We start from the raw sequence: 55,787 nt of genomic DNA on the forward strand, positions 1-55,787 counted from the left end.
ATTGATCGTGGTCTGAGCAATGTGACTACGGTCAACGGCGCCGCCGAGCGTCTGCCGTTCGCCGATGGCGAATTCGATTTCGTCTTCAGCCGGTATTCGGCGCACCATTGGAGCGATCTCGGCCTGGCCCTGCGAGAGGTCCGCCGGGTGCTGAAGCCGGGCGGCGTGGCGGCGTTCGTCGACGTGTTGTCGCCGGGCAGTCCGTTGTTCGACACTTACCTGCAAAGTGTCGAAGTGCTGCGCGACACCAGCCATGTGCGCGATTATTCCGCCGGCGAGTGGTTGCGCCAGATCAGCGAAGCGGGGTTGCATACTCGCAGCACCACCCGTCAGCGCCTGCGTCTGGAGTACACCTCGTGGGTCGAGCGCATGCGCACACCAGAGGTGATGCGCGCGGCAATCCTCGAGCTGCAGCAATCGATGGGTAATGAAGTACGCGAATACTTTGAGATTGAGGCCGATGGTTCGTTCAGTACAGATGTGCTGGTGCTGATGGCTGAAAAATAAGCGTCAAACGAATTTTTCCGGGCGTGCCCCAAGGGCACGCCGACTGATGACATGAGGAAAGCATGAGCAAGCAGATTCTGATTCTCCCAGGTGACGGTATTGGCCCGGAAATCATGGCCGAAGCGGTCAAGGTACTTACACTTGCCAACGAAAAGTACAGCCTGGGCTTCGAGCTGAGCCATGACGTGATCGGTGGCGCTGCCATCGACAAGCACGGCGTGCCGCTGGCTGACGAAACCCTGGACCGTGCACGCGCTGCAGATGCGGTACTGCTGGGCGCCGTGGGCGGCCCGAAATGGGACACCATCGAGCGTGACATTCGCCCTGAGCGCGGCCTGCTGAAAATTCGTGCGCAACTGGGCCTGTTCGGCAATCTGCGTCCGGCGATCCTGTACCCGCAGCTGGCCGAAGCTTCGAGCCTGAAGCCTGAAATCGTGGCTGGCCTGGACATCCTGATCGTCCGTGAGCTGACCGGCGGTATCTACTTCGGCGCGCCACGCGGTACTCGCACTCTGGAAAACGGCGAGCGTCAGGCTTACGACACCCTGCCGTACAGCGAAAGCGAAATCCGTCGTATCGCCCGTGTCGGTTTCGACATGGCTATGGTGCGCGGCAAGAAGCTGTGCTCGGTGGACAAGGCCAACGTGCTGGCCTCCAGCCAGCTGTGGCGTGAGATCGTCGAGCAAGTGGCCAAGGATTACCCTGAAGTCGAACTGAGCCACATGTACGTCGACAACGCCGCCATGCAACTGGTGCGCGCACCGAAGCAATTCGACGTGATCGTCACTGACAACCTGTTCGGCGATATTCTTTCCGACCAAGCGTCGATGCTTACCGGTTCCATCGGCATGCTGCCGTCGGCATCCCTGGATACCAACAACAAAGGCATGTATGAGCCGTGCCACGGTTCGGCGCCGGACATCGCTGGCAAAGGCATTGCCAACCCGTTGGCGACCATTTTGTCGGTGTCGATGATGCTGCGTTACAGCTTCAATCTGCAGGATGCGGCCGATGCGATCGAGAAGGCCGTCAGTCTGGTATTGGACCAAGGCCTGCGTACTGGCGACATCTGGTCGGCCGGTTGCACTAAAGTCGGTACGCAGCAAATGGGCGACGCAGTAGTCGCCGCGCTGCGGAATCTGTAATCTCACGGGCCCGCTGCAACTTTCACTCTTGAAAGCAGCGGCCCACTTTTTAAAGAAGGTGTAGTTGCGATGAAACGTGTAGGTCTGATCGGTTGGCGCGGTATGGTCGGTTCCGTGCTCATGCAGCGGATGCTGGAAGAGCAGGATTTCGATCTTATTGAGCCGGTGTTTTTCACCACTTCCAATGTCGGTGGCCAAGGCCCGTCCGTGGGCAAGGACATTGCTCCGCTCAAAGACGCTTACAGCATTGATGAGCTGAAAACCCTCGACGTGATTCTGACCTGCCAGGGTGGCGACTACACCAGCGAAGTTTTCCCGAAACTGCGCGAAGCCGGCTGGCAGGGTTACTGGATCGACGCCGCTTCCAGCCTGCGCATGCAGGATGACGCGGTGATCGTGCTGGACCCGGTGAACCGCAAGGTCATCGACCAGCAGCTCGACGCGGGCACCAAGAACTACATCGGCGGCAACTGCACCGTCAGCCTGATGCTGATGGGCCTGGGCGGTCTGTTCGAAGCCGGTCTGGTGGAGTGGATGAGCGCCATGACCTATCAGGCGGCCTCCGGTGCCGGCGCGCAGAACATGCGCGAACTGATCAAACAAATGGGCGCGACCCACGCCGCTGTCGCCGATCAACTGGCCGACCCGGCCAGCGCGATCCTCGACATCGACCGTCGTGTGGCCGAAGCCATGCGCAGCGACGCGTACCCGACCGAAAACTTCGGCGTACCGCTGGCCGGCAGCCTGATCCCATGGATCGACAAGGAACTGCCGAACGGTCAGAGCCGTGAAGAGTGGAAGGCCCAGGCCGAGACCAACAAGATCCTTGGTCGCTTCAAGAGCCCGATTCCGGTCGATGGCATCTGCGTGCGCATCGGCGCCATGCGCTGCCACAGCCAGGCGCTGACCATCAAACTGAACAAAGATGTGCCGATCGCCGACATCGAAGGGCTGATCAGCCAGCACAACCCTTGGGTCAAACTGGTGCCGAACAGCCGCGAAGCCAGCATTCAGGAACTGAGCCCGACGAAAGTCACCGGCACCCTGAACGTACCGGTTGGCCGTCTGCGCAAGCTGAACATGGGCACGCAGTACGTCGGCGCGTTCACCGTCGGCGACCAACTGCTGTGGGGCGCGGCTGAGCCGCTGCGTCGCATGCTGCGGATCCTGCTTGAGCGTTGATCGATTGAAGCAATGAACGAACCCGTGCCTTGAAAGAGGTGCGGGTTTTTTCTTTTGGTATGTTCGTCGCCTGCAAAAAGATCGCAGCCTTCGGCAGCTCCTTCATCGGCGCGTGCAAACCCGATCCTGTAGCTGCCGAAGGCTGCGATCTTTTGCTCTAAATTGCCGAACTGCCAACCACCCGGTAAAGTGCCGCTCCCCCCGTTTCGCCAGAGGTAGAACCATGAGCCAGTCCTTTGATATCGCCGTGATCGGCGCCACCGGTACTGTCGGCGAAACGCTCGTGCAGATTCTCGAAGAGCGCGACTTCCCTGTTGGCAATCTGCACCTGCTCGCCAGCAGCGAATCGGCTGGGCATTCGGTGCCGTTTCGCGGCAAGAACGTGCGGGTGCGGGAAGTCGATGAGTTCGACTTCAGTAAAGTCCAGCTGGTGTTCTTCGCTGCCGGCCCGGCGGTAACCCTGAGTTTCGCTTCGCGGGCCACGGCCGCCGGTTGCTCGCTGATCGACTTGTCCGGCGCCTTGCCGGCTGATCAGGCGCCACAAGTCGTGCCTGAAGCCAACGCGCAGGTGCTGGCCGGTTTGAAAAAGCCGTTCCAGGTCAGCAGTCCAAGCCCTTCGGCCACCACACTGGCGGTCGTGCTGGCGCCGTTGCTCGGTTTGCTCGATCTGCAACGCATCAATTTGACCGCCAGCCTGGCCGTCTCCGCCCAGGGCCGCGAAGCCGTCACCGAGCTGGCACGGCAAACGGCCGAGCTACTCAATGTGCGTCCGCTGGAGCCGACCTTCTTCGATCGGCAGATGGCCTTCAACTTGCTGGCGCAAGTGGGCAAGCCAGATGATCAGGGTCACACGCTGCTGGAAAAACGCCTGGTGCGCGAGCTACGTCAGGTCATGGCGCTGCCTTTATTAAAGATTTCCGTCACTTGCATTCAAGCCCCGGTGTTTTTTGGCGATAGCTTTAACGTGACCTTGCAGTCATCGAGCGACATCGACCTGGCCAAAGTCAACGCCGCCCTGGAAGACGCGCCCGGTATCGAGTTGGTGGAAGCCGGCGATTACCCGACGCCGGTAGGCGATGCGGTAGGGCAGGACGTGGTCTACGTTGGTCGGGTTCGCAACGGGATCGACGACCTGTCGGAACTAAATTTGTGGCTGACGTCAGATAACGTACGCAAAGGCGCAGCGCTCAATGCTGTGCAGGTGGCTGAATTGTTGATAAAAGACCTGCTGTAAAAGATACTTGGCAACAATTTGTCGAATGAATCCGGCCGGGCGCTATGCTTGGCCGGACTGCTGAAGGCGGGCTCCCTCCGGGGTTTTGCGTGGCATGAATGAAATGACCGCGCGCGATGACTCTTCGCCGTCGCGCGCAATGCCTTACGGCAGCGACTATCAATACCTTCTCGCTGGCCGAGGAATGTTCAAACAAAGGATGAGGCTATGGTTCAAGTTCGCAAACTGGTGTTAGCAATAGCGGCCGCCTCGGCGCTGTCCTCCGGTATGGCGCATGCCCTCGGGCTCGGGGAATTGACCCTGAAGTCGACGCTGAACCAGCCCCTGGTGGCAGAAATCGAGTTGCTCGACGTCAAGGACCTCACCGCTGCCGAATTGGTGCCGAGCCTGGCTTCGCCCGAAGATTTCGCCAAGGCAGGTGTCGACCGCCAGGCGTTTCTCAATGACCTGACCTTTACCCCGGTACTCAACGCCAGCGGCAAAAGCATCCTGCGTGTGACGTCCAGCAAACCACTCTCCGAACCCATGGTGAAATTCCTGGTTCAGGTGATGTGGCCCAGCGGTCGCTTGCTGCGCGATTACAGCGTGCTGCTCGATCCGTCCAAATTCTCGCCGCAAACCGCCGATGCGGCTGCGCAGCCTGCACCGACGCAAACCGTCACCGCACCGGTGACCGGTGGCACCAAACCAACCCAATACACCACCGCGCCGCGCGATACCCTGTGGGAAATCGCTGCGAAGGCGCGCAATGGCGGCTCGGTCCAGCAAACCATGTTGGCCATCCAGGCGTTGAATCCGGATGCCTTTATCGATGGCAACATCAACCGGTTGAAAGCCGGTCAGGTGCTGCGTCTGCCGGATCAGACGCAGAGCGCCAATGTGCCGCAACCGAAGGCCGTTGCTGAAGTCTCCGCCCAGAACACCGCGTGGCGTCAGGGGCGTCGTTACGTGGCGAAGCCCGGGACCGGACAGCAGCAGCTCGATGCCACCAAGCGCGCTCGCGGTGAAGGCCCTTCGTCGCAAGCGGCGACAGACAAGCTGAGCCTGGTGTCCGCCGAGTCCGGCAAGGCCGGTGGCAAAGGCGCCAAGGGTGATGCCAAGAATTTGAGCAACAAGCTGGCCGTGACCCAGGAAAGCCTCGACACGACCCGTCGTGACAACGCCGAACTGAAAGGCCGCATGACCGATCTGCAAAGTCAGCTGGACAAGCTGCAACGCCTGATCGAACTGAAGAACAATCAACTGGCCAAGTTGCAGGCTGAAGGTGCGGCGGGTGCCCCGGCACCAGGTGCGACCACTCCGGCAATGTCAGCCGAACTGGCGGCCAATCATGCGGCAACAACGCCTGCGAACGCGGCTCCGACTGCACCTGAGGCTGCTGCGCCCGAGGTCACTCCGGCTCCGGTCGAGCCGCCTGTCGAGCCGACGCCGGCAGCATCCGACGATCAGCAATTCAAAGAACTGCTGACCAATCCGTGGCTGCTGGGTCTGGCAGGTGGCGGTGCCGTGGTGGCGCTGTTCCTGCTGCTGTTGCTGGCGCGTCGCCGCAAAGCCCAGCAAGAAGCCGAGAAGCATTTGCGCATGGCCCGTGAATTGGCCGAGGAGCAGGCGTTCTCCGCTGAACTCGATCTGCCAAAAAGCATTTTCGAAGACCTGGACGTGCCGCCGCCGAGCGTGAAGCTTGCTACCACGCCAACTCCAACTCCAGCGCCAGCCCTTGCGCCCGCACCGGTAATTGCTCCGGTTGTGGTAACGCCGCCGATCGCTGCGCCATTGGTTTCGCCTGCTGGCGAGCGCGATGACGACGTACTGAGCAAAGCACAGTCGCACATCGCTGCCGGTCGTCTGAATCAGGCAGCTGCCTTGCTGGAAGACGGGATCAAGCAAGAGCCGCAACGCAGTGACCTGCGCCTCAAGCTGATGGAAGTCTATGGTCAGCAAGGCGACCGCGATGCATTCGTTGCCCAGGAGCGCCAATTGGTGGCTAACGGTGACAACTTTGCTCAGGTCGAAAAACTCAAGAGCCGCTTCCCGGCCATGGTCATTGCGGCGGTTGGTGGTATCGCAGCCGCTGCGATCGCTGCCGAACTGGACGCGCAATACGTCAAGGATCTGCTGCTGGACGAGTCTGAAGCGCCGGCACCGGCAGTGCCCGATGACTTCGACAGTGCTTTCGATTTGAGCCTGGATGATCTGGAATCTGCCGCTCCGGCGGTGGTTGCACCAGAGGCAGAGGCAGAGGCAGAGCCCGATGACTTCGACAGTGCCTTCGATTTGAGCCTGGATGATCTGGAAACTGCCTCTCCGGCAGTGGTTGCACCAGAACCAGAGGCAGAACCAGTGTCTGCGGCTGAGCTGGGCGAGTTCCCGCTGGACGACGACCTGAGCTTCGAATCGGTGTTGCAGCAGCAGACCGACATCAAGGAAAACCTCGATGACCTGTCGGACTTCGACCTGGATATGGAACTCGGTGCGGATGCCTCGCCGGCTACCCTGGCCGAAGACGACTTCCTGTTGAGCCTGGATGACGGCGTCAAGGACCTGGATTTACCTGTCGCTGAAGCGCCGGCTGTTCCCGAGGTTGCGCTGGACGATCTGGAGCTGCCGGCCGATTTCGACCTGTCGCTGGCTGACGAAATGGACGCGCCAGATGCTCCGGACGCGTTTGCAGCCGAACTGGATGACGTCAACGCCGAACTGGATCGTCTGTCCCAGAGTCTTGGCGAGCCGAGCTTCACGGCGGAAGACGCCATGGCCTCTGCAGCTGAGGAACCAGAATTCGATTTCCTTTCCGGCACTGACGAAGTCGCGACCAAACTCGATCTGGCCCAGGCCTACATCGACATGGGCGACGCCGACGGTGCCCGGGACATCCTCAACGAGGTGGTGACCGAGGGTGATGCTGGTCAGAAGAGCGAAGCCAAGGAAATGCTTTCGCGTCTGGCGTGATTGATCGGTAAGGCGTAAACAAAACGGCAGCCATTGAGGCTGCCGTTTTTGGTTCAGTCGACGACAGAAAGTTCCTGGCAGGCCACAAACAGCACACGCCTCTGGCGTCCCGGTCCGGCGGCCTTATAATGCCCGCCTTTGCGTACATCAGCAGGCTGTCACTCCTTGGCAAATATAGATAATCCGGCCGCCGAAATGGTGGCCGACGGCTTTTTCCGGATCGCGTTGGGTGTTGAATACAAAGGCTCGCGCTATCGCGGTTGGCAGCGCCAGGCTTCCGGCGTACTCACCGTGCAGGAAACCCTCGAAAAGGCCTTGTCCAAAGTCGCCGATTCACCGGTGTCGCTGCTCTGCGCCGGGCGTACGGATGCCGGTGTGCATGCGTGCGGTCAGGTGGTGCATTTCGATACCCAGGTCGAGCGTTCGATGAAAGCCTGGGTCATGGGCGCCAATATCAATTTGCCCCATGACGTCAGTGTCAGCTGGGCCAAGGTCATGCCGGCGCATTTCCATGCGCGGTTCAAGGCGAGTGCCCGGCGCTATCGCTACGTGATCTACAACGATCAGATCCGCCCGGCGCACCTGAACGAAGAAATCACCTGGAACCACCGTCCGCTGGACGTCGAGCGCATGGCCGAGGCGGCGCAGTACCTGGTCGGCACCCATGATTTCAGCGCTTTCCGTGCGGGTCAGTGTCAGGCCAAGTCGCCGATCAAGGAGCTGCATCACCTGCGCGTCACGCGCCACGGCAAGATGATCGTGCTGGACATCCGCGCCAGCGCTTTCCTGCACCACATGGTGCGCAACATTGCTGGCGTGCTGATGACCATCGGTGCTGGCGAGCGCCCGGTGGAGTGGATGAAAGAGGTGCTGGAGAGCCGCATTCGCCGTTCCGGTGGGGTGACGGCGCATCCGTACGGCCTCTACCTGGTGCAGGTCGAGTACCGCGACGAGTTCGAATTGCCCGAGCGTTACATCGGGCCGCACTTCCTGACCGGCTTCTCGGAACTTGACGGCTGACGCCCTCGAACGCTTTTGTTACCATCCGGGACTTTCTCGGATTTACCTTGGGGTTCTATCGACATGTCGGCCGTTCGCAGCAAGATTTGTGGGATTACCCGCATAGAAGATGCGTTGGCGGCGGTTGAGGCCGGGGCTGATGCGATCGGATTTGTGTTCTACGCCAAAAGCCCGCGGGCCGTGACGTTTCAGCAGGCGCGCTCGATCATCGAGGCGTTGCCGCCGTTCGTGACCACCGTAGGGCTGTTCGTCAACGCCAGTCGCTGCGAGTTGGGGGAAATCCTCGACGCCGTGCCGCTGGACCTGTTGCAGTTCCATGGCGATGAAACCGCGGCCGAGTGCGAAGGCTGGCACCGCCCGTACATCAAGGCGCTGCGGGTCAAGGCCGGTGACGATATCGCGGCTGCGTGCGATGCGTTTCCAGGCGCCAGGGGTATCCTGCTCGACGCCTATGTCGAAGGCGTACCCGGCGGAACCGGTGAGGCGTTTGACTGGTCTCTGATACCGCAAGGCTTGAGCAAACCGCTCATCCTGGCGGGTGGCTTGACGCCGGAAAACGTCGCCGAGGCGATTGCAAGGGTTCGGCCTTATGCCGTGGACGTCAGCGGTGGGGTGGAGGCGAGCAAGGGCATCAAGGATCACGCAAAGATTCAGGCATTCATTAAAGCGGTTGTAGGACGTTGATGTGACGGCTGGCACACTGCCGCCGTCCACAGGCATGGCTGAGGGTTTTTGGGGTGTACGCAGGTCACGTTCAGCTGATCCGGCAACCCATTGATCATCGCCACACACATGAATTTAGCTCAAGGGCATACGCGGGGCTGCGAACCAGAGCGTTCGGGCCGCCGGTACTGGAGAAAGAAAGCATGAGCAACTGGTTAGTAGACAAACTGATCCCTTCGATCATGCGTTCCGAGGTCAAGAAGAGCTCGGTGCCTGAAGGTCTGTGGCACAAATGCCCGTCTTGCGAGGCTGTGCTGTATCGTCCGGAGCTGGAAAAGACCCTGGACGTTTGCCCCAAGTGCAACCACCACATGCGTATCGGCGCTCGCGCCCGCATCGATATCTTCCTCGACGCTGAAGGCCGTGCCGAACTGGGCGCGGACCTGGAGCCGGTTGACCGTCTGAAGTTCCGCGACGGCAAGAAGTACAAGGATCGCCTGACCGCTGCGCAGAAGCAGACCGGTGAAAAAGACGCACTGATCTCCATGAGCGGCACCCTGCTGGGCATGCCGGTAGTGGTTTCGGCCTTCGAATTCTCTTTCATGGGGGGGTCGATGGGCGCCATCGTTGGTGAGCGTTTTGTTCGCGCCGCCAATTACGCGCTGGAAAACCGTTGCCCGATGATCTGCTTCGCCGCTTCTGGCGGTGCGCGGATGCAGGAAGCCCTGATCTCCCTGATGCAAATGGCCAAGACCTCTGCGGTGCTGGCGCGTCTGCGTGAAGAAGGCATTCCGTTCATCTCCGTGCTGACCGACCCGGTCTACGGTGGTGTTTCCGCCAGTCTGGCGATGCTCGGCGACGTGATTGTCGGCGAGCCGAAAGCCCTGATCGGCTTCGCTGGCCCGCGTGTCATTGAACAAACCGTGCGTGAAAAACTGCCGGAAGGCTTCCAGCGCAGCGAATTCCTGCTGGAACACGGTGCGATCGACATGATCATTCACCGTCAGGAACTGCGTCCGCGTCTGGGCAATCTGCTGGCACAAATGATGGGCCTGCCGACGCCGAAATTCGTCGCCGCGCCAATCGAGCCAATCGTGGTTCCACCGGTACCCGCCAACATATGATCGAACGTACCCTTGGCGAGTGGCTCGCCTACCTTGAGCAGTTGCACCCTTCGGCCATCGACATGGGCCTGGAGCGCTCGCAACAGGTAGCGTCCCGTATGGGACTGGGCAAGCCGGCGCCTCGGGTGATCACGGTCACCGGTACCAACGGCAAAGGTTCTACCTGCGCATTCGTGGCTTCATTGCTGCGGGCGCAGGGCCTGAACGTCGGTGTCTACAATTCTCCGCACTTGCTGCGATACAACGAGCGGGTGCAGGTCAATGGCGTCGAAGCCACTGACGCCGAGCTGTGCGAAGCCTTTGCCGCGGTCGAGGCAGGCCGTGGCGACACATCCTTGACGTACTTCGAAATGGGCACCCTGGCTGCGTTCTGGCTGTTTCAACACGCCAGTCTCGACGCAGTGGTGCTGGAAGTAGGGCTGGGCGGGCGTCTGGATACGGTCAACGTGGTCGATGCCGATATGGCGCTGGTCACCAGCATCGGTGTCGATCACGCGGATTATCTGGGCGATACCCGTGAGTCCGTAGCGTTCGAAAAGGCCGGCATCTTCCGCCAGGGCGCGCCTGCGCTCTGTGGCGACCTGAATCCTCCGCAGCCTCTGCTGGATAAAGCCCGCGAGCTCAATTGCCCGTTTTTCCTGCGTGGGCGCGATTTCGACCTCGGCATCACTGATCGCAACTGGCAATGGCGCGGTATTGACGCTCAAGGGCGTGTGGTCGAGCTGCATGATCTGCCGTTGCTCGATCTGCCGATGGAAAACGCCGCGCTGGCGTTGCAGGCTTACCTGCTGCTCGGGTTGCCTTGGGTGGATGCACAACTTATTGCTGCGCTGAAAGCCACTCGGGTGGTCGGTCGCCTCGATCGCCGTCAGTTCGACTGGCAGGGCAAGCGCCTGAACTTGTTGCTGGACGTGGGGCATAACCCCCATGCGGCAGAGTATCTCGCTCGCCGTCTGGCGAGCCGACCACCGGCCGGCAAGCGTCTGGCGGTGTTCGGATTGCTGGCGGACAAGGATCTGGATGGTGTTGTTGGTGAATTGAATGCTAGTGTCCAGCACTGGGCCGTCGCGCCGCTGGATTCACCGCGAGCTCGCCCGGTTGCCGATTTGCACGCGGCGTTGCAGAAGCTTGGCGGCTCGGTAACGTCCTATGATAGCGTAGCCGCCGCCCTGGAAGGGCAGTGCGCGCTGGCGACGAGCGACGACGAGATTCTGTTGTTCGGATCATTTTATTGTGTCGCCGAGGCCCTCGAATGGCTGGCTCGGCGCTCCACGGAGGAAGCGGCAAATGGCATTGCTGGATAAGGCATACAAACAGCGCATGGTTGGCGCCCTGGTTCTGGTGGCGCTGGCGGTGATTTTCCTGCCTATGTTGTTTTCCCGTCAGGATGAGCCGCGTCAAGTGACGGTTGAAGCCCCGGCTGCGCCGCAAGCACCTTCGGTGCCGCAAGTTCAGGTCGAGCCGGTGGTGGTGCCTGAGCCGCAAGCGCTGCCTCAGGAGCCCGTGCCGAGTGATGATGAAATCGCTCAGCAAGAAGCACCGTTCACGCCGATTGCCCCGAGTGTGCCGGTGGCGCCTGCGCCTGCCGCCAAACCGGTCGCGCCAACTCCGGCGCCGGCCAACAAACCAACGGTTGCACCTAGCCAGCCCATCACGGCTGCACCGGGCAAGCCGGACACGACTCAAAGCCGCGTCGATGCCAATGGCCTGTCGGTCAGCTGGTCGGTGCAACTGGCCAGCCTGTCGAGTCGTGAAAGTGCCGAAAGCCTGCAAAAAGACCTGCGCAGTCAGGGCTACAACGCTTACATCCGTGCCTCTGACGGCAAGAACCGAGTGTTCGTCGGGCCGCTGATTGAGCGCGCCGAAGCCGACCGCCTGCGTGACTTGTTGGACCGTCAGAGGAAGCTCAAGGGCTTTGTCGTGCGTTTCCAGCCTGAGCGTGGCTAAAACTATCGCCTCGATTTGAAATGCACTGACAATCGCAGCTTACCGATAAGCATGGGCTCTGCTAAAATGCGCCGCCTTATCCGTCTGTAGGCTGCACTGTGCCATTTACCTGGGTTGACTGGGCGATCGTTGCAATCGTCGCCATCTCCGCATTGATAAGTCTGAGCCGCGGCTTCGTCAAAGAAGCACTATCGCTGGTGACCTGGATCATTGCAGGAGTCGTCGCCTGGATGTTCGGTGGTTCATTGTCCGAGTACCTCGGCGGATACATCCAAACGCCGTCGGCCCGTGTGATCACGGGCTGTGCCATCATGTTTGTCGCCACGTTAATCGTAGGCGCGATGATCAATTATCTTATCGGCGAATTGGTTCGCGTCACCGGGCTATCCGGGACCGATCGATTCCTCGGCATGGCCTTCGGCGCCGCGCGTGGCGTATTGCTGGTGGTCGTGGCGGTCGGGCTGTTGAGCCTGGGGCCGGTACAGCAGGACGGGTGGTGGCAAGAGTCACAGCTCGTGCCAAAATTTCTATTGGTTGCAGACTGGTCCAAAAACCTGATTCTCGGGTGGAGCAGTCAGTGGCTTGCCAGCGGTATCAGCGTACCCGCTGAGATACCGTTCAAGGAGCACCTCTTGCCGATGGTCAAAACGCCTCAGTAAGTTGTGTTCAGTTCAGATCCATTAAGTAGGGGTTGCGTCGCATGTGTGGCATCGTCGGTATCGTCGGTAAGTCGAACGTCAATCAGGCGCTGTATGACGCGCTAACCGTCCTCCAGCACCGCGGCCAGGACGCTGCCGGTATCGTGACCAGCCATGATGGCCGGTTATTCCTGCGCAAGGACAATGGCCTGGTGCGTGACGTGTTCCATCAGCGTCACATGCAGCGCCTGGTCGGTCACATGGGTATTGGCCATGTGCGTTACCCGACCGCGGGCAGTTCGACTTCGGCCGAAGCCCAACCGTTTTACGTCAACTCGCCTTACGGCATCACCCTGGCGCACAACGGTAACCTGACCAACGTTGAACAGCTGGCCAAGGAGATTTACGAATCTGACCTGCGCCACGTCAACACCAATTCCGATTCGGAAGTGCTGCTCAACGTGTTCGCTCACGAACTGGCCCAGCGCGGCAAGTTGCAGCCAACCGAAGAAGACGTGTTCGCTGCCGTCACCGACGTGCACAACCGTTGCGTCGGTGGTTATGCAGTCGTGGCGATGGTGACCGGTTACGGCATCGTCGGTTTCCGTGACCCGCACGGCATCCGCCCGATCGTCTTCGGTCAGCGTCACACCGACGAAGGCGTCGAGTACATGATCGCTTCCGAAAGCGTCTCCCTGGACGTGCTCGGTTTCACCCTGATTCGCGATCTGGCGCCGGGCGAAGCGGTCTACATCACTGAAGACGGCAAGCTGCACACCCGTCAGTGCGCGACCAACCCGTCCCTGACCCCGTGCATCTTCGAACACGTGTACCTGGCGCGTCCGGACTCGATCATCGACGGCGTTTCGGTCTATAAGGCCCGTCTGCGCATGGGCGAGAAGCTCGCCGAGAAGATTCTGCGCGAGCGTCCGGAACACGACATCGACGTGGTCATCCCGATCCCGGACACCAGCCGCACTGCGGCCCTGGAGCTGGCAAACCACCTGGGCGTGAAGTTCCGCGAAGGCTTCGTGAAGAACCGCTACATCGGCCGGACCTTCATCATGCCGGGCCAGGCTGCACGGAAAAAATCCGTGCGCCAGAAGCTCAACGCCATTGAGCTGGAATTCCGCGGCAAAAACGTGATGCTGGTGGATGACTCCATCGTTCGCGGCACCACCTGCAAGCAGATCATCCAGATGGCCCGCGAAGCCGGCGCCAAAAACGTCTACTTCTGCTCCGCGGCACCAGCCGTTCGCTACCCGAACGTCTACGGTATCGACATGCCGAGCGCTCACGAGTTGATCGCGCACAACCGTTCGACCCAGGACGTGGCTGATCTGATCGGCGCTGACTGGTTGATCTATCAGGACTTGCCTGACTTGATCGAAGCGGTCGGTGGCGGCAAGATCAAGATCGAGAAGTTCGATTGCGCTGTGTTCGACGGCCAGTACGTCACCGGCGACGTTGACGAGGCTTACCTGAACAAGATCGAGCAGGCACGTAATGATGCCTCCAAGGTCAAGACGCAGGCAGTCAGTGCGATCATTGATCTGTATAACAACTGAGTAACTACCGGCCCCTTGGGGCCGGTTTTGTATCTACTAAAAGAATTCTTATTTATAAAAAACGGGGCAAGGAGTGACAGCATGAGTCAGGATTGGGATGCCGGTCGGCTGGACAGCGACCTCGATGGCGTAGCGTTCGATACCCTGGCCGTACGCGCCGGCCAGCACCGCACGCCGGAAGGCGAACACGGTGATCCGATGTTCTTCACTTCCAGCTACGTATTCCGTACCGCCGCCGATGCGGCGGCACGCTTTGCCGGTGAAGTGCCGGGTAACGTTTACTCGCGTTACACCAACCCGACCGTGCGTGCGTTCGAAGAGCGCATTGCCGCGCTGGAAAGCGCCGAACAAGCTGTGGCCACGGCGACAGGCATGGCCGCGATCATGGCGGTGGTGATGAGCCTCTGCAGCGCTGGCGATCACGTGCTGGTATCGCGCAGCGTATTCGGTTCGACCATCAGTCTGTTCGAGAAGTACTTCAAGCGCTTTGGCATTGAGGTCGATTACGTACCTCTGGCGGATTTGTCCGGCTGGGATGCGGCGATCAAGGCCAACACTAAATTGCTGTTCGTCGAATCGCCATCCAACCCGCTGGCTGAACTGGTGGACATCGCTGAGCTGTCGAAAATCGCTCACGCCAAAGGCGCGATGCTGGTGGTCGACAACTGCTTCTGCACCCCAGCGTTGCAGCAGCCGCTGAAGATGGGCGCGGACATCGTCGTGCACTCGGCAACCAAGTTCATCGACGGCCAAGGCCGTTGCATGGGCGGTGTTGTGGCCGGTCGCAGCGAGCAGATGAAAGAAGTCGTCGGTTTCCTGCGCACTGCGGGGCCAACCTTGAGCCCGTTCAATGCCTGGATTTTCCTCAAGGGCCTCGAAACCCTGAACCTGCGGATGAAGGCGCATTGCGCCAACGCCCAGCAACTGGCCGAGTGGCTGGAGCAACAGGACGGCATCGAGAAAGTCCATTACGCCGGCCTGAAAAGCCATCCGCAGCACGAACTGGCCCAGCGTCAGCAAAAGGGCTTCGGCGCGGTGGTCAGCTTTGAGGTCAAGGGCGGCAAAGAGGGCGCCTGGCGCTTTATCGATGCGACCCGTCTGATTTCGATCACGGCCAACCTCGGTGATACCAAAACCACCATTACCCACCCGAGCACGACCTCCCACGGCCGTCTGGCGCCACAAGAGCGTGAAGCAGCGGGCATTCGTGACAGCCTGATCCGCATTGCGGTCGGTCTGGAAGACGTGGCCGACCTGCAAGCCGATCTGGCGCGCGGGTTGGCTGCCTTGTGATCGAGTTGTCCACGCCGACCACCGGCACCAATGGCCGCGTCGCACTGGTCACGGGTGCTGCGCGGGGCATTGGTCTGGGGATCTCAGCCTGGCTGATCAGCGAAGGCTGGCAGGTGGTGCTGACTGATCTTGATCGAGTACGCGGTTCGAAAGTGGCGAAGGTGCTCGGCGACAACGCCTGGTTCATCGCCATGGACGTCTCGAACGAAGGGCAGGTGGCATTGGGCGTCGCCGAAGTGCTGGGGCAGTTCGGGCGTCTGGATGCGCTGGTGTGCAACGCGGCGGTTGCCGATCCGCACAACATCACCCTTGAAAGCCTTGATCTGGCGTACTGGAATCGGGTGCTGGCAGTGAATCTCAGTGGGCCGATGCTGTTGGCCAAGCACTGTGCGCCGTACCTGCGCGCTCACAGCGGCGCGATCGTCAACCTGGCCTCGACCCGCGCCGGGCAGTCGGAACCCAACACTGAGGCTTATGCGGCGAGCAAGGGCGGCCTGTTGGCCCTGACTCATGCCTTGGCGATCAGCCTCGGGCCGGAAATCCGCGTCAATGCGGTCAGTCCGGGTTGGATCGATGCGCGGGATCCCTCCGCACGTCGTGCAGAACCTCTGACCGATGCCGATCATGCCCAGCACCCGGCGGGCAGGGTAGGGACGGTCGAGGACGTGGCGGCGATGGTCGCCTGGCTGTTGTCGAAGAACGCCGGTTTTGTCACGGGCCAGGAGTTCGTGGTCGATGGCGGCATGACCAAGAAGATGATTTACAGCGAGTAATTCGAGCAGGGGCCGCGACAGCGGCGGCTTGAGGTTGCAGGCGGCCGTGGGCAGCGCTGCGGGAAATGACATGATTTTGTCTTTTTCAGAAAAACTTCAAGCGGGGTATTGACTTAGCTTCGGTATCTGCGTAAATTTCGCGGCCTCGGAGATGCAAACGGGTGATTAGCTCAGCTGGGAGAGCGTCTGCCTTACAAGCAGAATGTCGGCGGTTCGATCCCGTCATCACCCACCACTTCCGAGAGTCTTGCGAAAGCAAGATGGAAGCTTTTAAAAGCCTCCACCGACGCGCAGCGGTAGTTCAGTCGGTTAGAATACCGGCCTGTCACGCCGGGGGTCGCGGGTTCGAGTCCCGTCCGCTGCGCCATATTTTCCGAGTCAGGTTCGCCTGCCTCGAGATTGAAAAGCCTCGAAGCTTTCAGTCAGACAAGTTACTTGGACGCAAGTCCAAAGCGATACGCAGCGGTAGTTCAGTCGGTTAGAATACCGGCCTGTCACGCCGGGGGTCGCGGGTTCGAGTCCCGTCCGCTGCGCCATATCTGCTTCAAGGCCCACTGAACGCCTTGGAGCTACGAAGAAAGCTGCTGGTAAAGCCAGTGTATACTTCGAGTCGATAGCAAAGACCCTGGTCGAAAGACCGGGGTTTTTTGTGTCTGCGATTTGGCTTTTCTCCTTGTCCCCGCAACCATGGGTATTCGCATCTGCCGGCCAAATGCGGTCGTGTGTCGAATTCTTACACCTCTCGACGATTTCCCTCAATAACGCTCAGCCCCGATTAACCGGTAGCTGCGTGGCAGAAACACCTGTCTCTCATTCGCGTACTCAAGTTTTTCCTGGGGGCAAAACGCACAAAGCGCTTGGTTTGAAGTCTCAACACTAATTAGAATGAGTCGCATTTAAAATATTTCTTTGCGCAGGGTTCCTTTAGATGAGTGATGCAGCGATGCCGGCGGCGCAAACCTTCCACGACCTGTACCGCGACCATCGTGGCTGGCTCGAGAGCTGGTTGAGACGACGCATGAGCAATGGCCATGATGCGGCGGACTTGAGCCAGGATACGTTCGTGCGTTTACTCGCCAGCTCCCAGCACATCGCTGACCTGCAAGAACCCCGCGCCTATCTGGCGACGGTCGGCAAGCGACTGCTCACCAATTTCTATAAGCGCCGCAGCCTGGAGCAGGCCTACCTCAGTGCGCTGGCGCTGCTGCCTGAGGACTGCGTGCCGTCGCCCGAGCAACGTTGGTTGCTGCTGGAAACCCTGCAAGCCCTGGATGAATTGCTCGATGGATTGCCGAGCGCGGTGCGCCAGGCGTTTCTCTGGAGTCAGTTGGAGGGCTTGGGTTATCACGAGATCGCTGAGCGCCTGCAAGTCTCCGAGCGCACGATCAAGCGCTACATGGCGCAAGCCTATGAGCATTGCCTGTTGGTGGATTTGTGATCGGTTCGGCCCCTTCGGCGCAAGACCGGCAAGTCGTGCGGGCTGCCGCTCAATGGCTGGCACTCATGGAGTCAGGCGCCGCCAATGAGCGCGATCATGCCAATTTGCAGCACTGGCGTGACAGCCATCCCAATCACGAACAGGCCTGGCAGAAAGCCCAACTCTTGCGCCAACGCTTTGCCGACCTGCCGTCGGCACTGGCCATGGCCAGCCTGGATCGGCCGCAGGCGAGTCGGCGCACGGTGCTCAAACGCGCCGTCGGGGCGGTGGCGTTGGTGCCAACCGCTTGGCTGATCAGCCGGCAGCTACCTCTGGATGTCTGGCGCGCTGACTTGCGAACCGCGACGGGGGAGGGCAAAAAAGTCCAGTTGGCCGATGGTAGCTCACTGCAATTGAACACCGCGAGTGCAGTCGATATCGACCTGAAGAATCGGCGACTGACACTCGTGGAAGGCGAAATAGCGCTGAATGTACCTGGCACCTCGCCGCTGACAATCCAGACGCACTTCGGGCAAGTGCTCGTCAGTCAGAGCGACGTGTGCATTCGTCAGGGGCTGATGGGGTGCAAGGTGTCAGTGCTTAAAGGTGCGGTGCAGTTGCAGCCTTTGCGCGGACCGGTCTTTTCATTGCGCGCAGGCCAGCAAGTCAACCTAAAGGCGATGGGGGCTGGACGCGTCGAATCTTTCGATGTGCTTGCCCCAAGCTGGCGCGACGGCGTGTTGATGGCACAGAACCAGCCCCTGGGCGATTTTCTGCGCGAACTCAGCACCTATCGCCCAGGCGTGCTGCGCTGGGAACCGGAACTCGAATCCCTGCGCGTCACCGGCAGTTTCCGTCTGGAAGACACCGATCGCATCCTGACGTTGCTGGCGGCCAGCTTGCCGCTGGAGGTGCATAGGCGAACCCGCTACTGGGTTACGTTGCTGCCGCGCAAAAATAGTGTCTGAGGCCTGTCCCTTTTTTTCGCGTCGCTTGTCATTCAAGGCAAGTAAAACGAAATCAGAGAGATTCGCAATGCCAGTAGTAATGCTCTGCAGTACGCGTCTGGGTTCTTCCAGGCTGCGCCCGTTGTTGCACTTGAGTCTGTTGCTGAGTCTGAGTGCCTGTCCGTTGTTCATCTCCGCCGGTTGGGCCGAAGACGCGCCTCGACGCAGTTACCAGGTGCCGGCAGGAAGCCTCAGCGCAGCGCTGACCCGTTTCGCCGGGCTGGCCGGGGTCAATCTGTCAGTGGACCCGGCACTGGTGGGTAGTCGCACCAGCCCTGGACTTTCCGGCGAATACGCGGTCGAGGAGGGCTTTGCCCGACTGTTGCAGGGTTCCGGTCTGCAACTGCAGCCGGTGGGCGAAGAGGCGTACATCGTGACCCCGGCGCCAGAAGGCGGCAGCCTGCAACTGGGCGCCACCTCGATTCTCGGTGCCATTGACCCGGTGGACGGCGATCCGTATGCCGGCGGCCAGGTCGCGCGCCGTGGTTCGCAAGGCTTGCTGGGCTCGAAAGACTTTATGGAAACGCCTTTCAGCATGACCACCTACACCAGTGAGGTGGTCAAAAACCAGCAGGCGCGTACCTTGGGCGACCTGATCGCCAACGATCCCTCGGTTCGTGCCACCAACCCGGCGGGTGGGCGCTATGAGCAGTTCACCATTCGCGGGCTGAGCCTGTTCAACAGTGATGTTTCCTACAACGGTCTCTACGGCGTCCTGCCGACCTATACGATCGACATGGAGATGGCCGACCGCGTCGATGTCCTCAAAGGCCCGAGCCAGCTCATCAACGGCATCTCGCCAAGGGGCAGCGTGGGAGGCGGTATCAACGTGGTGCCCAAGCGCGCAACCGACAAGCCCATCACTTCGTTCACCGGTAGCTACGCTTCCGGCAGCCAGGTCGGCGGTGCCGTGGATGTCGGCCGGCGCTTTGGTGAAGACAACAAGTTCGGTCTTCGTTTCAATGGCGTGAAGCAGTCCGGCGACACCGAATGGGATCACCAGAATGTCGACCGCGAGATGGCCGTCCTGGGCCTGGATTTTCGCGGTGAACGCCTGCGACTCTCGACGGACATCGGGCGCACCGAGCGTGATACCGATGCCCCGCAGGAGCGCGTGCAGGTTGGTCCTAACGCGCAGGTTCCGCATGCCAGCGATGTGCGCCACAACTATGCGCAGCCCTGGAGCAAGGCGAGTACCAACGACACTTTCGGCACGGTGAACGGCGAATTCGATGTCAACGATTCCGTCATGCTGTATGGCGGCGTGGGGGCACGTAAAAGTAATCATGACTTCCTCCGTCATGCCGTTTCGGTCACCAACGACGCTGGCGATTTCAGCGTTCAACCGCGTGACTTCACCCGTGACGAAAATGTCCGGACGGCCACAGCAGGGGTGCGCAACTGGTTTCATACCGGCCCGGTGAGCCATGAAGTCAACCTGGCTGCCAGCTATTACTACATGGACTTCGAAAATGGCGGCGCCCGTTATGCCGCAGCCCGCAGCAACCTCTATGACCCCGTGGAAACACCAACGCCTGTCAGACCTACGCGACAGGATTCGAAGGTCTACACCGAGAACCGTTCCACCGGCGTGGCGTTGTCCGACACCCTGGGTTTCTTCGATGACCGGCTGCTGCTGACCCTCGGCGCCCGCTGGCAGCGCGTGAAGGTTGACGACTGGACCGATAACGTCAGAGGCGACACCGCCTACGACGAGGAAAAGGTTTCGCCGTCGGGCGGCATCCTGTTCAAGGCGACCGACAAGCTGTCGCTGTATGCCAACTACATGGAAGGCCTGAGCCAGGGCAAGATCGCACCGTCGACCTCGGTGAACGAGGACGAGATCTTCCCGCCGTTCATCAGCCGCCAGGTCGAGGTCGGCGCCAAGTATGACGCCGGTGCGTTCGCCGTCACCGCCGCCGTGTTCCGGATCAAGCAGCCGGCTTACGAGACCAACGCCACGACACGCGTCTTCGGCCCGAACGGCAAGCGTGAGAACACGGGTGTGGAACTGAGTGTGTTCGGTGAACCGCTCGATGGTTTCCGCCTGCTCGGCGGTGTCATGTACATCGACAGCGAGTTGAGTAACACCACCAATGGCACCTTCGACGGCAACCGGGCGCCGGCCACGCCAAAATACAACGTCAACCTGGGCGCCGAGTGGGACGTGCCAACCGTACAGGGTCTGACCCTGACCAGCCGCGGCATTTATTCCAGCTCGCAGTACCTGGACCAGTCCAACAACAAGGAAATCGACTCCTGGGAGCGTTTCGACGTGGGCGCACGCTACGCGTTCAAGGTCGAGGAAAAGAACATCACCCTGCGTGCCAATGTCGAGAACGTGGCGAACAAGCGCTACTGGAGTTCGGCCGGGGCCTCGGATGACAGCGAGCCTGGCTTGACGCTGTCGACCCCGCGCACCTACCTACTTTCGGCGACCGTCGACTTCTGATTCACCCCTGTCATGCGCCCCAGGGACCGGGGCGTCTTCGTAGGACCATTACGTGATTCGTATAGAGGAAGGGCATATGCACACCCTCAGTTAATGAATAATCAAGACTCTTTCGTATAAGTAGCTACCTGTCGGTAACCTATACAGAAGTTGTCAGTTGCATTAAAAGATCATGGCTAGATCATGGCGCTTTCGGAGTTTTATACCAGGTTTATTAACTTGGTCTTTTGCGTGTCTGATAGTTTTTAAAGTAGTTAAAATTACTATACGTAAATTTCCAAATAGTATTAAGAATTAGTTGCAACAACTTGTTAATGAGAATAAGTTGCATATCGAATTTAACGAGGGATGAATCGATGTTGAATCATGGCGTATTGCACTCTAATCCTTTGCAAAAAACCAATGCCGACTATCTGGCTCGACAAAGCAAGTTCGAATCCAATGTGCGCAGTTATCCACGCAAGTTGCCGCTGGCCATCGCCAAAGCGCACGGGCTCTGGGTGACCGATGTTGAAGGCAATAGTTACCTCGACTGCCTGGCCGGCGCCGGCACTTTGGCCCTGGGGCACAATCATCCGGCCGTCATGGCCAGCCTCGACAGTTTCCTCGCCTCAGGCCTGCCGATGCATACCCTGGACCTGACCACCGCGGTCAAGGACGCCTTTAGCGAAACCTTGCTCAGCCTGTTGCCGAACCAGGGCCGTGATTACTGCCTGCAATTTTGCGGGCCATCCGGGGCGGATGCGGTGGAAGCCGCGCTGAAACTGGCGAAGACCTACACCGGGCGCAACAACATCATCAGTTTCTCCGGGGCCTACCATGGCATGACCCACGGCGCCCTGGCCCTGACCGGCAACACCGCGCCGAAAAATGCCATCGCCAGCCTGATGCCCGGGGTGCAGTTCATGCCGTACCCCCACGAATACCGTTGCCCGCTGGGCATTGGCGGTGAGGCCGGGGTCGAGGCCTTGACCCATTACTTCACCCAGTTCATCGAAGACGTCGAAAGCGGCGTGTCACTGCCGGCGGCGGTGATCCTTGAAGCGGTGCAGGGTGAGGGCGGGGTCAACTGTGCTCCGGCGAGCTGGCTGCGGGCGATCCGCGAGGTGACGCGCAAGCACGGCATTCTGCTGATCCTCGACGAAGTGCAGACCGGTTTCGCCCGCACCGGCAAGATGTTTGCCTTCGAACACGCCGACATCGAGCCGGACCTGATTGTCATGTCCAAAGCGGTCGGTGGCGGTTTGCCCATGGCCGTGCTGGGCATCCGTCGTGAATTCGACGCCTGGGAACCAGGCAATCACGCCGGCACTTTCCGCGGCAACCAGATGGCCATGGCCGCCGGGCTGGCCACGTTGCAGGTGCTACAACAGCAAAACCTCGCCGCCCAGGCCGAGCGTCGTGGCCAGTGGCTCAAGGACCGACTGGTCGAGTTGCAGGCGCATTATCCGGCCCTCGGCCAGGTGCGCGGTCGCGGCCTGATGCTGGGCATCGAAATCGTCGACGAGCGCCAGCCAGCTGATCGTCACGGGCATTTCCCGATGGACCCGGCGCTGGCCGTGGCCATCCAGCAACAGTGCTTCAAACAAGGCCTGTTGCTGGAACGCGGTGGGCGTAAGGGCAATGTCATCCGCTTGTTGCCGCCATTGATTATCGACGATGAACAATGCCAGCAAGTTATCCAGCGTTTTGATAACGCGATGGCTGCAGCGTTATTGCAGTTGCGCCCTTGATTGAATCAATCGAAGTTGCGCTCGCAGTCCGCCGAATTGAAGTTTGATGAGGTTGCTGCAAGTAACTTTGATGGTCGTCTGATTGTTTAAAAAGGTTCAGTGAAGTGATGTCGTTACGTGGGGTTTCGTCGGCTGTAAAACAGGTCGATCAGCAACTAATTTTTTCGCCATATAACGTGTCCAGTGGCCTCGCGGGCTACTGTGGAGCACCCATGACTCATCCAGATCGCAGTGTTTTATCGAATATGGTCAGTGAGTTGGCGACGACGCGCGCGTTGCTTAATTGTTTGATCAAAGAGTTTGCCTTGCCGGAAAACTGCCTCAGTTACAGTTGGCCGACGCAGATGCAAGGTATCGCCCCGGGCAGTTACCTCGAGGGTCTGGAATGGAAGGGCATTCCCCTGACCATCAAGCTGCCCAACCAGCAGCAGTTCTTTGTGATGGTGGACCGCCGTGATGGTCTGGGCAGTCACCGTTACCTGTCGGACGTTTATGCCCGGCGTGGCGAGGGCGGCTGGTCGTGCCTGAAGTTTGCCGAGTTCGTCGAGCAGTTGCTTGCGGCGTGCGAACACATGACCCGCGCCAGCAACGACGAGTTGCTGGATCAGGTGTTGCAAAGCCAGTTGCTGACCGCAGCGATCGTCGGCCACAACATGGACGGCCAGCACCCGGCACCGCTCAGCGGTTACCTCGCCAGCGAGCAGGGCTTGTGGTTCGGTCATCCGAACCACCCGGCACCCAAGGCGCGCCTGTGGCCAGCTCATCTGGCCCAGGAAACCTATGCCCCGGAATTCCAGGCCCGCACGCCGTTGCACCTGTTCGAGGTGCCGCTGGAAGGTTTGAGCGTCGGGGCCAACGGCCTGAGCAAATCCCAAGTGCTGGCCGGTTTTGCCGATCAAGCGCAGGCGCGGCCGGGGCACGCGGTTATCTGCATGCACCCGGTTCAGGCGCAGTTGTTCATGCAGGACGGTCGCGTACAGCGTCTGCTGAAATCTGCGGCCATCGTCGATCTTGGTGCCACAGGGCTGATGGCCAACCCCACGGCGTCCATCCGAACCTGGTACATCGAGGGCCATGAGTTTTTCATCAAGGGCTCGCTGAACGTGCGCATCACCAACTGCGTCAGGAAAAACGCCTGGTACGAACTGGAAAGCGCACTGATGATTGACCGAGTCTTTCGAAATCTCCAATCGACCCAGCCCGAAACCCTTGGCGGGCTTTCGGTGGTGGCAGAACCGGGCAATCTGAGCTGGGCGCCGCAACAGGCCAGCGAAGCGGATAACCACTGGTTCCGCGAACAGACCGGGGCGATCCTGCGGGAGAACTTCTGCCTCGACACCGGCACCGACTGCAGCATCATGGCCGGTACATTGTTCGCTCGTGGTCTGCATTTACCACCGTTGGTGCATGAGTTCCTGAGCCGCTTCAACGGCAATGACATCGACGATCAAACGTTGTTGAGCTGGTTCGACGACTATCAGGCGCTGCTGCTACGGCCGGTGCTGGCGCTGTTCTTCAATCACGGCATCGTCATGGAGCCGCACTTGCAGAACAGCGTGCTGGTGCATGACAACGGTCGTCCACAGCGCTTGCTGCTGCGGGATTTCGAAGGGGTCAAACTGACCGACGAACTGGGTGTTTCGCGGATCGACGCAGACGTTCATCCACGGGTGCGTGAGTCGCTGCTCTATTCCCGCCAGCAAGGCTGGAATCGCATCGTCTATTGCCTGTTCGTCAACAACTTGTCCGAGGCTGTACTGGCCTTGAGTTGGGAGCGTCCGCACCTGGCGCCGCTGATGTGGCAACGGGTGGAGCAGCAATTGATCAGCATCCGCGCCGAATTGGCCCGAGCTGCGCCGGAGTTGGACGCACTGATCGCCGGTCAGCCGATTGCCTGCAAAACCAACCTGAAAGTCCGTCTGGCCGCCAAGGCCGATCGCCAGGCCAGCTACGTCAGTCTGGTGTCCCCGTGGGGCAAGGAGGCCAAGCATGGATAAGCTGCCCGAAACGGTATTGGCCGCCATCGACGAAGCCCGCCTAAAACACGAAGACCCACTGGCGCTGTTCATCTACGACCTGGACGCGCTGAAACAGCACGTGACGCAGGTAATGGCGGCGCTGCCCGAAGGCGTGGAGCTTTACTACGCAATCAAGGCCAACAGCGAACCGCAAATCCTCGCCGCCGTGGCGTCGTTGGTGCACGGGTTCGAGATTTCCTCTGGCGGCGAGATCGATCGTCTCCAGGCCTGCCCGACGCGCAAGCCATTCATCTTCTCCGGCCCCGGCAAACTGGACTCCGATCTGCGTTCGGCGCTGCAACGCCAGGTCGAAGCGATTCACATCGAAAGTCTGAATGAAATCGTCCGTCTGCAACGGCTGGCACTGGAAGCGGGGCGCGTGCAAGACGTTTTGCTGCGGATCAACCCTGAACTGCCGTCGCCGCTCTCCAGCAAACTGGCGATGGCCGGCACGGCCACGCCGTTCGGGATCGATGAGTCGGAGCTGGCTCAGGCGGTCAGCTGGGTCGATAACGCCAGCCACCTGCGGCTCAAGGGCTTCCATGTGCATGCGATGTCCCATCAATCGCTGGTGGAGCGCCATGAGCAATTGCTCGATCTGTACCTTCAGCGTTGGCCGCAATGGAAAGCGTTGTCGGCCGATCCCGCGGCGATCACCCACCTCAATGTGGGCGGTGGCATCGGGGTCAATTACCTCGGGCCGCAGCAATTCGACTGGCAGCGCTTGTGTAGGCATTTGGGGCAGAGTCTTGCAGCGTGTGCCGATGCGCCCATCGTGCGCTTTGAGCCCGGTCGTTTCATCAGCGCCTTCTGCGGCTACTACGCCATTGAAGTGCTGGACAGGAAAACCAGTCACGGCCAGCACTTCCTGGTCTGTCGGGGCGGCACTCATCAGTTCCGTTTGCCGGTTGCCCAGGGCCATGATCACCCGGTCATTCATCTGCCCCGGCATCGCGTAACGTCAGCGGCGCCACAACAGGAGTGGACCGTCGTGGGGCAGCTCTGTACGCCCAAGGATGTGTTGAGCCGCGATTGCGCGCTCACCGGGGTGGAGATCGGCGACATGCTGGTGCTGCCGCTGGCGGGTGCCTATGGCTACAACATTTCCCATGCCGACTTCCTCTGTCATCCGCGACCGCTGCAGGTGTTTGTGCAGGAAGCCGGAGTCACCCTGTGGGATTGACGTTTGCCGTGCCGCGCTGGTTGGTGGTGGTCAATGTGTTGTTGGGCACGCTGACGGTCAGCCTGAACAACAGCTCGCTGAATCCGGCGTTGCCGGCATTCATGGAGGCCTTTCAGATCGGTCCGCTGTTGGCCACCTGGATTGTGGCGGCGTTCATGGTGAGCATGGGCATGACCATGCCCCTCACCAGTTTTCTCAGCCAGCGGATTGGGCGAAAATCCCTGTATTTGTGGGGCGTGGCGTTGTTTGTCTGCGGTTCGCTGTTGGGGGCGCTGGCCAACTCCATCGCGCTGGTGATTGCCGCACGCGTGGTGCAAGGCATCGCCAGCGGGCTGATGATTCCGCTGTCGCTGGCGATCATTTTTTCGGTGTACGCCAAGGGCGAGCGGGGCAGGGTTACCGGCCTGTGGGGCGCGGCGGTCATGCTGGCGCCGGCATTGGGGCCCTTGTGCGGGAGCCTGATGCTGGAGTGGTTCAGTTGGCGCTCGCTGTTCCTGATGAATGTGCCGATTGGCCTGCTGGCGTTGATCCTGGGCGTCGGCGTGCTGCCGGCTTCTGAAACATCGGAACGCAAACCTTTCGACCTGGCGGGTTACCTGTTGATCGCGGCGGGCATCGGCCTGCTGATGATCGCCGTTGGCCGTCTGCGCCATGCCGAAGCCCTCACTGATTCTCTCAACCTCGGCATGCTGTTGGCGGCGATCCTGTGTCTGATCGCGTTCGTAAGACTGGAGCTGAACCGGACTTCGCCGCTGCTCAACCTGCGCATCTTTGCCCTGCGCGGTTATCGCTTGAGCGTGATCATCGCCGTGGTGCAGTCGGTCGGCATGTTCGAATGCCTGGTCCTGCTGCCGCTGCTGGTGCAAGTGGTGATGGGCTACAGCGCTATCTGGACCGGCCTGTCGCTGCTGTGCACGGCGATGTTCGCCAGCCTGTTCGGGCATCTCGGCGGCAAGTGGCTGGACCGTCACGGCCCGCGAGGCGTGGTGTTCTGGGGGCTGCTGCTGACCGGGGGCGCCACATTGGGATTGGGCGTGCTGGGGGCTGGCGCTTCAATCGGTGTGGTGTTTTTTCTGATGATGGTCCGCGGCGCCGGGCTGGGCCTGTCCTATATCCCCATCACCACCGCCGGGCTCGATGCGCTGCCTGAAACGATGGTCACCCAGGGCGCGGCGATGAACAACATTTCCCGTCGTCTCGTCTCGTCGCTGGCCATCGTGATTGCCTCGCTCTGGCTGGAGTTTCGCCTGGCCGCCGAGACAGCGAGCGGCGTTGTTTCGCTGGCGACCCCGGGGGCGATCAGCGAGGTCTTCATGGCCACCGGCATCCTCGTCCTGCTGGCATTGCCCTGTGCCTGGCGTTTTCCCGTTCACGCATCCGACGAGCCGGCCGAGGCACTGCCCTCGGCCCTCGAACACCGTTAATTCTTTCATGGATAAGGTTATGACTATGGCGACTTCTTCACAGGCAACACCTCAGGCTGCGGATTCTGCGCCAGGCGTCTGGCTGGCAACGGCCGATCCGCGCCACTATCAGCAAGTGGAACAGCGCGTGGTGGGCCAGCTGCTGCAAACGCTGCTGTATGAAAACGTCCTGCCGTATCGCCATTCGCCCCTCGATGGCGGCCAGTACCGTTTTGTCGTCAGCGGGGTCGATGCGCAGCAGCAACCGGTGGAGTACCACTGCAGCGGATTGCTCAGTGAAAGCTTCGAGCTGATCCGCCTCGACTATGCCAGTCTCGAGCGCGTAGATGCGTTGGGCGCACGCAGCCGGCCGCACCTTCATCAAGCATTGGCGGAGCTGCTGAGCGAACTTCAGGACAGCCCGCACCTGCCACGCTTCACCCATGAGCTTGAACAAACGATGCTCAAGGATCTGCAATCGCGCAGTCAGGGTTATCAAGCGGCCAAGCCAACCCATCAACTGGATGTCGATGCGCTGGAACAGCACTTCATGGACGCCCACAGCTATCACCCTTGCTACAAATCGCGCATCGGTTTCTCGCTCAAGGACAACGCCCGTTACGGGCCGGAATTTGCCGCGCCCATCGCGATTGTCTGGCTGGCCGTCGCCAAATCCTGCGGCGCGATGAACATCTCACGGCACCTGGAATTCGACGGGTTTATCCAGCAGGAATTCGGACTCCAGCGCTGGCAGCAGCTCTCGGCGAATCTGCGCGATCAAGGCAAGTCGATGGAAGATTACTGGCTGATTCCGGTGCACCCATGGCAGTGGGAAAACGTCATCGTTCCTGTGTTCTACCCAGAACTGGTTAGCGGTGATGTGATCTATCTGGGCACTACGGATGACCGTTATCAGGCGCAGCAGTCGATCCGCACCCTGGCCAACGTCACTGAGAAAAAGCGGCCTTACGTCAAGCTCGCGCTGAGCATGACCAATACCTCCAGCACCCGAATTCTGGCCCGGCATACGGTGATGAACGGCCCGATCATCGCCGACTGGTTGCAGCAGTTGATTGGCAGCGACAGCACCGCTCGCGATCTTGGCTTTGTGATTCTCGGCGAAGTGGTTGGCGTCAGCTTTGACTACGATCATCTACCCGCCACGCGGATGTCCCAGGCCTACGGCACGATGGGCACCCTGTGGCGCGAGAGCATTCACCATTACCTGCAAGATGATGAGCAAGCGGTGCCGTTCAATGGTTTGAGCTCCGTGGACAATCGCTACGGCAGCGGCGAACAGACCCCGTTCATCGACGCCTGGATCACTCAGTACGGCCTGCACGCCTGGACCCGTCAACTGTTGCAGGTGGCAGTGTCGCCGATCATTCACATGCTGTACGCCGAAGGCATCGGCATGGAATCCCATGGGCAGAACATCGTCCTGATCGTGAAGCAGGGCTGGCCGCAACGTATTGCCCTGAAAGACTTCCATGACGGGGTGCGCTATTCGCCGCAACACCTGGGGCGCCCCGATCTGTGCCCGACCCTGGTGCCGCTGCCCGCCAGCCACGCCAAGCTCAATCGCAATTCGTTCATCCTCACCGACGACCTGGAGGCGGTCCGGGATTTTTCCTGTGATTCGTTCTTTTTCATCGCGCTGGCCGAGATGGCGATCTTCCTGCATCAGCACTATCAGCTCGACGAGGCTCGGTTCTGGAAAATGACCGCCGAGGTGATCACCACCTACCAGGCTGAACATCCGCAACACCGTCCGCGTTATGCAGCGTTTGATGTTTTCGCGCCGTTCTATGAAGTGGAGGAGCTGACCAAGCGCCGCCTGCTGGGCGACGGCGAACGTCGTTTCAAATCGGTGCCGAATCCGCTGCACGCCTTCCGGCCGCAATCATGCTGAGGACCAATCTGCTCAAGCAGAAGCTCAGAACAGGTGAGCCGGTCTACGGCCTGATCAGCTCGATTCCGTCGCCTGCGGCCATCGAGCTGATCGCCGAGGCGGGTTTTGATTTTGTGATCATCGATATGGAACACGTGCTGATCAATCCCGAGACCGTGGAGAACATGATCCGCACCGCCGAGAGTTACGCGATGACCCCGCTGGTGCGGGTGGCGGATCTCAACCCGAAAACCCTGCTGCGCCTGCTCGATGGCGGTGCCCAGGGCATTGTCTTGCCGATGATCGAAGGCCCTGAACCCCTGGCCGAAAGCATTCGTGCCTGCAAATACCACCCGCAGGGCACCCGCAGCCTGAATGCCGGGCGCCCCGGTGCCTTTGGCAAACACAGCCTGGCGGAGTACGTCGCACTGGCCAACGAGCAAATCATGGTCGTGGCGATGATCGAAAGTGCCGAAGGTGTGCGGCGGGCGGCAGAGATTGCCTCCGTGCCCGGCCTCGACATGATCCTCGAAGGGGCCGCCGACTTATCGCAATCGATGGGCATACCCTGGCAGATCGACCGGCCCGAGGTGCAGCAAGCGCTGCTCTCCAGCTGGCAAGCGGCGAGTGCCGCGGGCGTGCCGTATTGCGCGATTCCACGTCAGCCGGGCGACCACGAACGGTGGTTGGCTCGGGGCGTAAAAAGTTTTGTTTTGGGTGACGAGCGTGGCATCGCTTTTCGTGCCCTCCAGGCCAGATTGGCCGCCACTTCAGCAGAAGGAAAATAATCGGATGAACTTCACCACAATGGCCGCCGACAGGGTGATGCAGGATCTGGTCGATTGTTTGCTGGCCGAACATTTTTTCGGGACCGAGCCGCTGAATCTGGTGACGCCCTCGTCATCGGCGGATCAGCCGTTTACCGGGTTGAGCGCCGAACAACGAATCTGGGAATGGCCCAGCGATCCCCAAGGTTGCATCGTCATTGCACTGCGTCCCGGCATTACCCAGCAATGGGAGAAAGTGCCGGGCACGCCGGTTTGGGCGCGACAGAATGACCAGCTGACCGCGCTGTCACCCGAGGCTTTCACGACCCAGGTATTGGCAGGGATGACCGATCGCTACCCGGACAATGAAAAAGGCTTCGCCCTGTTTCTGGATGTGCTGCGCACCAGCGTCCGGCAAACCGAGTTGTCCCTGGCCCATCGGGTCGACAGCGAACGCTTGCTGGAAAAAAGCAACGCGGACTTTTTCCTGGCGATGGAGCAGTGGGCTTCGTTGCGTGATCGTCCCTACCATCCGCTGGCCAAGGCCAAGCAGGGTTTGGATGACGCGGAATATCAGCAGTATCAGGCGGAGTTCGCCCGTCCGGTGGCACTCAATTGGGTTGCGGTCGATCGCACGTTGCTGCAATGCGGCGACGGCGTAACGGACCTGGCACAGAGTTATCCCGCCCAGTACCTGTTGCCGCCGCTGTTGCAGGCCAACTTGCAACAAGAGCTGCAGCAGCGGGGCATTGCCCAGAGCCACATCGCGCTGCCGGTGCACCCGTGGCAGTTCGAACACGTGCTGGAGGCACAGCTCGGCGACGCTTTCACCAAGGGTGATTGCCATCGACTGGACTTCACCGACGGTGATTTTTTCGCCACCTCGTCGTTACGCTCGATGACCCCGTGCTTCAACAGTGCCGATTACCTCAAGTTGCCGATGGCGATCTACTCGTTGGGCGCGTCGCGTTATTTACCCGCAGTAAAAATGATCAACGGCGGCTTGAGCGAGGCGCTGCTGCGTCAGGCACTGAGCAAAGATCAAACCCTGCAACAGTCGCTGCACCTGTGCGACGAAACCAAATGGTGGGCGTTCATGCCGCCAGACGCGACGCTGTTCGACGAAGCGCCGCGTCACCTGTCGGCCATGGTGCGCGGCTATCCGCCCGTGCTGCTCGAAGACCCGGACTGCCGACTGGTGCCCATGGCGGCATTGGGCACACCGCTGCCGGGCAGTAATCAACACTTCTTCGATGACTGGATGGGCTACCGCCAACTGCCGGCCAACGCTGCGTCGGTGATGACGCTGTTCCGCGAGCTGTGCCACAGCTTCTTCGATATCAACCTGCGGATGTTCCGCATCGGCATGCTCGGAGAAATTCACGGTCAGAACGCGGTGCTGGTGTGGAAGGCCGGTTACGCCCAGGGCTTGCTGTTGCGCGACCACGATTCGTTGCGCATCTTCGTGCCGTGGCTGGAACGCAACGGTCTGGCCGACCCGGCTTACCGGTTGAAGAATGGGCACGCCAACACGCTGTACCACGAGCGCCCTGAAGACCTGCTGTTCTGGTTGCAGACCCTGGGCATTCAGGTCAACTTCCGCGCCATCATCGATACGCTGGCTGAGGTCTACGCATTGCCGGCGACCGGGTTATGGACGGCGATGGGCGAAGTGCTCAACGAGTTGATCGACACCCTCGAGTTTGACGCCGAGGCGCGGGTCATGATCAAGCATCAGCTGTTCGAAGCGCCACATTGGCCGCAGAAATTGCTGCTCACCCCGATGATCGAACGCGCGGGTGGCCCTGGCAGCATGCCGTTTGGCAAAGGGCAGGTGGTCAACCCGTTTCACAGGCTCGATCGCAATGCCTGAACCGCGACGTGAACCCTCCAGGCGCACGCTGTTGCGCCTGTCCCTGGGGGCGCTCGCCCTCAGGTTTTCCGTGCCGGCGTGGGCCGAGGCCGACGCCGCGCCGTTGCGGGTGATCACCTTGTTTCAGGGCGCCACCGACAGCGCCGTGGTGTTGGGCGTGACCCCGTGCGGCGTGGTCGATTCCTGGAGCGAAAAACCGACCTATCGTTACTTGCGCGCAGCACTGGGCGCTGTGCCCCATGTCGGGTTGGAGACCCAGCCCAGTCTTGAAGACATCGCGTTGCTCAAGCCGGACTTGATCGTTGCCTCGCGCTTTCGCCATGAGCGCATTGCACCGTTACTCAAGCAGATCGCCCCGGTGCTGATGCTGGAGGAAGTGTTTGAATTCAAAAAGACCCTGGCACTGATGGGTGCTGCATTAAACCAGCAACAGAGGGCCGACGAGATTCTGAACCGATGGCAGCAACGCGTGGCACAACTGTGTGAGCAACTGCAGCAGACATTTGCCGGACGCTGGCCGCCCACGGTGTCGATTCTGGACATCCGCGAAGACCATATCCGCAGTTATTTGCCGGCGAGTTTTCCGGGCTCCGTGCTCAGCGAACTGGGATTCAACTGGAGTGACAGCAGCCGGGAGGCGAGCGGGGTGTCGATCAAACTCACCAGCAAGGAAAGCCTTGCGGTGGTGAATGCCGACATCTTTTTTGTGTTCCTGCGCGCACAGAACGCGGCGGTGCAACGCAACTACGAGAGCCTGGTGCAACACCCGTTGTGGAAGCAGATGCGTGCCCCGCAGCAAGGACAGGTGTGGCAAGTCGATGGTGTCGCCTGGAGTCTGTCGGGCGGGATGTTGGGGGCGAACCTGATGCTTGACGACGTGGCCCGCGTGGCCGCCGCGCAGGTGGCCTCATGAGCTCGGGAGTCAAGCTGTGCAGTGCGGGTGTCGTGTTGCTGCTGTGCTGCTGTGCTGCGTGTTAAGCCTGGCGGTCGGTGCGACCTGGATTCCACTGCCACAGATTGCCGCGGCGTTTGTCCATCCCGACCCGCTGAGTATGAGTCATGTGCTGGTGGCCACCACGCGTCTGTCGCGCACCCTGATGGCGATTTCCGTAGGCGCCAGCCTGGCGGTCGCGGGCGCCCTGATGCAGGCACTGACCCGCAATCCGTTGGCGTCACCCGGGCTGTTCGGGATCAATGCCGGTGCGACTTTTTTTATCATCCTGTTTTCCTCGATTTTCTCGCTGTCATCCCCGGACGCCTGGCTATGGTCGGCGTTCATTGGCGCCGCCGTGGCGGGTTGTCTGGTGTGGCTGATCGGCAACATGGGGCAAGGCAGTCTCAGTCCGCTGCGCATCGTGCTGGCGGGCGCGGCGATCGCCGCGTTGTTCTCCGCCTTCAGCCAGGCGCTGCTGGTGGTGAATCAGGATGGCTTGGACACGGTGCTTTTCTGGATGGCCGGTTCGTTGTCCAAACGCAACCTGTCGAACGCCGCACCCTTATTGCTGACTGATGTGTTCGGGTTGTCGGGGGCGCTGTTGCTGGCCGGGCAGGTCAACGTACTGCACGCCGGGGAAGAGATTGCCATGGGCCTGGGGCAGCGAACCGGCCTGATCCGGCTGCTGATGAGCGTGCTGGTGATCTGTCTCGCGGGCAGCGCGGTGGCGTTGGCCGGCAGCATTGGTTTCATTGGTCTTCTGGTGCCGCACATGGTGCGCAAGGAGTTGTCCATCGACCATCGCTGGTTGCTGCCTGGTTGTGCGCTGCTCGGCGCCATTCTTCTGCTGTTGGCGGACACGCTGTCGCGGGTTTTGATCCTGCCTCAGGAGGTGCCGGTGGGGGTGATGACGGCGCTGTTCGGCGCACCGTTTTTCATCATGTTGGCCCGGCGTGGAGGTCGTTATGGATAGGGTGGTGACCTGGCGCCGAGGCGGGTATTCCCGGCGGGTCAACCTTTCAACGTGGTGGCGGTTGGCAACGGCGCTGGTGCTGACGGTGCTAGTGACGCTCGGCTCGTTATCGTTGGGGAAAGTCATCCTTTCGCCCCTTGAGGTGATGCGAATCCTGTTTTCCAGTCAGGACGCCAGCCTGACGTTGATCGTCGAGCAACTGCGCTTTCCACGTATTGTGCTGGCGGCACTGGTGGGGGCTGCTTTGTCGGTGTCCGGGCTGATCCTGCAAAGCATCATCCGCAACCCGCTGGCATCGCCGGACCTGCTCGGCATCACCAGCGGTGCCAGCGCCGCCGCCGTGCTTTACCTGTCGTTCTTGTCCACGACGCTGGGGCAACAGTTTCTGCCCCTGGCCGCGATGCTCGGTGCGGCTCTGGCAACATTGGCCATTTATCTGCTGGCCTGGAAACAGGGGGCCTCACCGCTGCGGCTGGTGCTGATCGGCGTGGGCGTCTCGGCGATGTTGATGGCGGCGACCACTTTCATTCTGGTGTTCAGTCCGCTGACCACCACTCTGTCGGCCTACGTCTGGCTGACGGGCAGCGTGTACGGCGCCAGTTGGCCCGAACCGCTGGCGCTGGCGGGCTGGTTGTTGGGTATTTGCCCGCTGCTGGTGCTGCTGGCCCGTCAGGTGATGGTGCAACAGTTGGATGACAACCTGGCCCAGGGCATCGGCGTGCGTGTGCAATGGCTGCGGGCGGGTTTGTTGCTGGTGAGTGTGGCGTTGGCCGGGGCAGCCATTGCCTGGGGTGGGGCCATCGCCTTTGTCGGGCTAATTGCGCCGCACATTGCCAAGCGTCTGGTGGTACCCGGTTTCGCTGGGCAGGCCGTGATGGCGGCCCTGGTCGGAGCCAATCTGGTGATGCTGGCGGACTTGGTCGGACGCACGCTGTTTTTGCCCCTGGATCTGCCGGCCGGGATCTTTGTCGCGGTGCTGGGCACGCCCTTTTTTCTCTATTTGTTGATTAAACAACGTCATTAAGGAATTCAACGTATGACGTCGATTGCAAGTCGCGGCCTGACCCTGAGTTATCAGCGCCAGGTGATTATTGACGCGCTGGACATGCAACTGCCCAAGGGCAAGATCTCGGTGCTGATTGGCAGTAATGGCTGCGGCAAAAGCACCTTGCTCAGATCCTTTGCCCGACTGCTGAAACCGCAGCAAGGTTCGGTGATTCTCAACGGTGTGGATATCCAGCAAAAATCCACAGCGGCGGTGGCGCGTGAGTTGGCCATCCTGCCTCAGACACCGACGGCGCCGGAGGGCATTACCGTTCGCCAACTCGTGGCTCTGGGTCGATACCCTTATCAGAGCTGGATGCAGCAGTGGTCGACCGAGGATGAAGCCATGGTCAATCGCGCGCTGACGCAGACCAGTCTGCAGGCGCTGGCGGATCGACCGGTGGATGCCTTGTCCGGTGGCCAGCGCCAGCGTGCGTGGATCGCCATGACCCTGGCCCAGGACACCGGCATTGTGCTGCTGGATGAGCCGACAACCTTCCTCGACCTGGCTCACCAGATTGAAGTGCTGGATCTGCTGCGCGACCTCAATCGGCTCGAGAACAAAACCATCATCATGGTGCTTCACGATCTCAACCTGGCCTGTCGTTATGCGGACCATATGGTCGCGGTGCATGAGCGTACGGCATTTGCCCAGGGCCGGCCTGAGGACGTCTTGACTCAGGCGCTGGTCAAAACGGTGTTCGACCTCAACTGCAGGATTATTCCTGACCCGTTCTTTGGTACGCCGATGTGCATCCCGTTTGGTCGGGAACTGCCGCAATGAGTCTGGCTCGTTACTTCACCGCGCAAGAGTGGAGCGTACTGGGCAGTGGGTTGCGGTTGAAGGACGGCGCCGAACGTGACCCATTACGCTCGCTGATGGCGCGTGATCTGTTGCAGGAGGATGTGTGCGAGCGTTTGCTGGACGCATTGAGTCCGGTCATTGGCTCACCGTCGCGGGCGATCACCGCCTCGCTGCTGGGTAAGCGCCTGTCGTTCCTGGCCACCGGCGCCTGTTTGTACGCCATGTCGGTGTACGACAAAGGACTGCTGCTGTCGCCGGACAACACGGTGATCGAATACGGCCACGATGACGGGCTGTGGACGTCTTCGATGCCGCTGACTCATTCCCTGCCGCTGACGTACGGGGCAGGTGAGCGCGAGGCCTGGCGGGAAGCCCTGGTGCAGTCACTGTTTGCCGGGCTGTTGAAGCCGCTGTGGCAAACCTTCAACCGTGTGAGTGGCGTTTCCCGGCGCATCCTCTGGGAAAACACCGCTGTGCGGGTGTATTCGCTGTACGAAAAACGCATGGCGAAAATCGACGAGCCGTCGGTACGCGAACGCTATGAAGCGGACTTCAGGTGGTTGCTGACTCAGGCAGAACCTGCGCTGTTCGGCCTCGATTACAACCCGCTGAGCCATTTCCACCGACCGCCGACGCTGGTCGACGAGGGGCAGCGCAGCATTCGCTTTCGGCGAACCTGCTGCTTCTACTACCTGGCTACTGAGCCCGCTGAATATTGTTCGACCTGCCCACTGCTGCGTCCGGGGAAATGCCGATGAATTATCAAATCAACCCTCGCCAGCAGCTCGTCACCCCGGAGTTGCTCAACGCCTACCGGTCGATCCCTTCGTCAACCATCGGCCATTTTTCCGATCGGGGTTTCCTGCGGGGGATCAAGCCGTTGTTCAACGACATCCGCATGATCGGCAACGTCGTCACCGTCAAAGTCTTCCCGCCCGATGGCAGCATTTTGCGTGAAGCGCTGTTGCTGAGTGAGCCGGGCGACGTGCTGGTGATCGAATGTGTGGGCGACGAGGAGTGTGGCTGTTGGGGCGAACTGCGCACCCTGGCCGGTCTGATCAAAGGGTTGGCCGGGGTGGTGGTGTCGGGTGCCGTCACGGATGTCAGTGCATTGCGTCGCCATGGGTTGCCGATCTTTTGTCGGGACGTCAGTGCGTACACGACTCGCGGTATTGGCGCCCGTGGGGAGGTCAATCGGTCGATCAATATGGGCGGGGTTCAGGTGCAGCCGGGGGACCTGGCCATTGGTGATGATGACGGTGTCTTCATCCTCGATGCCCGGCGTGCGGCCGAGCTGCTGCCTGAGTTACTGGCCAAAGAAGAAATCGACGAACGGCGCCGCGCGGAATTCCTGCAGAGACTCGACGCTCGGCTGACCTGAAACTGTTATCTGCTCATCGATTTGTTGCAGCGCAATGCGGCAATCCTTTGATTCTTCGGTCAGAATTTTGTAACTGGTTGTTTGCCGCAAGCGCAGAAACCTTTAAAGTTAACCTTTCGGTCAGCTTTGCACTGTCAACACAGCCCTTTGAATCGTCGAAAAGGGCTTCTGCAAGACTCGAGATCCCCAGAACATAACCAGAAGGGCGGACCCATAACCGCCCAGAGGATGATCCATGTCCAACCGTGATATATCCCGGCGCTCGTTCCTACAGGGCGGGCTGGTGGCGGGTGTGAGCGTCACACTTACACCGCTCAGCAGTCAGGCGCTGGCAGCCCTGATGGAAAATAGCGTGACCGTGCCGTCCGAGCAGTGGCTCGGCAACAATGGCAAGGCACGCTCGCGTAACGATGCCTTGTCGAAGGTCTGCGGCAGCAAAGTCTTTGCCCGCGACATCCGCGCCAAGGACATGCCGGGCTGGCCCCAGCAACAGGGCCACGCCATGTTGCTGAAAACCATCAAGGCCGACCGCATCTACGCAGGGTACGACCTGGCGTGGCTCGGCGCCGAGTTGCAACCGGACCGCATCGTCACCGCCGCCGACCTGGACAAGGACGGCATCGTCTTCCCGGAAGAGCACGCGCCTGATCCGCTGCTGCCGGAAGGCAAAGTGCCGATGTTCATCGGTCATCCGGTGGCGATCCTGATCTGGAACGACTTCGAGCGCTTCCGCCAGGCCAAGGCCAAACTCAAATTCAATGACAAAGCAATCCGCTACGGCGATATAGCGCCGTTCTACGAAGGCGATCCCTATGGCAGCTTCCGCTACGTGCGCGTCGGCGGCGCGACCTCGGCGGACGAAGACGAATTCGCCAGCCTCAAGGATTCGATCCTGTTCCCGATGCTGAAAAACCGTCGTCCGGTGTGGAATTCCCAGCCGGACCTGCACGGCAACCTGACCGAGCGCGGCCTGTTTTACGCCGACCGGATGAAGCAGCAAATCGACAGCCCGCCAGACAACTGGCTGGTGTTCGACGAGCGCTACAAAACCCCGTCAATCGAACCCGCTGCGATGGAGCCGGACAACGGCAACGGCTGGTACGACCCGGCGACCAAGACCCTGCATTTTGTCGTCGCCACCCAGTGCCCACTGGAAGCCGCCACCGAAACCGCGAAGATGATCGCGCCGTCGCGTTTCGGCCTGGCCAACCTGAACATGCACCCCGGTTACACCGTGGGTTACGGTTCAAAGGACCACAACATCTTCGTCTACTACGCAGCCCTTGCCGCGTTGTACGGCGCCGGCGTGCCGGTGCGTCTGGCCAACGACCGCTACGAGCAATTCCAGAGCGGCATCAAGCGTCACTCGTTCGACATCCGCTACCAACTGGCGGTGGACAAGACCGATCACAGCTTCAAGATTTTCCGCGCCGAGATGAGCGTCGACGGCGGCGGGCGGATCAACTACAGCCCATCGGTGGCGGCGGTTGGTGCCACGGCGGCGCAGTCGATCTACTACATGCCGCAGAACGATTTGCAGGTCACGGCCTATCATTCCCGCGCCGTTGAGGCCGGGTCGATGCGTGGTTACGGTACGCTGCAAAGCATGGCTTCCACCGAGATGATGGTGGATGAAATTGCCGATCGCCTGGGCATCGACGCCATTGCTCTGCGCAAGAAAAACGCCATGGTCTCGGGCATGAAAAACACCCAGGGCGCGGTGCCGGCGGGTGCGTTGCGCCTGCACGAGATTCTCGACAAGGCGGCCGTTCACGAGGTCTGGAAAAACCGCGACGCGATCAAAAAACAACGCGAAGCGCAGGACCCGGATCACTGGTACGGCGTCGGTTTTGCGATTTGCCAGAAAGACTTCGGCACCGGTTCCGAAGCGCCGATGGCCAGCATCGAATTCACCGCCGAGGGCCACGTGACCCTGCGCCATATCGGCATCGAAATCGGCACCGGCATGTCCACCTCTCAAGCCTTGGTCGTAGCCGATTTCCTCGGCGTTCCGGCAACTGAAGTGAAGACCGGCGAAACCGAATGGAAAGAGTTGCAACTCACCAGCGGTGGCAACCCTTACATCATGAGCCAGGCTGAGCAGGACAGCTTGCTGCGCAACCCGCGCTGGGTCGGCAAATTGGCCTCGGCCTCGTCGGCGACCAACTCCGCTTACTACTTCAGCCATGCCACCCGTGAAGCGGCGCGCGTGCTGTTCAATCACGGCTTGTGGCCGGCGGCGTTGCAGATCTGGGGCCAGGGACCTTACGGCGGCCAGGCCAACCCTTACGTGGTGCGCCGCGAGGACGCGCATTGGGTCGACGGCAAACTCACCGCCAACGGCATGCAACCGCTGAGCTTCGAACAGCTGGCCAAAAACGCCCACGAAAAGGGGCTGGTGACCGGCGCCACCGTGCACGGTTTCAACCGGTGGAGCTGGGCCGAGGCCGATTTCAGCATCGACGGCGTGCGTGAACGCCTGCCGCTGGATGGCTTGGCCGTGAAGTACGGCGACGGTGCGCCAAACGCGAAGAAGGCGCAGATGACCAGCGCCGGTTTCCATCTGCTGGATCGCCAGAACGTGCACTACCCGGACACCCAGTTGAACAACGCGGCGGTGACTTACTACAGCCCGGTCGCGACGCTGGTGGAATTGAAAGTGAACAAGGGCTCCGCCGAAGTACAAGTGCTCAACCATCACTCGTGGGTCGAGTGCGGTCGGGTGCTGGTGGAAGAACTGGTCAAAGGTCAGCTCGAAGGCGGGATCGCCATGGGCATCGGCCATGCGTTGATGGAAGAGATGCCGCTGTACGAAGGTGGGCCGGGGGAGGGTGACTGGAACTTCAACCGATACCGCTTGCCGATGGCGCGACACGTTGCGGTCTGGAAACAGACGGCGGAGATCCTGCCGCCGTTGTCGCCGAGCGATCCATCGAAGGGCATCGCCGAAGTGGTGATGATCCCGGTGGTCGGTGCCATCGGCAACGCCGTGGCCCACGCCATCGGTAAACGCGTTCGCGACCTGCCTATCACTTCTGCTCGCATCAAGGAGGCCCTCAATGGCTAACCGTCCGCTTCAGCTGACCCTCAACGGTCAATCCGTCGGCCCGGTGGACATCCCTGATGACCTGCCGATGATCGACTACCTGCACGAATACAAAAACCTTACCGGCTCGCGCCTCGGCTGCGGACAGGGTATCTGCCATGCCTGTGTGGTGATCGTAGATAACCCGGACGGCACCAGCGAAGAAGTGCGCACCTGCATCACTGGCGCACATTACTTCGAAGGTAAAAAAGTGCGGACCATCGAAGGCCATGCGACCCGCGATGAGCAGGGCAAGGTCACCGCGCTGAACCCGATCCAGCAGCGTTTCGTCGATGAATTCGCTTTCCAGTGCAGCTATTGCGCGCCGGGCTTCGTGAATGCGGCGACTGTGTTGGTGGAAAAACTTCAGCGTCAGCCGATCGTTAAAAGTCAGCTGGAAAAAGTCATCGAGGACAGCCTCGGTCACCACATCTGCCGCTGCACCGGCTACGTGCGCTACTACAGCGCGACGCGCAACGTGCTGACCGATCTCGGCCTGGTCAAGGAGGGTTAAGCATGAAGCATCTACTTTCCCGCCTGGCGTTGGCGGTTGGTCTGGCTGCGCCGGTGTTGCTGGCTCACGCGGATAATCAGATCAAACGCGGCGAATACCTCGCCCGCGCCGCCGACTGCATGGCCTGCCACACGGCACCGGGCGGCGCGCCTTTCGCGGGCGGACTGCCGATCGTCTCGCCGTTCGGCACGATCTACGGCACCAACATCACTCAGAGCAAAGAGCACGGCATCGGTCTGTATAGCGATGACGAGTTCTTCGCCGCGCTCACCAAAGGCAAGCGCCGGGATGGCGCGAACCTGTACCCGGCGATGCCCTACACCTCGTATCACCTGATGCCTCGTGCAGACTCGGACGCGATTCATGCCTATCTGAGAACCGTCGAGCCGATTGAGCGCGCAGCGCCGGTCACCAGCCTGAGCTTTCCGTTCAACGTACGCCTGGGCCTGATGGGCTGGAACTTGCTCTACGGCAAGGACGTGCAACTCGCGCCCACCGAGGGCAAAAGCGAAGACTTCAAGCGCGGCCAATACATGGTCGAAGTGCTCGGTCACTGCGGCGAGTGCCATACCCCGCGCGGTCTGCCCGGCGCGATGCAGCAGGACAAACGCCTGACCGGTGGCCTGCTCAATGGCTATCTGGCACCGAGCCTGCTGGCCAATGATCTGGCGGCGCGGGGCTGGAATCATCAGGACCTGAGCTCGTTCCTCAAGCACGGCATGAGCGCCCAAGGCACGATGTTCAACGAGATGTTCCCGGTGTTCCACAACAGCACCCAAGACCTCAACGACCCGGACCTGGCGGCGATGGCCACTTACCTGCTCGGCGATCAACCGCCCGCAGCGAAGGTGCTGACCGAAGTGCCCCTGGACAACATGAGACCAAGCGCCCAGCGCGGTCGTCAGGATTACCTGAACGTTTGCGCCGGTTGCCACGCGCCAAATGGCGAGGGCAAGCCGCACATCGCAGTGGCCATGCGCGGCAACACCACGTTGCGCCTGGAAGATCCGCGCAACTTGCTGCGGGTGATCGAGGACGGCATCGGCGAGCAGAAATTCGCCGGGTTCGAACGCATGCAACCGATGCCGGGCTTTGCCGACAAGCTCAGTCACGAGCAACTGACCGATCTGCTCAACTATCTGCGTCAGGGTTGGGGTGGTCAGGCGAGTGAGCTGGCGGTCAGCGATGTGCAGAAGCTGCAAGCGGATGCTCCGACCGCCGAGCACAAGGCGCACTGACATGCAGCATCTCGATCTGCTGGTTGTGCGCCGGGCGTTGGAATGGTCGTCGGCGGGTCAACGGGTGTGGTTGTGCACGGTGCTCGCCACTTACGGCTCGGCACCGCGTGCGCCGGGGTCGCTGCTGGCTGTGAACGCTGATGGACAATGGATCGGTTCGCTGTCCGGTGGCTGTGTTGAGGAAGATTTCCTGGAACGCGTCGCCGAGGGTGCATTCTCTGAGGCCGTCAACGTTGTCCGTTATGGCGAAGGTGATGACCCGCGCTCCCGAGTGAGCCTGCCCTGTGGCGGTGTGCTCGATGTGCTGGTGGAGAAGCTTGAACCTGATTGTGAGGTTCAGGCGCATCTGCGGGAACTGGAGTCGGCGTTGCTGGGTCAGCGTCGGCTGATCCGTGAAGTTGATCTGGCCAGCGGTGCGCGTAATGTGTTCGCAGACAGCGAGCAGGGGGCGCGCATCGAGCGTGAGATCGACCGGGTACGTGTACGGATCGGCGCGGCTCAGCGGTTGCTGCTGGCGGGGTATTCCAGTGTCGCCCAGGCCTGCGCGGAGTTTGCCGTGGGTTTGGGGTTCGAGGTGATCCTGTGCGATCCCCGCGATGAAGTGCTGGAAGGCGTGGTGCTCAACAACGTCGAGATTCGCCGCCAACTGCCGTCGGTGTTCATCGCCGACGGCGGCTGTCACAGCGACACGGCGGTGGTGGCGTTGACCCACGATCCGCGGATTGATGATTTGGCGATGATGGAAGCCGTGCGCACCGATGCGTTTTATATCGGCGTGATGGGCTCGATGCAGACGTCGCAAAAACGCTTTGAGCGGTTGCGCAGGATTGGCGGGTTGGGGGATGTGGAGTTGGCGCGGATTCATGCGCCGATTGGCCTGAACCTGGGCAGCAAGACGCCAGCAGAAATTGCCTTGGCCGTACTCGCCGACATCCTGCGCATCCGCAGCGGCATCCCGCGGGATCGACTCTAACGCCATCCCCCTGTGGGAGCGGCTTGCTCCCACAGGATTTGTGGTGTCTGTCAGTACCCGAACTTATCCCGCAATCCGTAATACCAGGCACCCAACGCCGCAAACGGCGTGCGCAGCAGTTGTCCACCCGGAAACGGGTAGTGCGGCAAATCCGCAAACGCATCAAAACGCTCAGCCTGACCACGCAACGCTTCGGCCAGCACCTTGCCCGCCAGGTGCGTGTAAGTCACGCCGTGGCCGCTGCAACCCTGGGAGTAGTAAATGTTGTCGCCCAGCCGCCCGACCTGCGGAAGACGCGACAGTGTAAGCAGGAAATTTCCGGTCCAGGCGTAATCAATCTTCACGTCTTTCAGTTGCGGGAAAGCCTTGAGCATCTTCGGCCGAATGATCGCCTCGATATTCGCCGGGTCCCGCGCGCCATACACCACGCCACCGCCGAAGACCAAACGCTTGTCCCCGGTCAGGCGGTAGTAATCGAGCAGGTAATTGCAGTCTTCAACGCAGTAGTCCTGCGGCAACAGACTCTTGGCTAGCGCATCGCCCAGCGGTTCGGTGGTGATCACCTGAGTTCCGCACGGCATCGACTTGGCCGCCAGTTCCGGCACCAGATTGCCGAGGTAGGCATTGCCCGCGACGATGATGAACTTGGTCCGGACCTTACCCTGTGGCGTATGCACCACCGGATTCGCACCGCGCTCGATGCGCACCGCCGGCGACTGTTCATAAATGGTGCCGCCCAGCGACTCGATAGCTGCGGCTTCGCCCAGTACCAGGTTCAGCGGATGAATGTGCCCGCCGCTCATGTCGAGCATGCCGCCGATGTACTGATCGCAAGCGACCACTTCACGGATGCGACGCTGATCCATCAGTTCAAGCTGCGTGTGACCGAACCGCTCCCACAGACGCTTTTGGGATTCCAGATGGCCCATCTGCTTGGCGGTAATGGCGGCGAATACACCACCGTCCTTCAAGTCGCACTGGATATTATATTTGGCAACCCGCTCACGAATGATCCGGCCACCTTCGAACGCCATCTGCCCCAGCAACTGAGCCTGCTTGGGCCCGACACTGCGCTCGATCACATCGATGTCGCGGCTATAACTGTTAACGATCTGGCCACCGTTACGCCCCGACGCACCAAACCCTACCTTCGCCGCCTCCAGCACCGTGACCTTAAAGCCGTTCTCCAGCAGAAACAGGGCAGAGGACAGCCCGGTGTAACCGGCACCGATCACACAGACATCAGTCTCTACGTCATCCTGCAAGGCCGGGCGCGGCGGAACCGCATTGGCCGATGCCGCGTAATAGGACTCTGGGTAAGGTGTGTTCGCCATCCTGCAGCCTCTGTTTAATATATTTTACGAGTGCACCGATCCTACCCGAGTTAAAAAACCGCCGCCAGCCACCGGAAAATCTTCTTCGCAGCAGCGAAATTAAATATTTTGCATATTCATAGGGTTAGCTCGAAAAAAGGTGTTGACACCCCTCCGGAATTCCGTAGAATGCCGCCTCACAGCAGGCACGTAGCTCAGTTGGTTAGAGCACCACCTTGACATGGTGGGGGTCGTTGGTTCGAGTCCAATCGCGCCTACCAAACAAAATCCGCTCTGCTGGGCGGTCTAGAAGGGCTCACCGAAAGGTGGGCCCTTTTTTGTTGCCTTGAATTCTTGCAGAACGTTCACAAAATAACGGGTTCGTTCACACTGGGCAATGTGAACGCTGGTTTCCGACCTGTGCCTCGTCTGCCCTCATACAGCCGGGGTCAGGCAATGTTCGTTGAGAGTGATTCCAAGAGTGACGATTTCGTTGTGCATTTCGACTGTGCCTTCCAGTACCTCCTGCACCCAGTAGCTCTTAAATTCCTTACTGTGATGCTTGAAGGCCGCTACCTCCGCTTCACCTCCAAGATATTCGCCGGTACCCTCTTTGTACTTCTGTGATGGCTTGTGCGATATGAGTTGTCGGTGTTTGAGTGTGTTGCTGAATCCAGCGAGATATCGAAACCAATGGAGCTTCGTTACTCGTGTTATCTCCGTTTTCAGCGGGCTCTTGGGAAGACGATCACGCACCTTGCTGATGGTGCAATCCTCTATGTATAAGGGCTGGGGGAGTGCGAGGGCGTTAGCTATCTGAGCAAAGATATCAAATGTATTCCTGGTGATATTGATCGCTGCAATCAGATTCGCTTCGCTGGCGAGCTTAGCCTCCTCGAACTCCTCAAGCTCCTCATCGGTTCCAGCCATCATTGCCGCAGCAAACATTTTAATTCCGTTCGGATCGTGCTCGGCGTGATATGCATCAAACGCTTTGCGAGCCAGGCTTTTGTGATACTGGTAAATGTGGAGGGAGTGGCTCACCGAGTCGACGGTGCTTAGCAGCCAATTTTTTTCGGGCTTGGTTGTTCGAATATGTTGCTTCAGTTCTGCTAGTTTCCATGTTCTTCGCATGGTTGCTCCTTTTGCTGTTCATTTTATTGGATAGCTAACGATAGACATCTGGGCAGCCAGTGCGACCATCTGATCCCCTTGCAGCTCGATCGCAGGGAAGCTGGAGAATCGAACATTTCGACCCGAAAGATCCAAAAACAGCGACTTGTCGGTTAGCTCCAGTTTCACCGCTCCTGCCGGATATATTCCCTTGTCTTTTTCAGTGACAAGGAACGCTAGTGGAAAGAAGGAAAGGAGGCTCATGCAGCACATGTTCTGCCCGTTTTTCACGCTGAAGAGCTTGATGCTTTGATGATGCTTGTGTGGAAAAAACCAGTAGAAGATGTCGTGTGTATCGCTCATCGCGTGATCGTCACCTAGCACAAACTTCTTCAGTGGATCGAAGTAGGGGGTGGGTTGGCTGGGGTTAACGCATTCCGTTACTGACGTGGCAGATAGAACGTGACCAACCATCGCCCGTGCGTACTTCAGGGCGTTAACTGGTGTGTAGACACTCGAAACGGGGCTATTCGCATGGGTGAAGAAGTGGTTGATTTTGAGAGTGAGGGACTTGCAGACCTCGGCGATTTCTCCGTCATTCTGACCTAGTGCCGTCATGTTGCAGTTTCGGCAGATTGTACGGAATTTACTGCCATTCGGGGATCGTATGCCTTTCACTTTTGGGAGTTGAAGATCGAACGCTTCGGTAAGGTGAACCTGTTCGACCGCAGTTACTGTGATGCTTCCTTGTGGGGGGACATGATCTTGAGAGAGGGTTCCGTATGTGCCACAGATCAGGCAATGACCGCTTGTGATTTTAGTGTGTTTGCTACGTTCAGATAGCATTTTCGAATAGTTGCCCATACAGGTGCTCCCGATCCTCGTGTACGAGGGTTATAGCATGCAGAAGGACCAGCTAATACCCAATGTCTTGCGCCTTGTGTGGCGTGATGGCACCGAACCAATGAAGCCGATAGGATGAGTGCACCAACTTTAAATTGAAGGCATGGCATGGCAACTGATCAAGAGCGGGCTGATGTATTGGGCGTGCAACAGATAGACGGAGCTAACAAACTCGACCACTTCATAATGGGAATATCTGTAGCTATTTGTGCCTACTTAGCCCAAACGAACCCCTATGCTCAGCTCGGCGTGAACAAAGAGACATTCTTACTCCTGAGTTTGCTCATATTTGCTGCAAGCTGTGCGTGTGGATTCCAGAAGCTGGAAGCAAGGTCACAATTAGCGCTGACGAATGCAAGCGCCCTAGGTGCGTCCTCTGGAGGTCAAAGAGCGATGTGGCTTGAGAGGGGGGCGCTACATAACAAACGGTGTCAAAATTACAATCACATTCGAAACTATCTGCTGCTGACGGGGTTGCTCTGTTATCTAGTGACAAAGGTGTGGGCCACCTATCAAAACACCGGCTGGATAATGCTTCATTGAAGACATGCTGTTCGACGGCACCGGGCTCTTTCCGGCGGAAAAATTACCTCATCACACACCTATAGAGAGTCGTCATGAAAGCAGGGATAGCGGCAATGGTTGCACTGGTCGGGGCATTGGCAAGCGGGGGAGCCATGGCTGATGGCAACAAACTTCTCTCCGAGTGCCAAGCCGCCGTTCGATTCATGGACAACAACGACGTTAACAATGACGAATACGGCCAAGGCAAATGTCTCGGAACCGTAGAAGGGGTTATTGGAATGACCATGCTCCTGAACGCCGACCTGCCCAAGAAACTGCAAATGTGCTACCCGAAGGGCGGTATATCCAACGGCCAAGGAATACGAATTCTGGTTAAATTCTTACAGGAAAACCCAAAGATTCTAAACTTTGACGCTACGGTCCTAACGAAAATAGCGTTGGCAGATGCCTATCCCTGCAAGGGATAACCAAGGCCTCTTTCCACAGAATTCATACTCCCCGCTTCGTGGGTGTATGGCACCCTCCCGGCGCACCATTCAGCCCTCATCCTCGGTCCTTGAGCAAGCCGGAAGGTGTACCAGGGAGAATGTGTGACGACAGGGCACACCGAAGGAGTAGGATCGGGTGACGCACAAGGAGGTTCACCATCATGAAGATGTTATTTGCAATGACGCTACTGGTATCTGTGCTGGGCAGCACAACAGCTACCGCTGCTACGTTCGATGGCTATCAATGCAGGGGCGACTGTTCAGGGCATCAAGCGGGGTATGACTGGGCTGAGCAGAACGATGTAGACGATGAGTCGTCTTGCAGCACTCCATCTGCCTCTTTCAACGAAGGTTGCCAGTCTTACGTCGATGAAAACAGCGGGACTACTTCAGGTACCACATCATCAAATGATGACGACGAAGATGAGGAAGACGACGAATAGTTTCTAGACGCCGGGGTGGCAAGCTCAGTTCGCCATATGCGGGAATATGATCATGAAAGCAGGGATAGCGGTAGCGGTTGCACTGACTGGGGCGATGGCAAGTGGTCAGGCGATAGCGGATGGAAACAAGCTTTTAGAGAACTGTCAGCAGGCCGTAAAGGCTATGGATGGGGGAAAAGACATAGAGCCTATGGCCGTTGGCCAATGCTTTGGCATGGTCGAGGGAGTCAATAATACAATGACAATCCTAAATAGCGGTCTCGAATCTAAATACAGGACCTGCTTTCCCAAGGGTGGCATTAGCAATGGCCAAGCAGTGAGGATCGTTACCAAGTTCCTACAAGAGAATCCCGCCCTGCTGGATAAGCCGGACGCGTACCTCGCAATGATCGCTTATAAAGAAGCGTACCCCTGCAAGTGACCAAGACCGTTTTCCACAGAACTCATTTTTCCGCCGCCGGGAAAGGTGCAACTCACGATTAGATTCAGATTCGCTGGTAGAAGATAAACCAGCCCCGGCACTGGGATCGCTTAGGCGACGACGGGGCTGCGGGGCCAAAGGAACTATCTGATGCCTAGGACTGCCGGAGTCGCGTAATGGCATCTGTAATCGCTCGTGCATTTACGTCCAGCGTTTCCATGGCAGTCATTGCGTTATCGGCGACAATCCCTACTCCGTTCTCTGAGAACCACTTGATTACTTCTTCCATCGAAGCAGCTAGAGCGTGCTGATTATGCAAAAGAAGGGTTAGAGCGTCCGCTGTGGCGATCTTGGCTTCTGGGTCATCTGACATAGCTATCGTCCTTGAGTGATATTGCGGGAAGCCTAGTGCATCTCACCGCTGGCTGGAGCCACTTTTCCAGATTCGCTAACATCCGGGTAACTGCACTACCTTGATAAGCTATTTTCATTCCGACCTGACCAGCCATTTGCATCGGACTTGTCCAATTTGATAATCATGAATTTGCCCCTGCGGATAGGCGACTGGGGCGGGCAGCCCAGCTTATCGGGATACTGGCACGCCCGTCACCCAGACGATTTATCCTTTATGTTCCTGGTGTGTAAACATATGTCAATACAAATAGTGCAACTGCACCTACAGCCCGAACTGTTAATCCCTTTGCTGAAAATCCAACATTTATATAACCGGGTACTGTCGCGCCGAAAACTGCGACAAGCAAACTCATTACTATCCTCAGGGCGACCATCAGACTGGGATCAATAGGTGTGTTTCTGACCAGCAAATAACCAAAAAGCCCAAGAAATAGCACCAACGAGAGTGTAACAACCACTTTTTCCAAAGTGCTAACCGTATGCTGTGTCATTTGCACCTCCTCCTGAATATTTTTATTCCCAATTACCGTTTGAATATTCGCTTCCGATGCAAAATAATTGCCATTAACGGTTATAGTATTAGTGGTTTCTCGTGAGGATTTCCTTTCCACGCCATTCAGCAGTGTTTGCACATTAAACTTTCTCCCTAGTCGCCCGATAAATATTTCTTCCATATCATTACGTTCATGGCCAATTAAATCTGCGTAATCAACCAAATGCCCAATTTCATCTGGCAGAGGAACCAACTCTCTGAAACCCAGCCTCTCAAAAGATACATTTATGTCAAATATAGTTTTCCGTATTACGGCAAAATAATCGCGCTTTTCCCTGCCTGCAACGGTGACGTATATTCTTTTTTCTTTCTCGTCAGCTTTAATAAGCGCCTTAGTGGAGAAAGTAGCGCTATTTAGGACCACTCCTGTTCGCCACCGCTCCATGTTGTTGATATCCGCATGAAGTCTAACTATCAATCTCAGCATTACTGACTTTGGAAGGTAGTCATATTCAAATACGAACCTGAGTGCATCACTGCTATCAAAATCAAACTGTGGCTCTTGGACATCCAACAAATCCGGTATAAGTATTGAATCGTCACCCACCCGGTAACAGACTTCAAACTTCAGCATTAAATCCACCAGAAAGGAATGCTTTTCCGGTGGATAAACAAATATAAGGCTTTTCCTAAATTTAAGTACTTCCGTCAATGCATCTAGCTTGAGCACCCCGTTTTGCTCAGCAAGCTTTTTTGAGTTTATGATCCTATAGACACCCTCAGTGACCCAGCGAGGATCAAGAACGTGCATGTCTAAAAGTTGAATATCGCGAAAATGTAAAACTATGCCTAGATCGTGGAGGAAATCGACTAGAATTTCCTGGCTCTCAGTGAGCACATCATGCTTGGCGCAAACATTACGATATTGATCAAGCGTAATGAAGTCTGTTCCTTTTTCTTCCAGTTCTTTTTTGACCTGAAACCATGAGTATGGCCATTGCGTCTTTATCATCGGGATATCAGGTAAGTGAGAGCGCATTTCTTCAACAAGCTCTTCCACCCCGGTACTTTTAGAGCAAGAAACTCTATAAAACCCTATGATGTTTTTATATTTATCACGTAGAAATTTCTCATTTGCACTAAAAGCAGGGTGCTCATCAACTTTATTTAGAACTACAAAAACCGGAGAGTCACCACCAAAGCTGGTTATATGCTGCAGCCAATACTCTGGATCCTCCTCTTTCCTTCCGTCCAAGACCAAGATGTAAACACTTCGCTTTGAAAGGAAAAACTGATGAGTTGCGTGCATTATCTGTTGCCCGCCAAAATCCCAAAAGTTCAGCTTTACTTCAGCCCCATCATTCGTTGATATGGACCACTTTTTGATATTGATACCATGGGTTTGCTTTTCCCTTGCATCAAAGCGCTCCCCCATTAGACGCTTTACGAGGGAAGTTTTCCCAGCACCACCATTTCCGACAAGTATGACCTTTAACTCATTTAACGGAAGGCTTTGCTTTGTTCTCTCAATATAATAATTGTTTATTGCGTCAGTGCCATGGAGCAATATTTCAAATGGCGGATCCGATAAACTATCGGAAACCACATATAATCCAACAGCTCGCTGAAGCTCATTTAATATTTCGACTTTAAATGGAGAGTTCTCAATTGATAGCTCAGTCAACTTATGTAGGCCGGGGTCCAGCTTTCTCTGTGAGCTTTTTCTCCGGTTTTTTACCGAGTCCCCTTCCAGTGAAGCAGGCGTAAATGTGTCAATCAGATCCTTAGATAAAAAATTATTGATTGCGCCGCCGCTTGGAGCAGGTGTTGCGAAAATTGGAGCAAGCGACATGAATAATGCCTGCGGCATTCTATTCAGCGCTCCTCCGACCCACAACAACTCTAATTCGGCTAGCTTAAGAATTTTGTCTGGAATATCATAGGCTTCATTGCTATAGATAATTAGCCGCTTTACGTATACAAGATCACATATGAGATCTAGTACTTTTTTAATGTCAACCCCTACACGTCCTAATTTTAGCCCAGTAACTCTACCCTTCATGTCGGTAGAGTATGCTCGTCCATTACCAAATGGTAAAATGAACGCTTCTCTTACTTCTGTAAAGTCACTTGGTTTTTCCGGGTTGTTATCGTTATTTTTTTCGGAGTTTAAAAGATTATTAATCTCTCCTAGTATTTCGAATTCTGACTTACTCATAAACCTCTCAAAAAAGTTAGCATTCCTAGCTTGCAAGATGCACTTATGATAGCACATTGCCTCATCGCTGCCGCAAGCCTTAAGCCTACGAGGTGTGCAAGGCACAGATGTGATTGTGAGCGCGATTTAGCTAGTATTTTTGGGGGGATCTTTGATCAAATTGATACACCACGCTGCCTGTTAGCCTCAATTTTTCGTAGCTGGATTAAGTTGTGCCAACCGAGAATCAAACGCAGCACCTGACTACACACCCGTTAGCGAGTGGAGCTTTTCTTCAGGCGTATTTATTAGATATCAGCGCTAAACGCTAAATTGATAGCTGACGGAGGATAGATAAGCCGTGGGTTGGCCTGCATAGTTTTTCTACCAATGCCCCCGTGTCCCGTGACTTAGGAAACTGAAGCACAAAGACAAGGATGTCTGGTCTGCGGGTGAATTCTGCCTGCGGTCGCCGACAATAATGAGCAGTTCTCTACCGACAGAGGTGACTAAGCTTGCTGATGTGCAATTCCCCCAAAAAAATTCTGAATCCTTGCACTCGCCCTTGGTGGAGATCACCCGTAAATCTGCGGACTGAATATCAGAGGGGTATCTGGCGAAACGGCGGAAATCCCAATCAGGCTGGGTCGGTACTTAACGCCATTCCCGTGCCACCTCGCTGTCAGCCGCTACGAATTTAGAATATCACGGGCATGAAACAGGCCCCCGTAGGCGGCATATGTCACGCTGGCGGGGCTTACAGAGTCAGCTCCCTCTTGATGCGGTACACGGATGCAATACCCACGTCGGCAATCTTGGCGATTTCTTCCACAGTGTTGCCGTTCCGCTTAAGCAAGCCCGCTACCTTGTCCCACTTTGCTTGATTACGCCCCTTGCCGGTTGGCTTCCATTCAGGTTCAGCCGCACGCTTGTTCTCCAGGCCTTCCCGAATCCGCTGTACCCGTTTCTCCTGATCCAGTCGGGCCATGGTTGCCATCAGATCCAGCAACATGCTGTTGATTACTTCCATGATTTGTCCGGTGATGCCCTTGTCCTCAACCATCATATGACTGGTGGGCAGGTCAGCCACCACCAGGCGAAGCCCCTTGGCCTTAATGGTCGCCTTGAGAGTGTCCCAGTCGGTTTGCGAGAGGCGACTCAAGCGGTCTACCGACTCTACCAGTAGCACTTCACCCTTCTCGGCAGTGTCCAGCAGGCGCATCGACTCAGGACGAAAGAGTTTGGTGCCACTGATGTTCTCGGCGTACACGCCAGTGATGTTCAAGCCCTTGTCAGCGGCGAACAATTACAGTGCGGCTTTCGCCCGGTGGGCATCTTGATCCTTGGTTGATGCACGCAGGTAAAGATGAGTATTCAGTCGCCGTCTTGAAAGTGAGGCTCGTCCCAACGCCGAGTTTCGAAATCGGATAATTTGGCCTTAAATGGTTTGGTTTTAAGCGATGAACTTGGCAAAAGATAAACCCTGTCTTCTTGTGGTGTCTTTTTGATATCATTGGTTTGTAACGCCGCTGAACGGTCCTCATCCTAGGGTCAGCGGGGCTGAAGCTGACGATTCAAATATCCTTACTTCTACCCTGGGATGTCATCTTTACAGTGCGAAAGATGCCGCTCCCTGCGAAACCAAACGGGAGGCGTCCCCCCACTCGATCAACTACACAATGAAGCTAAGGAGAGCAAAAAATGCTCAAACCCCTAATTACAGTAGTCTCCGCGATCTTCATCTCAGCGTGTGCAGCCCAAACGCCCGATAATACCGGGTTGTCGAGTCGAGGAGTGGGGAAGTGGCAGGCTGAAGTAGTCTGCAAGAAAATGGGCGCCGATACTCGCGATACCATTATGCTCAAACTCAACCCCGGCGATCTTCCGTACTCTCAGCATGGACTTCTTGTTTTGCACAGCCGAGATGAAAAAGGAAGAAATCTTGGTTTTTCTACCTACTTCGTCCAAGTTCAAACAACCCCGTTTACTGGCGCAATAGCTGTCGACGTGAACCACCGTATTGTTAAGAACGGCCCAGATGTAGATACCTACTTTCAGAAAATGGCATTTCACGACCAGCTAAAACGCGGTGAGTTTACCGGCTCAGATTCTATGAAGCTTAATATGTGCGGCCGTGTAGAAACGTTTCACCGGATACCTCAAAACACCCGGCTTGATCTACCTCCACCACTCGAAGATGTTGATTACAACTAGTGGATAAAGGTGGTCTTTCAGCCGCACACTCCCGCCAATGAAGTATTTGCGAGCGTAGACCTGGCGAAGATGTCCGCTGGCGGCTTTGAGCCATCTATACATCACCACAAACGTTTGAGGCGGCTTCTGTTACCCAAACTTTTCAAAATCGACACCTACCCTAGATAGAATATCGCCTGTGAATCCGTAGCGGAATATCAGGCGGAGACTCTGGCAGATCGGTGGATTTCCCAAACAGGCTGGTTCGAGGTTAAGAGCCATTCCCGTGCCACCTTGCTGTTTGCGGATACAAATTCAAAATATCACGGGCACAAGAAAAAGCCGCCAATGGGCGGCTTGTAGTCGGGTTGCGAACCTTACACCGTCTAGAACACGAACTCGTGGTACGTCGCATCCACCTCTGCCTGGGTGATGCCGATATATGCCATCGTGACAGCGGGGCTGGAATGGTTCAGTACCCTGCAAATCTTCTCGATGGACACTCCGCCGTTGTACATCAGCCAGCCGCGAGTCTTCCGCATCGAGTGAGTACCAAGTTGCAGGCTCATTTCCTCGCCCACAGCCTTGAAGGCGTTCGCCACGGCGATCCGGCTTACGGCCTTCCCCTTGGCTCGGTTGCTCTCCACCTCGAACAAGTACGTGTGTGTCGGGTGAGCAGTCCTGCGGCGACCAATGATGGCTTTGGCTGAGCTATTGAGGTCGATAGTACGGGTCTTACCCGTCTTGGATTCTTTGATCACCAGCTTATCGCCAGCAACATCCTCGAAGGTGAGGCTGAGAAGATCGCTGATACGAAGGGCAGTGTTGACCCCAAACCGCCAGATGTCCGCGTACAAGGAATTGCTCCTGGCGTTCTTGGTCAGCTTGCGGGAGATGGTTTCCGCTTCGCCCTCTGTTTTCACCGCTTCTACGATGTTCATATCTAATTAACACTCAATAGCTTAAGATGGTGATATGTTAATTAGAGCATATCCCTTCAGATGATGTCCAGTGTTTCCGTGGGTCTGCTTATTTACACAATGACATTCTGTTAATTAGACACAATCCTGTGACCTTAACAGGCAATTAGCTCCTGAGCGGAAAGTAGCCACGGGTGATAACTAACGAACAAAGGCTGGTGGCCGATTGGTTGGCTAGCCCCGATGTAGTGCAGGAAGTGGCGAATGCTGGTTTAGTGAGCGAGTGACAGCGGGAAATTTGCAGTCGCGAATAAACCTGCGTGTGGCTGGCGTTCGGCTTAGCCCCTCTGCTTGCAATTCCAACGTTTCCGGGGCTTTCGACAAGGATAGAGGCTTGGGAGCGAAGCAAGGCAGGGGGCGAGGGGGAGTATTGCATTAGTTTCGGCAATAGCTTCTGCATTTCGATCGGCTGATTTTTCAATCATTTCTTTCGTGAGCAGGTCGTGAAAGCATTTGGTGAAGTCGCCAAGCTTCACCGACCCGCCCCCACACCGACTCTCTTGACTGGACCGGTTGCTGGCCCTGCTCTCATTGCAGACGTGGTAGCGATTGCCAATTGATATCTAGTGCTTTGGGGAAAAGTGACGGGGCTCGTTCGGGGGGAGGCGACCCTTTAGGCTAATGCGATCAATCACTTTCCCTGCTCTTGCAGTAGAGCTTCGAATGCTGACTAGTCAGGCATCAGTAAATCATTGTATTTGCTGGGCACTAGCGCAATCTCACCCCAAGCAAGCCTGTCCACCGCCAATCCCTTGCCATTCGTGGTGATGACCCCGTAGAACATAACGATCCGTCCCGTCGAATCATCATTTATGCTCTTGTCTCTGCAGAATCCATCTGGAAGTTTGACAGTGAAATCACCTATTGCTGGATCGCACTCGATCCGAGTCATACGTGTCGAGGTTGAGAACGCACCTTTGTTCCAGCTGCGTTTGATTCTCCCGAAGTACAACCTCGGCATCTGTTCGGTGTTCAGAATGTCGGAAGTCAGCTCGGTCACGTTCGTTATCAGCTCAGCCAATTGAACCGCGTGCTGAGCGCCAGGAAGGAAGAAGTACTTGTCTTTGTTGACTTCAAAGTTGGAGCAAATCCCTGCGACAGTAGTTATTTTGCTTGGCAGCTCGAAGGTTTCTCCTTTATGTCGGCCTATCGGTACCCATGCCAGCGGTCCACCAACATCCTCAACAGGGGTTTCATCGTAGTCGCCGCTTGGCGTAAGTTCGATCTCTGGCTTGGACTGGAGAAATTCCTTCACGATTGTTAAGTGTCCGTGGTCGATTGCTCGCTTAGCCTCCTCCCATGATTCATACCGTTTACCTTCTGCCTTTTTTGCTCTCAGAACACAAGCTACTTGTTGCCAGCGTTTAAGGTGGCGATAGAATGGGTCACGACGATTGATGAAAAGGTCTTTCTCCTTTGGGGTCCGCTCAACGTTCGTATAGCAACAAGGGCAGAAAAGGTTGCCCGTCATCTCTTCTTCGTATTCATCTGGCGTGACTCGCCGGCTCGCTTTTAATGTAGTGGTCAACTGATCCCGGACACGGTTTTAAGGTTTTCTTCGGTTTTTGCC

Annotated in this window: 47 protein-coding genes, 4 tRNA genes and 1 pseudogene (1 of these 52 cut by a window edge); 44 read left to right on the forward strand and 8 right to left on the reverse strand. The window is 58.2% G+C overall.

Translation table 11 applies throughout. The annotated features are described in order from the left end of the window. The 38 genes from MO767_RS18625 to MO767_RS18810 all read left to right on the forward strand — a co-directional run. A protein-coding gene (locus tag MO767_RS18625; RefSeq protein WP_282481702.1) for a class I SAM-dependent methyltransferase crosses the window boundary here: on the forward strand, window positions 1-507 show its 3' portion. It extends 261 nt beyond the left edge of the window; only the last 507 of its 768 coding nucleotides appear in the window; its start codon lies off the left edge, out of view; it ends in the stop codon at window positions 505-507. Window positions 508-569: 62 nt separating this feature from the next. Beyond that, window positions 570-1,652: a 3-isopropylmalate dehydrogenase gene (gene leuB / locus MO767_RS18630; RefSeq protein ID WP_282481703.1), complete on the forward strand. Its 1,083-nt coding sequence runs from the start codon at window positions 570-572 to the stop codon at window positions 1,650-1,652. Between the two features lie 69 nt (window positions 1,653-1,721). Beyond that, window positions 1,722-2,834, forward strand: a complete 1,113-nt coding sequence (asd, locus tag MO767_RS18635; protein WP_033061853.1) for an aspartate-semialdehyde dehydrogenase — start codon at window positions 1,722-1,724, stop codon at window positions 2,832-2,834. A 29-nt stretch (window positions 2,835-2,863) separates the two neighbouring features. Further along, on the forward strand, window positions 2,864-2,995 hold the full coding sequence (locus MO767_RS18640) for a hypothetical protein (protein ID WP_282481704.1): 132 nt from the start codon (window positions 2,864-2,866) through the stop codon (window positions 2,993-2,995). 62 nt (window positions 2,996-3,057) lie between these two features. After that, window positions 3,058-4,068: an aspartate-semialdehyde dehydrogenase gene (locus tag MO767_RS18645; RefSeq protein WP_201186989.1), complete on the forward strand. Its 1,011-nt coding sequence runs from the start codon at window positions 3,058-3,060 to the stop codon at window positions 4,066-4,068. Between the two features lie 207 nt (window positions 4,069-4,275). Further along, window positions 4,276-7,017 carry a FimV/HubP family polar landmark protein gene (locus MO767_RS18650; protein WP_282481705.1) on the forward strand — a complete coding sequence of 914 codons (2,742 nt, stop codon included), beginning with the start codon at window positions 4,276-4,278 and terminating at the stop codon, window positions 7,015-7,017. Between the two features lie 195 nt (window positions 7,018-7,212). Further along, window positions 7,213-8,037 carry a tRNA pseudouridine(38-40) synthase TruA gene (gene truA / locus MO767_RS18655; protein WP_282481743.1) on the forward strand — a complete coding sequence of 275 codons (825 nt, stop codon included), beginning with the start codon at window positions 7,213-7,215 and terminating at the stop codon, window positions 8,035-8,037. A gap of 63 nt (window positions 8,038-8,100) precedes the next feature. Then, window positions 8,101-8,721 (forward strand): phosphoribosylanthranilate isomerase, encoded by a 621-nt coding sequence (locus MO767_RS18660; protein WP_282481706.1) that lies wholly within the window; start codon window positions 8,101-8,103, stop codon window positions 8,719-8,721. Window positions 8,722-8,903: 182 nt separating this feature from the next. Continuing rightward, complete coding sequence (gene accD, locus MO767_RS18665; protein WP_056744405.1) at window positions 8,904-9,824, forward strand: acetyl-CoA carboxylase, carboxyltransferase subunit beta; 921 nt, start codon at window positions 8,904-8,906, stop codon at window positions 9,822-9,824. Beyond that, window positions 9,821-11,128: a bifunctional tetrahydrofolate synthase/dihydrofolate synthase gene (gene folC, locus MO767_RS18670; protein ID WP_282481707.1), complete on the forward strand. Its 1,308-nt coding sequence runs from the start codon at window positions 9,821-9,823 to the stop codon at window positions 11,126-11,128. Before accD ends, folC begins: the two co-directional genes overlap by 4 nt. Beyond that, the gene (locus MO767_RS18675) at window positions 11,112-11,771 is read left to right on the forward strand and encodes an SPOR domain-containing protein (protein ID WP_282481708.1); all 660 of its coding nucleotides are present in this window, start codon (window positions 11,112-11,114) and stop codon (window positions 11,769-11,771) included. Before folC ends, MO767_RS18675 begins: the two co-directional genes overlap by 17 nt. A 98-nt stretch (window positions 11,772-11,869) precedes the next feature. Further along, the gene (locus MO767_RS18680; RefSeq protein ID WP_282481709.1) at window positions 11,870-12,430 is read left to right on the forward strand and encodes a CvpA family protein; all 561 of its coding nucleotides are present in this window, start codon (window positions 11,870-11,872) and stop codon (window positions 12,428-12,430) included. A 41-nt stretch (window positions 12,431-12,471) separates the two neighbouring features. Continuing rightward, on the forward strand, window positions 12,472-13,977 hold the full coding sequence (gene purF, locus MO767_RS18685) for an amidophosphoribosyltransferase (protein WP_010456022.1): 1,506 nt from the start codon (window positions 12,472-12,474) through the stop codon (window positions 13,975-13,977). A gap of 81 nt (window positions 13,978-14,058) precedes the next feature. Then, the gene (locus MO767_RS18690; RefSeq protein ID WP_282481710.1) at window positions 14,059-15,270 is read left to right on the forward strand and encodes an O-succinylhomoserine sulfhydrylase; all 1,212 of its coding nucleotides are present in this window, start codon (window positions 14,059-14,061) and stop codon (window positions 15,268-15,270) included. Beyond that, complete coding sequence (locus MO767_RS18695) at window positions 15,267-16,043, forward strand: SDR family oxidoreductase (RefSeq protein ID WP_282481711.1); 777 nt, start codon at window positions 15,267-15,269, stop codon at window positions 16,041-16,043. The genes MO767_RS18690 and MO767_RS18695 overlap by 4 nt, the downstream gene beginning before the upstream one ends. 159 nt (window positions 16,044-16,202) lie before the next feature. Beyond that, window positions 16,203-16,278, forward strand: a tRNA-Val gene (locus tag MO767_RS18700). Window positions 16,279-16,333: 55 nt separating this feature from the next. Continuing rightward, window positions 16,334-16,410 (forward strand) — tRNA-Asp (locus MO767_RS18705). Between the two features lie 92 nt (window positions 16,411-16,502). Next, window positions 16,503-16,579: transfer RNA gene (locus MO767_RS18710), tRNA-Asp, on the forward strand. 392 nt (window positions 16,580-16,971) lie between these two features. Continuing rightward, window positions 16,972-17,481 (forward strand): sigma-70 family RNA polymerase sigma factor, encoded by a 510-nt coding sequence (locus MO767_RS18715; protein WP_282481712.1) that lies wholly within the window; start codon window positions 16,972-16,974, stop codon window positions 17,479-17,481. After that, a complete protein-coding gene (locus tag MO767_RS18720) occupies window positions 17,478-18,428 on the forward strand; it encodes a FecR domain-containing protein (protein WP_282481713.1) in 951 nt (316 codons plus the stop codon). The genes MO767_RS18715 and MO767_RS18720 overlap by 4 nt, the downstream gene beginning before the upstream one ends. A gap of 67 nt (window positions 18,429-18,495) precedes the next feature. Beyond that, window positions 18,496-20,919, forward strand: a complete 2,424-nt coding sequence (locus MO767_RS18725; protein ID WP_282481714.1) for a TonB-dependent receptor — start codon at window positions 18,496-18,498, stop codon at window positions 20,917-20,919. A gap of 356 nt (window positions 20,920-21,275) precedes the next feature. After that, the gene (locus MO767_RS18730) at window positions 21,276-22,652 is read left to right on the forward strand and encodes a diaminobutyrate--2-oxoglutarate transaminase (protein WP_282481715.1); all 1,377 of its coding nucleotides are present in this window, start codon (window positions 21,276-21,278) and stop codon (window positions 22,650-22,652) included. Window positions 22,653-22,864: 212 nt separating this feature from the next. Next, window positions 22,865-24,649, forward strand: coding sequence for an IucA/IucC family protein (locus MO767_RS18735; protein WP_282481716.1), 1,785 nt, complete (start codon window positions 22,865-22,867; stop codon window positions 24,647-24,649). Continuing rightward, entirely contained in the window at window positions 24,642-25,853 is a 1,212-nt protein-coding gene (locus MO767_RS18740; RefSeq protein ID WP_282481717.1) for a type III PLP-dependent enzyme, read from the forward strand. Before MO767_RS18735 ends, MO767_RS18740 begins: the two co-directional genes overlap by 8 nt. Next, the gene (locus MO767_RS18745; protein WP_282481744.1) at window positions 25,850-27,277 is read left to right on the forward strand and encodes a DHA2 family efflux MFS transporter permease subunit; all 1,428 of its coding nucleotides are present in this window, start codon (window positions 25,850-25,852) and stop codon (window positions 27,275-27,277) included. Before MO767_RS18740 ends, MO767_RS18745 begins: the two co-directional genes overlap by 4 nt. Window positions 27,278-27,296: 19 nt before the next feature. Next, complete coding sequence (locus tag MO767_RS18750) at window positions 27,297-29,168, forward strand: IucA/IucC family protein (RefSeq protein ID WP_282481718.1); 1,872 nt, start codon at window positions 27,297-27,299, stop codon at window positions 29,166-29,168. Continuing rightward, entirely contained in the window at window positions 29,162-29,935 is a 774-nt protein-coding gene (locus MO767_RS18755) for an aldolase/citrate lyase family protein (protein WP_282481719.1), read from the forward strand. Before MO767_RS18750 ends, MO767_RS18755 begins: the two co-directional genes overlap by 7 nt. 4 nt (window positions 29,936-29,939) lie before the next feature. Continuing rightward, a complete protein-coding gene (locus tag MO767_RS18760) occupies window positions 29,940-31,787 on the forward strand; it encodes an IucA/IucC family protein (RefSeq protein ID WP_282481720.1) in 1,848 nt (615 codons plus the stop codon). Continuing rightward, window positions 31,780-32,700: an iron-siderophore ABC transporter substrate-binding protein gene (locus tag MO767_RS18765; protein WP_282481721.1), complete on the forward strand. Its 921-nt coding sequence runs from the start codon at window positions 31,780-31,782 to the stop codon at window positions 32,698-32,700. The genes MO767_RS18760 and MO767_RS18765 overlap by 8 nt, the downstream gene beginning before the upstream one ends. A 16-nt stretch (window positions 32,701-32,716) precedes the next feature. Continuing rightward, entirely contained in the window at window positions 32,717-33,694 is a 978-nt protein-coding gene (locus tag MO767_RS18770; protein WP_282481722.1) for an iron ABC transporter permease, read from the forward strand. Further along, window positions 33,687-34,718 carry an iron ABC transporter permease gene (locus MO767_RS18775; protein WP_282481723.1) on the forward strand — a complete coding sequence of 344 codons (1,032 nt, stop codon included), beginning with the start codon at window positions 33,687-33,689 and terminating at the stop codon, window positions 34,716-34,718. The genes MO767_RS18770 and MO767_RS18775 overlap by 8 nt, the downstream gene beginning before the upstream one ends. Window positions 34,719-34,730: 12 nt before the next feature. Then, complete coding sequence (locus MO767_RS18780; RefSeq protein WP_282481724.1) at window positions 34,731-35,522, forward strand: ABC transporter ATP-binding protein; 792 nt, start codon at window positions 34,731-34,733, stop codon at window positions 35,520-35,522. Then, the gene (locus MO767_RS18785; RefSeq protein WP_282481725.1) at window positions 35,519-36,301 is read left to right on the forward strand and encodes an IucA/IucC family C-terminal-domain containing protein; all 783 of its coding nucleotides are present in this window, start codon (window positions 35,519-35,521) and stop codon (window positions 36,299-36,301) included. The genes MO767_RS18780 and MO767_RS18785 overlap by 4 nt, the downstream gene beginning before the upstream one ends. Next, window positions 36,292-36,924: an RraA family protein gene (locus MO767_RS18790; RefSeq protein WP_282481726.1), complete on the forward strand. Its 633-nt coding sequence runs from the start codon at window positions 36,292-36,294 to the stop codon at window positions 36,922-36,924. Before MO767_RS18785 ends, MO767_RS18790 begins: the two co-directional genes overlap by 10 nt. Window positions 36,925-37,159: 235 nt before the next feature. Continuing rightward, window positions 37,160-39,991: a xanthine dehydrogenase family protein molybdopterin-binding subunit gene (locus tag MO767_RS18795; RefSeq protein WP_282481727.1), complete on the forward strand. Its 2,832-nt coding sequence runs from the start codon at window positions 37,160-37,162 to the stop codon at window positions 39,989-39,991. Beyond that, complete coding sequence (locus MO767_RS18800) at window positions 39,984-40,523, forward strand: (2Fe-2S)-binding protein (RefSeq protein ID WP_134421300.1); 540 nt, start codon at window positions 39,984-39,986, stop codon at window positions 40,521-40,523. The genes MO767_RS18795 and MO767_RS18800 overlap by 8 nt, the downstream gene beginning before the upstream one ends. A gap of 2 nt (window positions 40,524-40,525) precedes the next feature. After that, window positions 40,526-41,761, forward strand: a complete 1,236-nt coding sequence (locus MO767_RS18805) for a cytochrome c (protein ID WP_282481728.1) — start codon at window positions 40,526-40,528, stop codon at window positions 41,759-41,761. 1 nt (window position 41,762) lies between these two features. Beyond that, window positions 41,763-42,734, forward strand: a complete 972-nt coding sequence (locus MO767_RS18810) for an XdhC family protein (RefSeq protein WP_282481729.1) — start codon at window positions 41,763-41,765, stop codon at window positions 42,732-42,734. A gap of 50 nt (window positions 42,735-42,784) precedes the next feature. Here MO767_RS18810 and MO767_RS18815 read toward each other — a convergent pair whose 3' ends face one another. Beyond that, window positions 42,785-44,068 carry an FAD-binding oxidoreductase gene (locus MO767_RS18815; protein ID WP_282481730.1) on the reverse strand — a complete coding sequence of 428 codons (1,284 nt, stop codon included), beginning with the start codon at window positions 44,066-44,068 and terminating at the stop codon, window positions 42,785-42,787. Window positions 44,069-44,251: 183 nt separating this feature from the next. On the opposite strand from MO767_RS18815, the gene MO767_RS18820 reads away from it, so the two are divergent. After that, window positions 44,252-44,328 (forward strand) — tRNA-Val (locus tag MO767_RS18820). A gap of 154 nt (window positions 44,329-44,482) precedes the next feature. On the opposite strand, the gene MO767_RS18825 is transcribed toward MO767_RS18820, so the two are convergent. Together MO767_RS18825 and MO767_RS18830 are read right to left on the reverse strand one after the other, a co-directional pair. After that, window positions 44,483-45,181, reverse strand: a complete 699-nt coding sequence (locus MO767_RS18825) for a hypothetical protein (RefSeq protein ID WP_282481731.1) — start codon at window positions 45,179-45,181, stop codon at window positions 44,483-44,485. Window positions 45,182-45,199: 18 nt separating this feature from the next. After that, window positions 45,200-46,024, reverse strand: a complete 825-nt coding sequence (locus MO767_RS18830; RefSeq protein ID WP_282481732.1) for a metal-binding protein — start codon at window positions 46,022-46,024, stop codon at window positions 45,200-45,202. 147 nt (window positions 46,025-46,171) lie between these two features. Here MO767_RS18830 and MO767_RS18835 point away from each other — a divergent pair, with 147 nt between their 5' ends. From MO767_RS18835 to MO767_RS18850, 4 genes are all read left to right on the forward strand, one after another. Further along, complete coding sequence (locus tag MO767_RS18835; protein WP_282481733.1) at window positions 46,172-46,606, forward strand: hypothetical protein; 435 nt, start codon at window positions 46,172-46,174, stop codon at window positions 46,604-46,606. Between the two features lie 74 nt (window positions 46,607-46,680). Then, window positions 46,681-47,055 carry a Rap1a/Tai family immunity protein gene (locus tag MO767_RS18840; RefSeq protein ID WP_282481734.1) on the forward strand — a complete coding sequence of 125 codons (375 nt, stop codon included), beginning with the start codon at window positions 46,681-46,683 and terminating at the stop codon, window positions 47,053-47,055. 182 nt (window positions 47,056-47,237) lie between these two features. After that, complete coding sequence (locus MO767_RS18845; RefSeq protein ID WP_282481735.1) at window positions 47,238-47,519, forward strand: hypothetical protein; 282 nt, start codon at window positions 47,238-47,240, stop codon at window positions 47,517-47,519. A 52-nt stretch (window positions 47,520-47,571) separates the two neighbouring features. Continuing rightward, a complete protein-coding gene (locus MO767_RS18850) occupies window positions 47,572-47,940 on the forward strand; it encodes a Rap1a/Tai family immunity protein (protein WP_282481736.1) in 369 nt (122 codons plus the stop codon). A 154-nt stretch (window positions 47,941-48,094) separates the two neighbouring features. Here the strand turns inward: MO767_RS18850 and MO767_RS18855 are convergent, their stop codons facing one another. The 3 genes and pseudogenes from MO767_RS18855 to MO767_RS18865 form a co-directional block, all read right to left on the reverse strand. Then, complete coding sequence (locus MO767_RS18855; RefSeq protein WP_282481737.1) at window positions 48,095-48,313, reverse strand: hypothetical protein; 219 nt, start codon at window positions 48,311-48,313, stop codon at window positions 48,095-48,097. Window positions 48,314-48,566: 253 nt separating this feature from the next. Next, on the reverse strand, window positions 48,567-51,065 hold the full coding sequence (locus MO767_RS18860; RefSeq protein WP_282481738.1) for a COR domain-containing protein: 2,499 nt from the start codon (window positions 51,063-51,065) through the stop codon (window positions 48,567-48,569). Window positions 51,066-51,801: 736 nt separating this feature from the next. Continuing rightward, a pseudogene (locus tag MO767_RS18865) lies at window positions 51,802-52,422 on the reverse strand (recombinase family protein). A 323-nt stretch (window positions 52,423-52,745) separates the two neighbouring features. Between MO767_RS18865 and MO767_RS18870 the strand changes: the two are divergent. Beyond that, window positions 52,746-53,258 (forward strand): hypothetical protein, encoded by a 513-nt coding sequence (locus MO767_RS18870; protein ID WP_282481739.1) that lies wholly within the window; start codon window positions 52,746-52,748, stop codon window positions 53,256-53,258. A 365-nt stretch (window positions 53,259-53,623) separates the two neighbouring features. Here MO767_RS18870 and MO767_RS18875 read toward each other — a convergent pair whose 3' ends face one another. Both MO767_RS18875 and MO767_RS18880 read right to left on the reverse strand, forming a co-directional pair. Beyond that, a complete protein-coding gene (locus MO767_RS18875) occupies window positions 53,624-54,178 on the reverse strand; it encodes a tyrosine-type recombinase/integrase (RefSeq protein ID WP_282481740.1) in 555 nt (184 codons plus the stop codon). A 709-nt stretch (window positions 54,179-54,887) separates the two neighbouring features. Continuing rightward, on the reverse strand, window positions 54,888-55,745 hold the full coding sequence (locus MO767_RS18880; RefSeq protein ID WP_282481741.1) for a hypothetical protein: 858 nt from the start codon (window positions 55,743-55,745) through the stop codon (window positions 54,888-54,890). Between the last annotated feature and the right edge of the window lie 42 nt (window positions 55,746-55,787).

It is taken from the genome of Pseudomonas sp. UYIF39 (assembly GCF_029963765.1).
GTDB lineage: Bacteria > Pseudomonadota > Gammaproteobacteria > Pseudomonadales > Pseudomonadaceae > Aquipseudomonas.

Coding starts and splice junctions, on each gene's coding strand:
- leuB (WP_282481703.1), top strand. CDS start 570: ATGAGCAAGCAGATTCTGATTCTCCCAGGTGACGGTATTGGCCCGGAA.
- asd (WP_033061853.1), top strand. CDS start 1,722: ATGAAACGTGTAGGTCTGATCGGTTGGCGCGGTATGGTCGGTTCCGTG.
- MO767_RS18645 (WP_201186989.1), top strand. CDS start 3,058: ATGAGCCAGTCCTTTGATATCGCCGTGATCGGCGCCACCGGTACTGTC.
- MO767_RS18650 (WP_282481705.1), top strand. CDS start 4,276: ATGGTTCAAGTTCGCAAACTGGTGTTAGCAATAGCGGCCGCCTCGGCG.
- truA (WP_282481743.1), top strand. CDS start 7,213: ATGGTGGCCGACGGCTTTTTCCGGATCGCGTTGGGTGTTGAATACAAA.
- MO767_RS18660 (WP_282481706.1), top strand. CDS start 8,101: ATGTCGGCCGTTCGCAGCAAGATTTGTGGGATTACCCGCATAGAAGAT.
- accD (WP_056744405.1), top strand. CDS start 8,904: ATGAGCAACTGGTTAGTAGACAAACTGATCCCTTCGATCATGCGTTCC.
- folC (WP_282481707.1), top strand. CDS start 9,821: ATGATCGAACGTACCCTTGGCGAGTGGCTCGCCTACCTTGAGCAGTTG.
- MO767_RS18675 (WP_282481708.1), top strand. CDS start 11,112: ATGGCATTGCTGGATAAGGCATACAAACAGCGCATGGTTGGCGCCCTG.
- purF (WP_010456022.1), top strand. CDS start 12,472: ATGTGTGGCATCGTCGGTATCGTCGGTAAGTCGAACGTCAATCAGGCG.
- MO767_RS18690 (WP_282481710.1), top strand. CDS start 14,059: ATGAGTCAGGATTGGGATGCCGGTCGGCTGGACAGCGACCTCGATGGC.
- MO767_RS18715 (WP_282481712.1), top strand. CDS start 16,972: ATGAGTGATGCAGCGATGCCGGCGGCGCAAACCTTCCACGACCTGTAC.
- MO767_RS18725 (WP_282481714.1), top strand. CDS start 18,496: ATGCCAGTAGTAATGCTCTGCAGTACGCGTCTGGGTTCTTCCAGGCTG.
- MO767_RS18730 (WP_282481715.1), top strand. CDS start 21,276: ATGTTGAATCATGGCGTATTGCACTCTAATCCTTTGCAAAAAACCAAT.
- MO767_RS18735 (WP_282481716.1), top strand. CDS start 22,865: ATGACTCATCCAGATCGCAGTGTTTTATCGAATATGGTCAGTGAGTTG.
- MO767_RS18740 (WP_282481717.1), top strand. CDS start 24,642: ATGGATAAGCTGCCCGAAACGGTATTGGCCGCCATCGACGAAGCCCGC.
- MO767_RS18750 (WP_282481718.1), top strand. CDS start 27,297: ATGACTATGGCGACTTCTTCACAGGCAACACCTCAGGCTGCGGATTCT.
- MO767_RS18755 (WP_282481719.1), top strand. CDS start 29,162: ATGCTGAGGACCAATCTGCTCAAGCAGAAGCTCAGAACAGGTGAGCCG.
- MO767_RS18760 (WP_282481720.1), top strand. CDS start 29,940: ATGAACTTCACCACAATGGCCGCCGACAGGGTGATGCAGGATCTGGTC.
- MO767_RS18765 (WP_282481721.1), top strand. CDS start 31,780: ATGCCTGAACCGCGACGTGAACCCTCCAGGCGCACGCTGTTGCGCCTG.
- MO767_RS18775 (WP_282481723.1), top strand. CDS start 33,687: ATGGATAGGGTGGTGACCTGGCGCCGAGGCGGGTATTCCCGGCGGGTC.
- MO767_RS18780 (WP_282481724.1), top strand. CDS start 34,731: ATGACGTCGATTGCAAGTCGCGGCCTGACCCTGAGTTATCAGCGCCAG.
- MO767_RS18785 (WP_282481725.1), top strand. CDS start 35,519: ATGAGTCTGGCTCGTTACTTCACCGCGCAAGAGTGGAGCGTACTGGGC.
- MO767_RS18790 (WP_282481726.1), top strand. CDS start 36,292: ATGCCGATGAATTATCAAATCAACCCTCGCCAGCAGCTCGTCACCCCG.
- MO767_RS18795 (WP_282481727.1), top strand. CDS start 37,160: ATGTCCAACCGTGATATATCCCGGCGCTCGTTCCTACAGGGCGGGCTG.
- MO767_RS18800 (WP_134421300.1), top strand. CDS start 39,984: ATGGCTAACCGTCCGCTTCAGCTGACCCTCAACGGTCAATCCGTCGGC.
- MO767_RS18805 (WP_282481728.1), top strand. CDS start 40,526: ATGAAGCATCTACTTTCCCGCCTGGCGTTGGCGGTTGGTCTGGCTGCG.
- MO767_RS18810 (WP_282481729.1), top strand. CDS start 41,763: ATGCAGCATCTCGATCTGCTGGTTGTGCGCCGGGCGTTGGAATGGTCG.
- MO767_RS18815 (WP_282481730.1), bottom strand. CDS start 44,068: ATGGCGAACACACCTTACCCAGAGTCCTATTACGCGGCATCGGCCAAT.
- MO767_RS18825 (WP_282481731.1), bottom strand. CDS start 45,181: ATGCGAAGAACATGGAAACTAGCAGAACTGAAGCAACATATTCGAACA.
- MO767_RS18830 (WP_282481732.1), bottom strand. CDS start 46,024: ATGGGCAACTATTCGAAAATGCTATCTGAACGTAGCAAACACACTAAA.
- MO767_RS18835 (WP_282481733.1), top strand. CDS start 46,172: ATGGCAACTGATCAAGAGCGGGCTGATGTATTGGGCGTGCAACAGATA.
- MO767_RS18840 (WP_282481734.1), top strand. CDS start 46,681: ATGAAAGCAGGGATAGCGGCAATGGTTGCACTGGTCGGGGCATTGGCA.
- MO767_RS18845 (WP_282481735.1), top strand. CDS start 47,238: ATGAAGATGTTATTTGCAATGACGCTACTGGTATCTGTGCTGGGCAGC.
- MO767_RS18850 (WP_282481736.1), top strand. CDS start 47,572: ATGAAAGCAGGGATAGCGGTAGCGGTTGCACTGACTGGGGCGATGGCA.
- MO767_RS18855 (WP_282481737.1), bottom strand. CDS start 48,313: ATGTCAGATGACCCAGAAGCCAAGATCGCCACAGCGGACGCTCTAACC.
- MO767_RS18860 (WP_282481738.1), bottom strand. CDS start 51,065: ATGAGTAAGTCAGAATTCGAAATACTAGGAGAGATTAATAATCTTTTA.
- MO767_RS18870 (WP_282481739.1), top strand. CDS start 52,746: ATGCTCAAACCCCTAATTACAGTAGTCTCCGCGATCTTCATCTCAGCG.
- MO767_RS18875 (WP_282481740.1), bottom strand. CDS start 54,178: ATGAACATCGTAGAAGCGGTGAAAACAGAGGGCGAAGCGGAAACCATC.